At 43.1% G+C, this 57,368-nt stretch carries 61 protein-coding genes and 1 riboswitch (1 of these 62 running past the window's edge); of the genes, 55 read left to right on the top strand and 6 right to left on the bottom strand.

Annotated features, from left to right (window positions below):
- From I2503_RS00845 to I2503_RS00800, 10 genes are all read left to right on the top strand, one after another.
- Nucleotides 1-138, top strand: the 3' portion of a protein-coding gene (locus tag I2503_RS00845; protein ID WP_196966715.1) for a type II toxin-antitoxin system RelE/ParE family toxin. 126 nt of this gene lie to the left of the window's left edge; 138 of the gene's 264 nt are visible here — the last part of the coding sequence; the start codon falls outside the window, past its left edge; it ends in the stop codon at nt 136-138.
- A gap of 346 nt (nt 139-484) precedes the next feature.
- Nucleotides 485-973: a DUF5590 domain-containing protein gene (locus I2503_RS00840; RefSeq protein WP_196966714.1), complete on the top strand. Its 489-nt coding sequence runs from the start codon at nt 485-487 to the stop codon at nt 971-973.
- A gap of 23 nt (nt 974-996) precedes the next feature.
- Entirely contained in the window at nt 997-2,148 is a 1,152-nt protein-coding gene (locus tag I2503_RS00835) for a pyridoxal phosphate-dependent aminotransferase (protein WP_196966733.1), read from the top strand.
- A gap of 10 nt (nt 2,149-2,158) precedes the next feature.
- The gene (gene asnS, locus I2503_RS00830; protein WP_196966712.1) at nt 2,159-3,505 is read left to right on the top strand and encodes an asparagine--tRNA ligase; all 1,347 of its coding nucleotides are present in this window, start codon (nt 2,159-2,161) and stop codon (nt 3,503-3,505) included.
- A 169-nt stretch (nt 3,506-3,674) separates the two neighbouring features.
- Nucleotides 3,675-4,565, top strand: coding sequence for an RNase adapter RapZ (rapZ, locus tag I2503_RS00825; protein WP_196091140.1), 891 nt, complete (start codon nt 3,675-3,677; stop codon nt 4,563-4,565).
- Nucleotides 4,562-5,536, top strand: coding sequence for a YvcK family protein (locus tag I2503_RS00820; RefSeq protein WP_196966710.1), 975 nt, complete (start codon nt 4,562-4,564; stop codon nt 5,534-5,536). The genes rapZ and I2503_RS00820 overlap by 4 nt, the downstream gene beginning before the upstream one ends.
- An 18-nt stretch (nt 5,537-5,554) precedes the next feature.
- Nucleotides 5,555-6,472 carry a DNA-binding protein WhiA gene (gene whiA / locus I2503_RS00815; protein ID WP_196966709.1) on the top strand — a complete coding sequence of 306 codons (918 nt, stop codon included), beginning with the start codon at nt 5,555-5,557 and terminating at the stop codon, nt 6,470-6,472.
- Nucleotides 6,469-7,305: a metallophosphoesterase family protein gene (locus I2503_RS00810; protein WP_196966707.1), complete on the top strand. Its 837-nt coding sequence runs from the start codon at nt 6,469-6,471 to the stop codon at nt 7,303-7,305. Before whiA ends, I2503_RS00810 begins: the two co-directional genes overlap by 4 nt.
- A gap of 139 nt (nt 7,306-7,444) precedes the next feature.
- The gene (locus I2503_RS00805) at nt 7,445-7,675 is read left to right on the top strand and encodes a hypothetical protein (protein WP_196091136.1); all 231 of its coding nucleotides are present in this window, start codon (nt 7,445-7,447) and stop codon (nt 7,673-7,675) included.
- A 22-nt stretch (nt 7,676-7,697) separates the two neighbouring features.
- Nucleotides 7,698-8,606 (top strand): restriction endonuclease, encoded by a 909-nt coding sequence (locus I2503_RS00800; RefSeq protein WP_196091135.1) that lies wholly within the window; start codon nt 7,698-7,700, stop codon nt 8,604-8,606.
- A 39-nt stretch (nt 8,607-8,645) separates the two neighbouring features.
- Here the strand turns inward: I2503_RS00800 and I2503_RS00795 are convergent, their stop codons facing one another.
- Complete coding sequence (locus I2503_RS00795) at nt 8,646-9,614, bottom strand: NAD(P)/FAD-dependent oxidoreductase (protein WP_196091134.1); 969 nt, start codon at nt 9,612-9,614, stop codon at nt 8,646-8,648.
- 457 nt (nt 9,615-10,071) lie between these two features.
- Between I2503_RS00795 and I2503_RS00790 the strand changes: the two genes are divergently transcribed.
- From I2503_RS00790 to mutY, 21 genes are all read left to right on the top strand, one after another.
- Nucleotides 10,072-10,815: a DeoR/GlpR family DNA-binding transcription regulator gene (locus tag I2503_RS00790; protein ID WP_196091148.1), complete on the top strand. Its 744-nt coding sequence runs from the start codon at nt 10,072-10,074 to the stop codon at nt 10,813-10,815.
- Complete coding sequence (gene pfkB / locus I2503_RS00785) at nt 10,812-11,723, top strand: 1-phosphofructokinase (RefSeq protein ID WP_196966706.1); 912 nt, start codon at nt 10,812-10,814, stop codon at nt 11,721-11,723. The genes I2503_RS00790 and pfkB overlap by 4 nt, the downstream gene beginning before the upstream one ends.
- A complete protein-coding gene (locus I2503_RS00780) occupies nt 11,720-13,657 on the top strand; it encodes a fructose-specific PTS transporter subunit EIIC (protein WP_196966704.1) in 1,938 nt (645 codons plus the stop codon). The genes pfkB and I2503_RS00780 overlap by 4 nt, the downstream gene beginning before the upstream one ends.
- A gap of 151 nt (nt 13,658-13,808) precedes the next feature.
- The gene (locus I2503_RS00775; protein ID WP_196091131.1) at nt 13,809-14,183 is read left to right on the top strand and encodes a DUF1149 family protein; all 375 of its coding nucleotides are present in this window, start codon (nt 13,809-13,811) and stop codon (nt 14,181-14,183) included.
- Nucleotides 14,184-14,189: 6 nt separating this feature from the next.
- Entirely contained in the window at nt 14,190-15,038 is an 849-nt protein-coding gene (locus I2503_RS00770) for a DegV family protein (RefSeq protein ID WP_196966731.1), read from the top strand.
- A gap of 159 nt (nt 15,039-15,197) precedes the next feature.
- On the top strand, nt 15,198-16,406 hold the full coding sequence (locus tag I2503_RS00765) for a CCA tRNA nucleotidyltransferase (protein WP_196966703.1): 1,209 nt from the start codon (nt 15,198-15,200) through the stop codon (nt 16,404-16,406).
- Nucleotides 16,399-18,264, top strand: a complete 1,866-nt coding sequence (locus I2503_RS00760; protein WP_196966701.1) for an ABC-F family ATP-binding cassette domain-containing protein — start codon at nt 16,399-16,401, stop codon at nt 18,262-18,264. The genes I2503_RS00765 and I2503_RS00760 overlap by 8 nt, the downstream gene beginning before the upstream one ends.
- Before the next feature lie 195 nt (nt 18,265-18,459).
- Nucleotides 18,460-19,191 (top strand): GntR family transcriptional regulator, encoded by a 732-nt coding sequence (locus I2503_RS00755; protein ID WP_196091128.1) that lies wholly within the window; start codon nt 18,460-18,462, stop codon nt 19,189-19,191.
- Between the two features lie 9 nt (nt 19,192-19,200).
- Complete coding sequence (locus I2503_RS00750) at nt 19,201-20,373, top strand: SIS domain-containing protein (RefSeq protein ID WP_196966699.1); 1,173 nt, start codon at nt 19,201-19,203, stop codon at nt 20,371-20,373.
- 12 nt (nt 20,374-20,385) lie between these two features.
- Nucleotides 20,386-21,381 carry a tagatose-bisphosphate aldolase gene (gene lacD, locus I2503_RS00745; RefSeq protein ID WP_196966698.1) on the top strand — a complete coding sequence of 332 codons (996 nt, stop codon included), beginning with the start codon at nt 20,386-20,388 and terminating at the stop codon, nt 21,379-21,381.
- Nucleotides 21,382-21,462: 81 nt separating this feature from the next.
- The gene (locus tag I2503_RS00740) at nt 21,463-23,262 is read left to right on the top strand and encodes a beta-galactosidase family protein (protein ID WP_196966697.1); all 1,800 of its coding nucleotides are present in this window, start codon (nt 21,463-21,465) and stop codon (nt 23,260-23,262) included.
- The gene (locus I2503_RS00735; protein ID WP_196091124.1) at nt 23,262-23,741 is read left to right on the top strand and encodes a PTS sugar transporter subunit IIB; all 480 of its coding nucleotides are present in this window, start codon (nt 23,262-23,264) and stop codon (nt 23,739-23,741) included. The genes I2503_RS00740 and I2503_RS00735 overlap by 1 nt, the downstream gene beginning before the upstream one ends.
- 19 nt (nt 23,742-23,760) lie before the next feature.
- The gene (locus I2503_RS00730) at nt 23,761-24,642 is read left to right on the top strand and encodes a PTS sugar transporter subunit IIC (RefSeq protein WP_196966696.1); all 882 of its coding nucleotides are present in this window, start codon (nt 23,761-23,763) and stop codon (nt 24,640-24,642) included.
- Nucleotides 24,629-25,456: a PTS system mannose/fructose/sorbose family transporter subunit IID gene (locus I2503_RS00725; protein WP_196091122.1), complete on the top strand. Its 828-nt coding sequence runs from the start codon at nt 24,629-24,631 to the stop codon at nt 25,454-25,456. The genes I2503_RS00730 and I2503_RS00725 overlap by 14 nt, the downstream gene beginning before the upstream one ends.
- 14 nt (nt 25,457-25,470) lie before the next feature.
- On the top strand, nt 25,471-25,884 hold the full coding sequence (locus I2503_RS00720) for a PTS sugar transporter subunit IIA (RefSeq protein ID WP_196091121.1): 414 nt from the start codon (nt 25,471-25,473) through the stop codon (nt 25,882-25,884).
- A 181-nt stretch (nt 25,885-26,065) separates the two neighbouring features.
- Nucleotides 26,066-26,377: a hypothetical protein gene (locus I2503_RS00715; protein WP_196966695.1), complete on the top strand. Its 312-nt coding sequence runs from the start codon at nt 26,066-26,068 to the stop codon at nt 26,375-26,377.
- 56 nt (nt 26,378-26,433) lie between these two features.
- The gene (locus I2503_RS00710) at nt 26,434-26,949 is read left to right on the top strand and encodes a DUF308 domain-containing protein (protein ID WP_196966694.1); all 516 of its coding nucleotides are present in this window, start codon (nt 26,434-26,436) and stop codon (nt 26,947-26,949) included.
- 35 nt (nt 26,950-26,984) lie between these two features.
- Nucleotides 26,985-27,575, top strand: a complete 591-nt coding sequence (locus I2503_RS00705) for a uracil-DNA glycosylase family protein (RefSeq protein WP_196966693.1) — start codon at nt 26,985-26,987, stop codon at nt 27,573-27,575.
- 78 nt (nt 27,576-27,653) lie between these two features.
- On the top strand, nt 27,654-28,613 hold the full coding sequence (locus I2503_RS00700; RefSeq protein ID WP_196091117.1) for an ROK family glucokinase: 960 nt from the start codon (nt 27,654-27,656) through the stop codon (nt 28,611-28,613).
- Between the two features lie 85 nt (nt 28,614-28,698).
- Nucleotides 28,699-29,538, top strand: a complete 840-nt coding sequence (locus tag I2503_RS00695) for a thymidylate synthase (RefSeq protein ID WP_196966692.1) — start codon at nt 28,699-28,701, stop codon at nt 29,536-29,538.
- Nucleotides 29,535-30,683 carry an A/G-specific adenine glycosylase gene (gene mutY / locus I2503_RS00690; protein ID WP_196966691.1) on the top strand — a complete coding sequence of 383 codons (1,149 nt, stop codon included), beginning with the start codon at nt 29,535-29,537 and terminating at the stop codon, nt 30,681-30,683. Before I2503_RS00695 ends, mutY begins: the two co-directional genes overlap by 4 nt.
- A gap of 150 nt (nt 30,684-30,833) precedes the next feature.
- Here the strand turns inward: mutY and I2503_RS00685 are convergent, their stop codons facing one another.
- The 5 genes from I2503_RS00685 to I2503_RS00665 all read right to left on the bottom strand — a co-directional run bounded on the left by I2503_RS00685 (nt 30,834) and on the right by I2503_RS00665 (nt 35,746).
- Nucleotides 30,834-31,676 carry a M48 family metallopeptidase gene (locus I2503_RS00685; RefSeq protein ID WP_247644652.1) on the bottom strand — a complete coding sequence of 281 codons (843 nt, stop codon included), beginning with the start codon at nt 31,674-31,676 and terminating at the stop codon, nt 30,834-30,836.
- A gap of 225 nt (nt 31,677-31,901) precedes the next feature.
- On the bottom strand, nt 31,902-33,620 hold the full coding sequence (locus tag I2503_RS00680; protein ID WP_196966690.1) for a phospho-sugar mutase: 1,719 nt from the start codon (nt 33,618-33,620) through the stop codon (nt 31,902-31,904).
- A gap of 51 nt (nt 33,621-33,671) precedes the next feature.
- The gene (locus I2503_RS00675; RefSeq protein WP_196966689.1) at nt 33,672-34,229 is read right to left on the bottom strand and encodes an ECF transporter S component; all 558 of its coding nucleotides are present in this window, start codon (nt 34,227-34,229) and stop codon (nt 33,672-33,674) included.
- On the bottom strand, nt 34,222-34,767 hold the full coding sequence (gene coaC / locus I2503_RS00670) for a phosphopantothenoylcysteine decarboxylase (protein ID WP_196966688.1): 546 nt from the start codon (nt 34,765-34,767) through the stop codon (nt 34,222-34,224). Before coaC ends, I2503_RS00675 begins: the two co-directional genes overlap by 8 nt.
- 277 nt (nt 34,768-35,044) lie before the next feature.
- Nucleotides 35,045-35,746 carry a phosphopantothenate--cysteine ligase gene (locus I2503_RS00665; RefSeq protein ID WP_196966687.1) on the bottom strand — a complete coding sequence of 234 codons (702 nt, stop codon included), beginning with the start codon at nt 35,744-35,746 and terminating at the stop codon, nt 35,045-35,047.
- Nucleotides 35,747-35,800: 54 nt separating this feature from the next.
- Here I2503_RS00665 and I2503_RS00660 point away from each other — a divergent pair, with 54 nt between their 5' ends.
- The 24 genes from I2503_RS00660 (at nt 35,801) to I2503_RS00545 (ending at nt 56,873) form a co-directional block, all read left to right on the top strand.
- Complete coding sequence (locus I2503_RS00660; protein WP_196966686.1) at nt 35,801-37,468, top strand: formate--tetrahydrofolate ligase; 1,668 nt, start codon at nt 35,801-35,803, stop codon at nt 37,466-37,468.
- A gap of 279 nt (nt 37,469-37,747) precedes the next feature.
- Complete coding sequence (locus I2503_RS00655; protein ID WP_196091109.1) at nt 37,748-38,086, top strand: ATP cone domain-containing protein; 339 nt, start codon at nt 37,748-37,750, stop codon at nt 38,084-38,086.
- Nucleotides 38,087-38,226: 140 nt separating this feature from the next.
- The gene (eutP, locus tag I2503_RS00650; protein ID WP_196966685.1) at nt 38,227-38,661 is read left to right on the top strand and encodes a EutP/PduV family microcompartment system protein; all 435 of its coding nucleotides are present in this window, start codon (nt 38,227-38,229) and stop codon (nt 38,659-38,661) included.
- A gap of 1 nt (nt 38,662) precedes the next feature.
- Nucleotides 38,663-39,259, top strand: a complete 597-nt coding sequence (locus tag I2503_RS00645; protein WP_196966684.1) for a cob(I)yrinic acid a,c-diamide adenosyltransferase — start codon at nt 38,663-38,665, stop codon at nt 39,257-39,259.
- 180 nt (nt 39,260-39,439) lie between these two features.
- Nucleotides 39,440-39,583, bottom strand: a riboswitch (adenosylcobalamin (AdoCbl) riboswitch).
- 245 nt (nt 39,584-39,828) lie between these two features.
- A complete protein-coding gene (locus tag I2503_RS00640) occupies nt 39,829-40,971 on the top strand; it encodes a 1-propanol dehydrogenase PduQ (RefSeq protein WP_196966683.1) in 1,143 nt (380 codons plus the stop codon).
- A 46-nt stretch (nt 40,972-41,017) separates the two neighbouring features.
- Nucleotides 41,018-41,362: a BMC domain-containing protein gene (locus tag I2503_RS00635; RefSeq protein ID WP_196091105.1), complete on the top strand. Its 345-nt coding sequence runs from the start codon at nt 41,018-41,020 to the stop codon at nt 41,360-41,362.
- A 19-nt stretch (nt 41,363-41,381) separates the two neighbouring features.
- Nucleotides 41,382-41,957 (top strand): response regulator, encoded by a 576-nt coding sequence (locus I2503_RS00630; RefSeq protein ID WP_196966682.1) that lies wholly within the window; start codon nt 41,382-41,384, stop codon nt 41,955-41,957.
- Nucleotides 41,944-43,350, top strand: a complete 1,407-nt coding sequence (locus tag I2503_RS00625) for a histidine kinase N-terminal domain-containing protein (protein WP_348769618.1) — start codon at nt 41,944-41,946, stop codon at nt 43,348-43,350. Before I2503_RS00630 ends, I2503_RS00625 begins: the two co-directional genes overlap by 14 nt.
- Before the next feature lie 102 nt (nt 43,351-43,452).
- The gene (gene eutA, locus I2503_RS00620) at nt 43,453-44,886 is read left to right on the top strand and encodes an ethanolamine ammonia-lyase reactivating factor EutA (RefSeq protein ID WP_196966680.1); all 1,434 of its coding nucleotides are present in this window, start codon (nt 43,453-43,455) and stop codon (nt 44,884-44,886) included.
- A gap of 15 nt (nt 44,887-44,901) precedes the next feature.
- A complete protein-coding gene (locus tag I2503_RS00615; protein ID WP_196091101.1) occupies nt 44,902-46,272 on the top strand; it encodes an ethanolamine ammonia-lyase subunit EutB in 1,371 nt (456 codons plus the stop codon).
- 15 nt (nt 46,273-46,287) lie between these two features.
- Nucleotides 46,288-47,187, top strand: a complete 900-nt coding sequence (gene eutC / locus I2503_RS00610) for an ethanolamine ammonia-lyase subunit EutC (protein WP_196966679.1) — start codon at nt 46,288-46,290, stop codon at nt 47,185-47,187.
- An 11-nt stretch (nt 47,188-47,198) separates the two neighbouring features.
- Nucleotides 47,199-47,855 carry an ethanolamine utilization microcompartment protein EutL gene (eutL, locus tag I2503_RS00605; protein WP_196091099.1) on the top strand — a complete coding sequence of 219 codons (657 nt, stop codon included), beginning with the start codon at nt 47,199-47,201 and terminating at the stop codon, nt 47,853-47,855.
- A 16-nt stretch (nt 47,856-47,871) separates the two neighbouring features.
- The gene (locus I2503_RS00600; RefSeq protein WP_196091098.1) at nt 47,872-48,354 is read left to right on the top strand and encodes a BMC domain-containing protein; all 483 of its coding nucleotides are present in this window, start codon (nt 47,872-47,874) and stop codon (nt 48,352-48,354) included.
- A gap of 6 nt (nt 48,355-48,360) precedes the next feature.
- Entirely contained in the window at nt 48,361-49,842 is a 1,482-nt protein-coding gene (locus tag I2503_RS00595) for an acetaldehyde dehydrogenase (acetylating) (protein ID WP_196966678.1), read from the top strand.
- A gap of 14 nt (nt 49,843-49,856) precedes the next feature.
- A complete protein-coding gene (locus I2503_RS00590; protein ID WP_196091096.1) occupies nt 49,857-50,141 on the top strand; it encodes a BMC domain-containing protein in 285 nt (94 codons plus the stop codon).
- A 45-nt stretch (nt 50,142-50,186) separates the two neighbouring features.
- Complete coding sequence (gene pduA / locus I2503_RS00585; RefSeq protein ID WP_135035019.1) at nt 50,187-50,459, top strand: propanediol utilization microcompartment protein PduA; 273 nt, start codon at nt 50,187-50,189, stop codon at nt 50,457-50,459.
- A gap of 244 nt (nt 50,460-50,703) precedes the next feature.
- Complete coding sequence (locus tag I2503_RS00580; RefSeq protein ID WP_196091095.1) at nt 50,704-51,273, top strand: hypothetical protein; 570 nt, start codon at nt 50,704-50,706, stop codon at nt 51,271-51,273.
- Nucleotides 51,274-51,282: 9 nt separating this feature from the next.
- Nucleotides 51,283-51,918, top strand: a complete 636-nt coding sequence (eutD, locus tag I2503_RS00575; protein WP_196966677.1) for an ethanolamine utilization phosphate acetyltransferase EutD — start codon at nt 51,283-51,285, stop codon at nt 51,916-51,918.
- A 10-nt stretch (nt 51,919-51,928) separates the two neighbouring features.
- Nucleotides 51,929-52,516: a hypothetical protein gene (locus I2503_RS00570; protein WP_196091093.1), complete on the top strand. Its 588-nt coding sequence runs from the start codon at nt 51,929-51,931 to the stop codon at nt 52,514-52,516.
- Nucleotides 52,517-52,527: 11 nt separating this feature from the next.
- Entirely contained in the window at nt 52,528-52,803 is a 276-nt protein-coding gene (locus tag I2503_RS00565; RefSeq protein ID WP_196091092.1) for a EutN/CcmL family microcompartment protein, read from the top strand.
- 12 nt (nt 52,804-52,815) lie between these two features.
- Nucleotides 52,816-53,919 carry an ethanolamine utilization protein EutH gene (locus I2503_RS00560; RefSeq protein WP_196966676.1) on the top strand — a complete coding sequence of 368 codons (1,104 nt, stop codon included), beginning with the start codon at nt 52,816-52,818 and terminating at the stop codon, nt 53,917-53,919.
- A 3-nt stretch (nt 53,920-53,922) separates the two neighbouring features.
- Nucleotides 53,923-54,375: an ethanolamine utilization protein EutQ gene (locus tag I2503_RS00555; RefSeq protein WP_196091090.1), complete on the top strand. Its 453-nt coding sequence runs from the start codon at nt 53,923-53,925 to the stop codon at nt 54,373-54,375.
- A gap of 62 nt (nt 54,376-54,437) precedes the next feature.
- Nucleotides 54,438-55,532: an NADH-dependent flavin oxidoreductase gene (locus I2503_RS00550; protein WP_196966675.1), complete on the top strand. Its 1,095-nt coding sequence runs from the start codon at nt 54,438-54,440 to the stop codon at nt 55,530-55,532.
- Nucleotides 55,533-55,550: 18 nt separating this feature from the next.
- Nucleotides 55,551-56,873 carry a haloacid dehalogenase-like hydrolase gene (locus I2503_RS00545; protein ID WP_196966674.1) on the top strand — a complete coding sequence of 441 codons (1,323 nt, stop codon included), beginning with the start codon at nt 55,551-55,553 and terminating at the stop codon, nt 56,871-56,873.
- The last annotated feature ends 495 nt before the right edge of the window (nt 56,874-57,368 follow it).

The raw sequence follows: 57,368 nt of genomic DNA, 5'->3' as shown, positions 1-57,368 counted from the left end.
CACGGAAAAGGGTTGACGGCTAATCATTCAGTAGAGTGGCGATACCGTGTAGGAAATTATAGAATTTTGGCTCAAATATATGATGATGAAGTTGTCATTGAAATATTTTCGATAGGTCATCGTCGAGATATTTATTAAGGCCCCTCTAACCAATGTCTGGAAAATTCAAACATTGATTTAATTGGATTTCAACAGTCTAATTTGAGCAAAAGCCTGAGCTTTTATAGGTCTCCTTAAAACAAAACCGTATGGAATTCCATGCGGCTTTTATTTTGTCTTTGAAATACCTAAGGATCTCAATCGCGTAAGAAAATTAGGACAGAAATAGCTCAAAACAAGGTGACCAAGCTGGTAAAAGTCATCAAAGAATCAATGAAAAATGTAAAAATCTGTTTAATCAATTTGATTACGCAATAATCAGTACCAGTCTGTAAGGATTTGTAAATATGTGTAAAAATAGGCGATTTTGGTGTATAATGAGAAGGTGAAAAAAATAGTCTATTTAGAGCCCTATTTTCCCAAAGGGCAGTTTTTCCTTGGGATTTTTGCGGTCTTGTCGATCATCTGTTTTTCCAGCCTTTACCTGATTGATTTAGGAACCAAAACTCAGGATGTGCGCATGTCCAATGCCCAAATCCGTGCCCAGGAAGTGGCCGGTTTTAGGGAAATTGAAACTGTCGAAGTCTTTAATGGACAGGAATCCTATACAACGGTTTTCGGAAAAAATGCAGCGGGTCAAGAACAAGCGCTGATTCTGAACTCCAAACAAGAGCAAGTCGCCTTGGTTGACTTAAATCAGGGAGCTAGCCGCAGTGAAGCAGAAAATCTAGCTGCTGAAGCGGGAGCAGATTCCATTCAGGCAAGCCGCCTGGGTTATGATCAGGGAAAAGTTGTTTGGGAAGTTCGGTCAGGAACGACCTATTATCTGATTGATTTTCAAGAAAAGAAACTCGTAAAGAAGGAGGGAGCCTAGTGTTATCAGATCGTGTTAAATATATGGAAGAAAGTGCTACTTTAGCTGCGGATGCCAAGGCTAAAGAGTTAGCAGCGGCAGGACGAGATATTCTCTCTTTGACGTTGGGGGAACCGGATTTTACGACTCCCGAGACTATTGCCAAAGCAGCTAAGGAAGCCATTGATTCTGGGAAAGCTTCCTTTTATACCCCAGCTTCTGGCTTACCTGCTTTGAAAGAAGCCGTGCAGGGCTATATGTCTCAGTATTATGGCTATTCTGTTGATCCCTCTCAAGTGTTGGTGACCACTGGAGCCAAGATGGCTTTGGCAGCCTTTTTCTTCGCAGTTTTGAATCCAGGAGATCAAGTCATGATCCCAACTCCTTACTGGGTTTCTTATGCGGATCAAGTAGCCTTAGCTCAAGGGCAGGTAGTCTTTGTAGAGGGGAAGGAAGATCAGAACTTCAAAATTGGGGTCTCTCAATTAGAAGAATTGTGGAATGATCGTGTCAAGGTTCTACTCCTGAATAACCCTTCCAATCCAACCGGCAACCTTTATACAAGAGAGGAATTGGAAGCCATTGGCAACTGGGCCATCAAGCGTAAGGTGTTGATTTTAGCTGATGATATTTATAGTCGTCTGGTGTATAATCAGGCCGAGTTTGTTCCAATCTCTAGTCTTTCGCCAGAGATCCAGCAGCAAACAGTCGTCATTACAGGTGTTTCCAAGACCTATGCCATGACCGGCTGGCGGATTGGGTTTGCAGTTGGACCACAAGAACTGATTCAGGCCATGGGGAAACTAACCAGTCAATTGACCTCTAACCCTACGACTGTGGCCCAATATGCGGCGATTGCTGCTTTGACGGGGTCGCAAGAAGATGCTGAGAAGATGAGAGAAGCCTTTGAGGACCGTCTCAATACCATTTATCCGCTCTTGAATCAGGTCCCAGGTTTCCGTGTGTCTAAACCTGAGGGTGCCTTCTACTTTTTCCCAAATGTTAAGGAAGCTATGAAACGAAAAGGTTTTTCCAAGGTTTCAGACTTTACTAATGATATTTTGGAAACGATAGGGGTGGCCCTGGTTTCAGGAGATGCCTTTGGTAGTCCTCATCATGTTCGTTTGAGTTATGCGACAGATTTAGAGACTTTAAAAGAAGCGGTAAGACGCTTAGAACACTATATGAATTTGTAAAGGAACGTTTATGTCTAAAAAGTATGTATCCATCGTTGATGTGAAAGACCATGTGGGTCAAGAAGTAACAATTGGAGCTTGGGTTGCCAATAAATCCGGAAAAGGGAAAATTGCCTTTTTACAATTACGGGACGGTACGGCTTATTTCCAAGCTGTTGCCTTTAAACCAAATTTCCTTGAAACATTTGGTGAAGAGGAAGGGGCTGCTAAATTTGATACCATTAAAAAACTTAGCCAGGAAACCTCTGTTGAAGTTAAAGGAATTGTCAAAGAAGATGAGCGTTCTAAATTCGGTTATGAATTAGATATTACAGACCTAAAGGTCATTGGCCATTCTGTGGATTATCCAATCACCCCCAAAGAACATGGAACAGATTTCTTGATGGACCACCGTCATCTCTGGTTGCGTTCACGCAAGCAAATGGCTATCATGCAAATTCGGAATGCCATTATTTATGCGACGTATGAGTTCTTTGATCAAAACGGTTTTATTAAATTTGATAGCCCAATCCTGTCAGGAAATGCTGCGGAAGATTCTACGGAGTTGTTTGAAACAGACTACTTTGGCAATACGGCTTACTTGAGTCAGTCTGGACAGCTTTACCTTGAGGCTGGAGCCATGGCCCTGGGGCGTGTCTTTGACTTTGGGCCTGTTTTCCGGGCTGAAAAATCCAAAACACGTCGTCACTTGACAGAATTCTGGATGATGGATGCGGAGTATTCTTTCCTTTCACATGAAGAATCTCTGGACTTGCAAGAAGCCTATGTTAAAGCGTTGATTCAAGGTGTATTGGATCGTGCGCCACAGGCCTTAGAAATCTTAGAACGGGATGTTGATCTTCTAAAACGTTACATTGCTGAACCATTTAAACGGGTTAGCTATGATGAAGCGATTGACTTGCTTCAGGCTCATGAACAGGATGAAGATACAGATTATGAGCACTTGGAGCACGGAGATGACTTTGGTTCACCTCATGAAACTTGGATTTCAAACCACTTTGGGGTGCCAACCTTTGTGACCAATTATCCAGCAGCTATTAAAGCTTTCTATATGAAGCCAGTTCCTGGTAATCCAGAACGTGTTCTTTGTGCAGACTTGTTGGCACCAGAAGGATATGGCGAAATTATTGGGGGCTCTCTTCGTGAAGATGATTACGGTGCCCTTGTAGCTAAAATGGATGAGCTAGGTATGGATAAATCCGAATACGAATTCTACCTCGACCTTCGTAAATATGGTTCCGTGCCTCACGGTGGATTCGGTATCGGAATTGAACGGATGGTTACCTTTGTAGCTGGTACCAAGCATATTCGTGAAGCCATTCCATTCCCACGGATGCTGCATCGTTTGCGTCCATAAAGACGATTATACTCTTTTAGTTTATCTTTTATTACTGTGTTAGCTCCTCTTGCCATACTTCAGTACTGTCTGCGACTCGCTGCCTTGTACTAAAAGCAAACTAAAAGACTACACAACTGAAAGAGGCTGGGCTGAAGTCCAAGCCTCATTTTTCGAAAGTGGAGGTTGTTTGATGAAAGAGAAATTGCAACTGGTGGTAGTGACTGGAATGAGTGGAGCAGGGAAAACCGTGGCTATTCAATCCTTTGAAGATTTGGGTTATTTTACAATCGACAATATGCCCCCTGCCTTATTGCCAAAATTGTTGACCTTGGTCGATGGTTCTGTGGAACAAAAACGGATGGCACTGGTGATTGACATGCGAAGCCGTTCGTTTTTCAAGGACATTCAAGAGGTTTTGGATGAGCTGGAGGATCGGGAAGATTTAGATTTCAAAATTCTATTCTTGGATGCGGCCGACAAGGAGTTGGTTGCCCGCTATAAGGAAACACGCCGGAGTCATCCGCTGGCTGCCGATGGGCGTATCATGGATGGCATTAAGCGTGAGCGTGAGCTCTTGGCTCCCCTGAAGAGCATGAGCCAGAATGTTGTCGACACAACCGAATTAACGCCTCGGGAATTACGCAAGCTCCTAGCCCAACATTTTGCGGACCAAGATTTTGAACAAGCCTTCCGTGTGGAGGTTATGAGTTTTGGTTTTAAGTATGGCTTGCCGATGGATGCCGATCTAGCTTTTGATGTTCGCTTCCTCCCCAATCCCTATTACCAAGTAGAGTTGCGGAATCAAACTGGACTAGACCAACCGGTTTATGATTTTGTCATGGAACAACCAGAATCGGAAGATTTTTACCAGAACTTGCTCAACCTCTTGAACCCAATCTTGCCGGGTTACCAGAAGGAGGGCAAGTCCGTATTGACGATTGCGATCGGCTGTACGGGTGGACAACACCGCAGTGTCGCCTTCGCCCGTCGGTTAGCGGATGATTTGGCCAAAAATTGGAATGTCCGGGTCAGTCATCGGGACAAGGATAGAAGAAAGGAAACGGTTAACCGTTCATGAGAAAACAGCGAATTACAGTTATCGGAGGTGGGACTGGAATCTCGGTTATTCTGAATAGCCTCCGAAAACAAGACGTTGACATAACGGCTGTGGTCACGGTAGCCGATGATGGTGGGAGTTCTGGTAAACTCCGTGAGGATATGCAGCTGACCCCTCCTGGAGATCTACGCAATGTGCTTTTGGCTATGTCGGATATGCCCAAACTGTATGAAAAGATTTTCCAATACCGTTTTGCGGATGATGACGGTCCATTTGCGGGCCATCCCTTGGGGAATCTGATTATTGCAGGGATTGCAGAAATGCAAGGTTCTACCTACCATGCCATGCAACTCTTGACCAAGTTACTCCATACAACCGGAACCATTTATCCTTCTAGTGAACGGGCTTTGACCCTGCATGCGGTTTTTGACGATGGGACCGAGGTAGCGGGGGAAAGTCATATTGCCGAGCATGGAGGCATGATTGATCATGTCTACGTGACCAACACCTACGATGTTTCTAAACCCAAGGCTAGTCGCAATGTGGTGGAAGCCATTTTAGAAAGTGACATGGTTATTTTGGGTCCAGGTTCTCTTTTTACGTCTATCTTACCCAACATTATGATTGAAGAAATTGGTCAGGCCTTGAAGGATACCAAGGCGGAGATTGTCTATATCTGCAATATCATGACCCAAAAAGGGGAGACGGAGCATTTTACAGATGGACAGCATGTCCGGGTTCTTCACAAGCACTTGGGTCAAGCCTTTATTGATACCGTTTTAGTCAATGTCGACCAAGTGCCTCAAGACTACATGAATGACCACGAATTTGACGAGTACCTGGTTCAAGTTGAACACGATTTTGCGGACTTGGCTAGCCAGGTACCACGGGTTATTTCTTCTAATTTTCTCCTCTTAGAAAAAAAAGGAGCCTTCCACGATGGTGATTTAGTTGTGGAAGAGATCATGAAAATCACCAGTCACAAACACTAAAGAAAGGAGGGCGCTTTCATGAGTTTTACCAGTAAAATCAAGGAGGAAATACTCGCCCTCTCGGAGCGTCACCCGGCTGAATTAGCGGCCCTCATTAAACTTTCTGGAAGTTTGGGCTTGAGTCGGGAAGGTCTAACTCTCTCTGTTACGACTGAAAATGCCAAGGTGGCTCGTTTTATCTATGAATTTCTCTTGGAATGGTTTGATATAAAGTCGGATATCCGTCACCGTCAGAAAACCAATCTCCGCAAGAACCGAGTTTACACGGTATTTATGGATCATGGGGTCAAGGATTTGTTGGATATTTTAGGGCTTTCACCTGCTTTTTTTGAGCAGGAGACTGGTCTACCAGTTTCCATTATGGACCACGATGATGCGGCGCGTGCTTATTTACGTGGGGCCTTCCTTGCCAGTGGCAGTATGCGTGACCCAGATTCCGGTCAATACCAACTGGAGATCGCTTCCGTTTATGTGGATCATGCCCAAGATTTGCGGCAACTCATGCAGGATTTCCTTTTGGATGCTAAGGTGTTAGAAAGAAAAAGAGGGGCTATCACCTACATCCAGCGAGCGGAAGATTTAATGGACTTCCTCATCATTATTGGAGCCCTGGAAGCTATGGAACAACTGGGGGAAATCAAACTGATGCGGGAAACGCGCAACGATCTCAATCGGGCTACCAATGCAGAAACTGCCAATATTGCCCGAACTGTCAAAGCCAGCATGAAAACCATTAACAATATCAGTAAAATTATGGATCATGTAGGGCTGGAAAGCTTGAGCCCTGAACTGCAGGAAGTGGCCCGTTTTCGGATTGCCCATCCCGATTACTCCCTCCAAGAACTAGCTGATAGCCTTCCCACTCCACTCACCAAAAGTGGACTCAACCACCGATTGCGGAAGCTCAATAAAATTGCGGAGGAGATACCCGATTGAAAGTTGCTGTTATAGGAGATATTCATGGCAATCTCACTGGCCTAGAGGCAGTAGTAGCAGATGCTCAAGCCCTTGGGATTGAAGAGTACTGGCTTATGGGGGATGAGCTTATGCCAGGCCCCTCTCACCTGGAGATTCTTGAACGACTGGCTAGTCTCCCCTATACTGTCCGTCTTCGAGGGAATTGGGAGGATTCATATCTGCATGCCAGGGCTGGTCTCTATCCTCGGAAGACTCCTTTAGATTTGTTTGTCTATCGGCAGAGCCTACATTTGGATACCTTCTTGAATGATTCTCATCGCCAAGAAATTCAAAGCAGACCCATCTATCTTCATCGACAAGTTGGGCCTTTACGCTTTAATCTTTCTCATCACCTGCCCAAAAAGAATTGGGGTCGTGACCTGGTCCCACCTTTTGAACAAGCCGATTTGAAAGCCTTGTTTGCGGAAGATGAAGCAGATGTTGCCATCTTTGCCCATAGCCATGTTCAGGGTCTTCACTATACGAAAGAAGGTCAATTGGTTTTAAATCCTGGATCCGTTGGACAACCTTACTTCCCATGGGACACCTTGCGTCAAGACTTACGGGCCCAATATCTCTTACTCGATATTGATGATTCAGGTCTTGCCCAGATCGATTTTCGGAAGGTTGCTTACGATTTTGATCTGGAAATCAAACGGGCTTTAGATGCTCACATTCCTTATTTTGATTTTTACCAACATTTAATGAAAACAGGCATACGACTCAGTAATGATCCAGACTATCTGATTTCTTACCATCAAAAAATGGGCACGCAACAAGAAGTGGAAGATTATTTTGGAATCCAATTTTGACAGCTTTTGAATGTAAAACCTATTCATGATTATTTCTATTCCAACTAATAGTAAAAATAGTTAAACAGTGGGCACGAAATCCGGCTCCCTGTTGGTATTAGGAGGAAAAATCATGGTGAAAACGAAGAGGCAAAGGTTTTTGGCAAAACGGAAAGTCGTGAATGCCCAACACTGTCCCTCTGGGAAAGTGCCTTATCTGACAAAAATGGATGCTGAAATCGGTTTGCTGTATTCTAAACAGAGGTATGGAATCGACTTCAGCAAGGTCTACCATTGCAAGGATTGCCAAAAATGGCATTTGACAACCAGCATCCAGACCCTAGCTGGCTTTTCCTATTCTAAACATGGAAAAAGGAAAAAGAAAAAGTGAATGATATGTGGAAAGGACGAGCATGGAGAACCCAAAATATTCGGATCTCTATACGGTTATCTTGAGGATCTTAAAGGATGGAGAGATCCATTCGAAAAAAGAACTGAAACAAGCAGTGATAGAAGACTTTAAACTGGATTTAGAAGCTCAGCAGGCCCTGTTGGCTAGTGGTAACCAAACAATTTTGGATTCCCGGGTGGGCTGGGCGACCACCTATCTAAAGAAAGCACTTGTGATCTCTAGTCCCGATCGCGGTCGGTTTCAAATCACTCAAAGAGGAACGGATTTATTAGCGAAATTTGATGAAATCAATGAAATGGTGTTGCTCTCCTTTCCTGAATTTAAGACTTTTAAACAAAGTCGCCCTTCAAAAGGGAGCCCTTCGGACACTGGAGTTGCAATTAAGGATACTTCTCCACGAGAAGTCTTGGAGCAGGCATATCAAGAATACAACCAGACATTAAAAGAAGAGCTTCTAGCGGAGCTTTACCGTATGGATCCTTATCGATTTGAACGACTTGTGCTTGAACTATTGGTCAAGATGGGGTATGGCATTCCTGGCCCAACAGGAAATTGGCAGAAAGCCTCCAATGATGAGGGAATTGATGGGATTATTAGTGGTGATCCACTTGGTTTTGAATCAATCTATATCCAAGCTAAACGCTATCAGGAGAGGAATAAAGTTGGAAGAAAGGAACTCCAGTCTTTTGTTGGGGCCTTAGCTGGACATGGGGCCAAAAAAGGCCTCTTTATAACGACTTCATCCTACACAAAAGGCGCCATTGAATTCGCAGAAAAAAATCTAAATGCCAAAATTGTTCTTGTAGATGGTTCTTCTTTAGCTCAGTTTATGATTGACCATGATCTTGGTGTTTCAATTGAAAATACTTTTCATTTAAAGAAGTTAGATAGTGACTTCTTTGAAGATTAAAAACTCCCCTGATTTTGTGTGGTCAGGGGAGTCTTCATTTTACATACTTGTGGAGTGTTTGGGTTGGACTTTTTGTTTGGGATCGATGAAATGTACTGCGTTATTGATAGCAGTAGGGGCTTCTCCGAATCCTGTTGCAATCATAGCTGCCTTACCAGGATAGGTGCAGCAATCTCCGATGGCATAGATACCAGGACGGTTGGTTTCGAGCTTAGTATTGACTACGATTTTATTTCGCTCAAGCTCTAAGTCCCACTCCTTGAGATTTCCGATTGATGATTTAAATCCATAGTTCACAAAAATGTGATCAACCTCGATGGGGTGAGTTTCTTTACTTTTGCTGTGGGCTACATGCAAGTGGGTGGCTTTGCCATCTTTTCCTTCAAGTCCGTATGGGATATAAGGGGTCTTGATTTGGACCTGGGAGGCCTTGAGGTTGGTGACGGAATGTTCCAGGGCTCGGAAGTTGTCTCGGCGATGGATGAGGGTTGTGTCCGCAATTTTTTCAAAGGCCAAAGCCCAGTCGACTGCAGAATCTCCACCTCCAAGAATGGCTACTTTTTTATCCTTGAATTGCTCCATACTTTGAACATGGTAGTGAACATTGTCAAAATTCTCTGCACCTTCAATATCTAAAGGACGAGCTTTAAAGGCTCCGCCACCCATGGCGATAATGACCGTTTTTGACAGATGTTCTGCTTTGCTTGTGACAAGTCGATAGTAATCAGTCTCGTGTTCTATTTCCAATAAGGTTTCGCCTAAACAGATTTCAGTTTCAAATGTACTCAGTTGGGCGATCAGGTTCTCCGTTAAACCTTGTCCTGTGATGGAGGGAAAACCTGGTAGATCGAGAATGGTTTTTTCGGGGTAGAGGATGGCTGGTTGCCCTCCTAGCTGTTCTAAGGAATCAATGAGTTTGACTTTGGCTTCTCGGAGGTTGGCATAGAAGGCAGCAAAGAGGCCTACGGGGCCACCGCCAATAATGGTAATGTCATAAATCTCAGACATGAGATCTCCTTTTTCTTTATTTCTACGGGTTCTTTTTTTATTTTAACAAAAAATGAAAAGAAATACTCTTTCTAAAACAAGACACCAATCATCTGTTGTTTTAAAATTCTTTGAGCAAAAAAGCACCTCTAAATGGAGATGCAATTCGCAATCGGGGCCCTTGAGCTTGCCCGAAAGCTATTTCTTATGTATCTCCATACTACTTGTAATAGTTTGTTTTGTCAATTTAAACCATAGTGTTTGAGAAAAAAGTTGGATTATCCCATATTGTCAGCTGGTTCTTTTTGAGTTGTCTGAAGTTATGGATACCACCAACGAGAGGTTGGGAAGAGGCATTTGGTAAGTGGGGTGTGTAATTGGAGGAAGACAAATGAAAGTTTTTGACTGAAATTGATTGACATTGAAAATTTTTAGAGTATAATAGTTTTTGTAATCGATTTCATAAGGAGGAAGTCTTATTCTAAAAGAAGAACGTCATCATCGAATTCGTGAAGAATTAAGAGGTCAAGGCTTTGTCAGTTTAGACTTTCTGCAAGAGTTATTGCAAACGTCAGAATCGACCATTCGGCGTGATTTGGCTGAGCTGGAAAGTCAAGGCTTGTTGAAACGGGTTCATGGTGGGGCTGAACACCTCCGCTTTCTTTCCAAGGAAGAAAGTATGCAGGAGAAAGCCATCAAGCATGTTCCTGAAAAGCAAGCGATTGCTAACGGTGCTTTAAAGCAGGTCCTAGATGGAGAAACGATTTTTTTGGATGCTGGGACAACGACTGCCTTTTTAATTGAAGGCTTGGCTCAAAAATCCATTCGGGTAGTGACCAATTCGATTCACCATGCTGCTCGCTTGGTTGATTTACATGTGCCGACCCTGATGATCGGGGGGCAGATTAAAGAGACGACTGATGCTTGTATCGGCGCGTCGGCTTTGGAACAGGTTCAAGCTTTGAATTTTGATCGAGCTTTCGTGGGAATGAATGGGTTAGACCAAGATTGGTTCTACACACCAGACCCTGAAGAAGCAGCGCTTAAAAAGGCTGTCCTTCAGAATACATCAAAGGTCTATGTCTTGGTAGATCCTTCCAAATACTATCAGACTGCTTTTGTAAAAGTTGCAGGAGTTGAGACAGCAACCATCGTGACGTCAGAGTCAAACTCTTCTCTCGTGAAACGATTAGTAGAGAAAACAGAGGTACTTGAAGTATGATTTATACAGTAACACTCAATCCCTCCATTGATTTTATTGTCCGTCTGGATCAACTGGATCTTGGTCACGTTAATCGTATGCAATCGGATGATAAATTTGCGGGTGGTAAGGGAATTAATGTGAGTCGGGTCCTTCAACGTTTGGGGAAAACCAACAAAGCCACCGGTTTTATTGGAGGTTTTACAGGTCGTTTTATCACAGATGTTTTAGACCAGGAAGGAATTGCTCATAGCTTTATCCAAGTAGCTGGGGATACACGGATAAATGTCAAGGTAAAAGCGGATCAGGAAACAGAAATCAATGGTCCTGGTCCAGACATTGATACGGATTCCTTGGAAGACTTAAAAGCACTGTTATCTAGCGTATCTGCAGACGACACGGTCGTATTTGCAGGGTCTAGCCCAGCCAATCTTGGCAATGCCATTTACAAAGATTTGGTCGCCCTTACCCGAGAGACCGGTGCAGAAGTTGTCTGCGATTTTGAAGGTCAGACTCTGATTGATTCGCTGGACCATCAACCCCTTTTGGTTAAACCCAATAATCATGAATTGGGAGCCATTTATGGGAAGGAGTTGAAGGATTTAGATGAAATTCAAGAATATGCTGGAAGACTCATTCAGGCAGGGGCTCAGCATGTGATTATTTCGATGGCTGGTGACGGAGCCTTGCTGGTAACTGCTGATGAAGCTTACTTCGCCAAGCCTATCAAAGGAGTGGTGAAAAATTCTGTGGGAGCAGGAGATTCAATGGTTGCTGGCTTTACGGGTGCTTATGCGGAAACCGGAGATGCCCTGGAAGCCTTCAAATGGGGGGTGGCCTGTGGTACAGCTACAACTTTCTCAGATGATTTAGCAAGTGCCGCCTATATTCAAGAAATGTACCAACAAGTGGAGGTAGAAAAAAGATGAAAATTCAAGATTTATTGAAGCCAGAAGTGATGCTGCTGGATTTGCAAGCGCAAAGCAAGGAAGCAGCGATTGATGAAATGATTCAGTCCTTGGTGGATCATGGATATGTTACGGATTTCCAAGTTTTCAAAGACGGCATTATGGCCCGTGAAGCGCAAACGTCAACAGGTCTTGGAGACGGTATTGCCATGCCGCATAGTAAAAATGCAGCTGTGAAAGAGGCGGTTGTTCTTTTTGCCAAGTCTGCTGCTGGTTTGGACTATGAAAGTCTGGATGGTCAGCCAACCAATCTTTTCTTCATGATTGCGGCTCCAGAAGGTGCTAACGACACTCACTTAGCTGCTCTTGCTGATTTGTCTAAATATTTGTTGCAAGATGGATTTGCAGAACAGTTGCGTCAGGTATCTAGTCCTGAACAAGTGCTAGCCCTCTTCGATGAAAAAGAAGAAGCGGATGCAGCACCAGTGGCTGAAGTTGATCAAGATGCAGATTTCTTGGTTGCGGTAACCGCTTGTACAACTGGTATTGCACACACTTACATGGCTCAAGAAGCGTTGCAAAAACAAGCTGCGGAGATGGGCATTGGTATTAAAGTTGAAACCAATGGTGCCAGTGGAGTTGGAAATGCTTTGACAGCTGATGACATTGCGCGTGCTAAGGGAGTCATCATTGCTGCAGATAAGGCTGTTGAAATGGCTCGTTTTGCCGGCAAACCACTTGTTAACCGTCCTGTTGCAGATGGTATTCGTAAAACGGAAGAATTGATTCAGTTGGCCTTGGACCCAGCAACTCCTGTCTATGAAGCTAGTCCAGAAGCGACTCCTTCAGCTGCCTCCTCTGGTGGTTCGAACCTCTACAAACACTTGATGAGTGGGGTTAGTCAGATGTTGCCATTTGTGATCGGTGGTGGGATTCTGATTGCCTTGGCCTTCCTATTTGACCAAATGTTGGGTGTACCTCAAGATCAATTGGCTAGCCTTGGTTCTTACCATCAAATTTCTGCCATATTTAAGGAAATCGGTGGAGCAGCCTTTGGCTTCATGCTTCCAGTTTTGGCTGGTTATATTGCTTATTCCATTGCGGAAAAACCTGGCTTGGCAGCCGGATTTGTGGCGGGTGCTTTGGCATCCTCAGGTGCGGCTTGGGGCCACGTTCCCTTCGCTGCTGGCGGAGAGGCTAGCCTAGCCCTAAGCGGAGTTTCCTCAGGTTTCCTTGGAGCTTTGGTCGGTGGATTCTTGGCTGGTTACGTTGTAAACTTCTTGAAAAAAACCTTGGCCAACTTGCCACGTTCCTTGGAAGGAATCAAGTCTATTCTGCTTTTCCCACTTTTGGGAATTGGTTTGACTGGCTTCCTGATGCTCTTTGTCAATATTCCTATGGCGGCGATTAACACTGGTCTGAACAATTTCTTGGAAGGCTTATCAGGCAGCTCAGCGGTCCTTGTAGGGCTTGTGGTTGGTGGTATGATGGCCATCGATATGGGTGGACCATTCAATAAGGCTGCATACATCTTCGGTACGGGTACCTTGGCAGCAAGTGTTGCAACAGGCGGTTCCGTAGTGATGGCTGCTGTCATGGCAGGTGGTATGGTTCCACCATTGGCCATCTTTGTGGCTACCTTGCTCTTTAAAAATAAATTTAGTGAGGAAGAACGCAACTCTGGTTTGACCAATATTATCATGGGTCTATCCTTTATTACAGAAGGTGCCATTCCATTTGCGGCAGCTGATCCAGCACGCGCTATTCCAAGCTTCGTGGCCGGTTCAGCTCTTGCTGGAGGATTAGTTGGTCTTGCAGGAATTAAGCTAATGGCACCTCATGGAGGAATCTTCGTCGTTGCCCTTACTTCAAACCCATTCCTTTACCTTGTCTTTATCCTTATCGGAGCAGTGGTTTCCGGTTTCCTATATGGATACTTGAAAAAAACAAATTAAAAATGGGAAAATGGCTTTTCTGAAAAGAAAGGTCATTTTTTCATATATAGAAAACATAATATTGAAAAGTGTCTATAAATTTGAGATAACCAAGACAAATGAAAGCCCAAGTGCTATAATAGAACTAGCATTTTTGTAAGGAGAAAAGTCCATGGAATTAGTTCGTGATAAAATTTTTGTAAGTCAATACCATTATGATGCTCGTAACTTTGAATGGGAGAAGGAAAATGGTGCTCCTGAGACAAAGATTGACGTTAATTTCCAGCTCATTAGTCGTGATGAAGCGAGTCAAAAAACCTCTATGGTTGTCATTGTGAGTTTTATGGTTGTTTTCGATACCTTTGTAATTAGTGGAGTTATTTCTCAAACCAATCATGTACAGGACCGTTTTATCAATGAACCGAATGAATTGGAACATGCTGAAGTTCAACAATTGGCAGAACCGAGTCTTGGAATGTTGAACCGCCTGACTTATGAAGTAACAGAAATTGCCTTGGATATGCCAGGCATTAATTTGGAGTTTTAAAAAATGATGAAAGTTGCAGTGATTACCGATGCGTCTGCCTATTTAACAGGTTTGACAGATGCAAAGAATTTGTTTGTTCTAGATATTCCAGTCCTCATTGATGGGGAGACTTATTTAGAAGGCAAAAATCTGACTGCGGAAGAATTTTATGAAAAAATGGCAGCTTCTAAAGAGCTGCCAAAAACTAGTCAACCAAGTTTAGCAGAGCTGGAAGTTCTCTTGCAGCAATTGGAGTTGGATGGTTATACCCATGTGCTAGGACTCTTTCTCTCAAGTGGGATTTCAGGTTTTTACCAAAATATCCAATTCTTGAAAGAGGAGTTTTCCAATTTGGAAATTGCCTTTCCAGATACTAAAATTACCAGTGCCCCACTTGGACTTATGGTTAAAACGGCTTTGGAAGCTTTTGAAGCTGGGCAAGATTTTCCTACGGTTCTTGAAAACATTGAAAGACAAATTGATGGGGTTCAGGCTTATATCTTGGTTGATGACCTCAATCATTTGGTCAAAGGTGGTCGTTTGTCAAACGGAGCCGCTCTCTTAGGCAGCCTTCTCAGCATCAAGCCGATTCTCTATTTTACAGATGAAGGTAAGATTGAAGTTTTCGAGAAGGTAAGGACTGAGAAGAAAGCAATGAAGCGCCTCTGTGATTTGGTCAGCCAGGAAGTTAAGGGTGAGGACTATTATGTCGCAGTTATCCATTCTGACTGTGAGGAGAAGGCTCTACAGATTCAAGCTCTGCTTCAGGAAGCTGGTGTACCAGGTGAAATTCCTTTGGTAACCTTTGGAAGCATCATCGGGACTCATCTAGGAGCAGGCAGTGTAGCTGTTGGATTTCTACCTCGTGTATGCTGAGAGTGGGGCAGTTGATAAGGTTGTTTTCTGGACTCAAAAAGTCAATTCCTGACTCCTTGAGCTGTTTAACTGAATCAACCACTGTGTCAATGTGATTTCACTAACTAAAATAGAAAGGTTGAGACTTTTGTCTTAGCCTCGCATTTATGGAAGTATTTTATGAAATTAACAAGTTTGCCTTCTGAATTTCAGAAGGCTTTACCTATATTAAGCAAAATTCAAGAGGCTGGTTTTCAAGCCTATTTTGTAGGTGGTTGCGTACGAGATGTGCTTTTGGATCATCCAATCCATGACGTGGATATCGCCTCTTCGGCTTATCCCCAAGAGATTAAAGAACTTTTTGAACGGACAGTAGATGTCGGTATTGAACACGGAACGGTCTTGGTTTTAGAGGGTGGTCAGGAGTATGAAATCACCACTTTCCGGACAGAAGAAGAGTACGTGGATTATCGTAGACCTAGTCAGGTTCATTTTGTGCGCTCTTTGGAAGAAGATTTGAAGCGGCGGGATTTTACCATCAATGCCTTGGCCCTGGATGCCGAAGGAAATTTGGTTGATCTTTTTCATGGTTTAGAGGACTTGGAGACAGAGTTGATTCGTGCTGTCGGTTTAGCACAGGAACGTTTTCAAGAAGACGCTTTACGAATCATGCGCGGTTTCCGTTTCCAAGCTTCTTTAGACTTTGATTTGGAGGCGGAGACCTTTCAAGCCATGATTGCTGGTGCCCCCCTACTTGAGAAAATTGCCATCGAGCGTATCTTTATTGAATTTGAAAAACTGCTCCTTGCCAATTCTTGGGCAAGAGGGCTTTCATCTCTTCTTGCCGCAAAAGCCTATCACTATTTGCCAGGTTTTGCATCGGAGTCTCAAGCCCTTTTTTCTTTTTTGGAAAAAATCAGGTCTGATTTCAGTTTCACCAGTTCGGCACAGGCTTGGGCGGCCATGCTGTATCACTTTGAAAATAAGCAAGTAGCTCCTATTTTAAAGGCATGGAAGACTTCTAGGGATTTCCAAAAACAAGTTTTGGAAATGGTCGAGATCCTCAGGAAACGTGAACAAGGACTTCTGTCCGCTTGGGATTGTTACTCCTATCAAGAAGAACTCCTCTATCAGGCTGAAGAGCTGCGAGCTGCTATGAAGATGGAAACCAATTCTCAGTATTTAGCAGATACCATAGCTGGCTTAACCATTCGAGATAAACAGGAAATCGTCGTCACTGGTAGGACCCTGATTCAGGAAGAAGGGTTCCAACCAGGCCCTCAAATGGGACACGTATTAAAAGAAGTTGAGTTGGCGATTGTCAAGGGAGAATTAACAAATGAAAAAGGGGCTATCCTAGCCTTTGTAAAGGAGCGACTGCATGACTGATTATATTGTGGAGGGACTGACCAAGTCGGTGGCAGATAAGGTCTTGTTTCGGGATCTATCTTTCATTATTCATCCACAGGATAGGATTGGCTTGATTGGTTTAAATGGAACTGGGAAATCAACCTTGTTAGATGTGCTAGCCGGTGTAGCAGGCTATGATGGGGATCGCAGTCCATTCCAGACCAAAACGGATTATGAGATTGCCTATCTGACACAGGAACCGGATTTCCAAGCGGGTGCTAGTATTTTAGATACAGTGCTTTCTAGTCGTCCCAAGGAGATTGCTTTATTGAAGGACTATCAAAACCTGATGGAAACCTACGAGGAGTCTAAGCAGGACAGACTGGATCAACTGGTTGCACAATTGGAAGCACAGGATGTTTGGGGGCTGGAAAGTCAAGCCAAGACCATTCTCTCTAAATTAGGGATGGAGAATCTGCAGACATCTGTGGATGACTTGTCCGGAGGACAGCGCCGCCGGGTACAGTTGGCACAGGTACTCTTGCGGAAGGCAGACTTATTACTGCTAGACGAGCCAACCAACCACTTGGATATTGATATGGTCGATTGGTTGGCTAATTACCTGACCAGTAATAACAGCACCGTTTGCTTTATTACTCACGATCGTTATTTTTTAGATCAAGTCTCTAATCGCATTTTTGAATTGGATCAAGGAAGGCTTGCGGAATACCAAGGAAATTACCAGGATTATGTAGCTCAAAAGGCTGACGAAGAAGAACGAGCGGCGAGTATGCAACACAAGCGTCAACAGCTCTATAAACAAGAGCTTTCTTGGATGCGTCGGCAGCCTCAGGCACGCGCTACGAAACAGGAAGCCCGCATCAAACGATTTGAAAGTCTGAAAAAAGATATGGCTGCTTATCAGACTAAGGATTCATTAGAAATCCAGTTTGAAACCAGTCGGATTGGAAAAAAGGTTCTGGAATTTAAGGACCTGAGTTTTGGATATGAGCAAAAACTGCTCTTTCAAAACTTCAACCTTCTCATTCAAAATCGGGATCGAATTGGGATTGTTGGGGACAATGGAGTTGGAAAATCCAGTCTTTTAAACCTGATTGACGGGCAGCTAGAACCAAGTGACGGTGAACTGATTCGTGGGGAAACAGGTAAAATCGCCTACTTCTCCCAATCTGCAGAAGATCTGGATGAGTCCATGCGGATGATTGAGTATCTGAGTCAGGTCGCAAGCGAAGCGAAGACTTCCAGTGGGAGTGTTAGTATTTCGGAACTCTTGGAACAATTTCTCTTTCCTCGTTCCAGTCATGGTACGCTAATTGGAAAATTATCTGGAGGAGAGAAGAAGCGGCTTTACCTGTTAAAATTACTCATTCAGCAACCGAATGTTCTTTTGTTGGATGAGCCAACCAATGATTTAGACATTGCGACCTTGACGGTTTTAGAGGCCTTTCTTCAACACTTTGCCGGCCCCATTTTAACAGTCAGCCATGACCGTTACTTCTTAGACAAGGTTTCAACAAAACTTTTGGCCTTTGAAGATGGGCAGATTCGTGAGTATTTTGGAAACTATACAGATTATCTGGATGAAAAGAAGTTCAGACAAGAACTCGTTCAAAAGCAGGAATCCCAGACCAAGTCTAGCAAGCCACGAGAACGTGCACAAACCAAGCGGATGACTTACCAGGAACAGCAGGAATGGAAAGAAATTGAAGCAAAAATTGAAAAATTGGAAACCAGAATCGAAGAAGTTGAAAATCAAATGCAGGAAAATGCCAGTGACTACGGGGCCTTAGCTCCTCTTCAATCCGAGCTGGACCAATTAAATGAAGACCTGCTTTATCAGTATGAACGCTATGAATATCTCTCTTCTTTTGAATAAGCTTGAAGTCGCTAGTAGATCTAGCGGCTTTTTTAGGTTGTGAAAGCAAGCAGGATACCAGTTTAAAGTGGTATCTTACTCAAAATACCACAGTACCAGTCTTATTTTGAAGTTTTTACTTGTTTAAAGTACCAGTAAAATCCTTGTGAAAATGCAGGGAATAAGGATATAATATACATAAGGAAAGGAGAAATCATGAAAAAGAATTTGTCCATGCCCTTACATACGCAACTAACGGATCAATTGATGGAAGCGATTAGAGAAATGCGTATTCACGAAAAGCTCAGCTCAGAACGCGAACTCTGCAACCAGTTTCATGTCAGTCGAACCACAGTTCGAAAATCACTAGCAGAATTGGAAGATCTGGGCTACATCTATCGTAAACATGGTCAGGGAACTTTTGTTTCAGGATTATGGAAGCGCAAACAAAATCTTCTGGATTCCTATAATTTTAACCAGCATATGGTGAATTTGGGGAAACAGCCCTCTGATCAGATTGAATATTTTGAACTGGTTCAGGCCCACAAGAAAGTGGCAACTTACCTTCATATTGAAGAACAAGATTTGGTATACAAAATCAAACGCCTCCGACTAGCAGATGGTGAGGCTATGATGTTTGAAACATCCTATCTACCAGCTCATCTTTTTCCGAACTTGACCAAGGAGCGGATCCAGGAAAAGGGGCTTTATAAAACCCTGGAAGAGGACTACGGCCAACGAATCGTTTACGCGGATGAACTCTTCTCAGCCGGTCAGATTGGTGAAAATGTCACCCAATATCTGAATCAGCCGATCTCAACTCCCTGCCTCAATATTCGACGCGAAACCTTTAACCAGGAACGCAAAATCATTGAATTGACCTTTACTACCGCTCGAAGTGACCAATTTTCCTATAAAGTTCGCCACTTCAACACCTATTTGGAATAGGAGGATCTTATGTTCCAAAAAACAAAAGAAGAACTCGAAAAACTCGGTGCCTGGATTACCACCTCTGAAATTAAGCAGGAGCCTGAACTTTGGCAAGAGTTATGGGATTCTTATGAAAAACAAGAAAAGCAGCTGCAAAACTTCTTAGCAGGGCTACTCGATCAACATAAACGGTTACGTGTTATCTTCACGGGAGCGGGAACGTCTGCCTATGTTGGCGATACCATTCTGCCCTACTTGAAAGAAGTAGCCAATGAAGATCAACTTGATCTACAGGCGGTCCCTTCTACCCACCTTGTCTCAAATCCAAGACAATATTTTAAAGAGGACGTACCAACTCTCTTGGTATCTTTCGCTCGTTCCGGAAATAGCCCAGAAAGTATTGGAGCTGTTGAAGCAGGGCAATTCCTGGTAAAGGATTTTTACCAGCTAACCATTACTTGTGCCCCTGAAGGACAATTGGCTCAACGTGCACAAGGTGACAGCCACAACTATCTCTTCCTTATGCCAGAACGATCCAACGATCAAGGATTTGCGATGACCGGTAGTTTCACCTGTATGACCTTAGCCAGCTTACTGGTATTTGATCCAAGTTCCTTGGATGTCAAAAAAGACTACGTACAACAAGTGATTGCTTTGGGACAACGTGCATTCGGTTTTGAAAGCGTTTTAGAAGGAATCGTAAAAAAACCATTCACACGCCTCGTCTACCTTGGATCAGGTGCTCATGCAGGTATGGGACGAGAAGCTCAGTTGAAAATTTTGGAATTAACAGCGGGTCGTATTGCAACGGGCTTTGATTCTTCACTTGGTTTCCGACACGGTCCTAAATCATTTGTCGACAAAAACACCGTTATCTTTACCTTCGTTTCTAACGATCCATACACACGCTTGTATGACAGAGACATTCTGCTAGAATTAGCAGGAGATCAACAAGCACTCGAGGTAGTTGCAGTGGAAGTCGGAGCGGTTGAAGAGTTTGATGGAACGCACTTGACCTTTGATAAGGTTCACTCCAACTTACCAGATGCTTATCTTGCAGTGGCCTTTGTGTTGGTGGGGCAAATCTTTGCCTTGCACGCTTCCATTAAGGTTGGTAACCTACCGGATACGCCATCCCCTACCGGCACCGTAAATCGGGTGGTCAAGGGAGTGACTCTCTATCCCTTAGAAAATAAATAAAAGGAGATTCTTATGTCTAGTTTTCGACCAAGTTCTACAAAAGTAGAAGCTCTCAAACGTTTAGCCGATCAAGAGGGGGTTTTTGGTGCCCTAGCCATTGACCAACGTGGCGCCCTCCAACGGATGTTATCTCAGGGTGGACAATCACTAGGATCTGAAGGAGTTATGCATTTTAAGGAATTGGTTAGTCAAGAATTGACACCTTATGCTTCCTCCATTCTCTTAGATCCTGAGTACGGCCTTCCCGCTTCACGCGTACGAGCTGAAGAGGCGGGTTTACTCTTAGCTTATGAAAAAACGGGATATGATGCCAGTGAACCAGGCCGTTTTCCGGACCTGATTGATGACCTTTCCGTTTTGCGAATCAAGGAAGCTGGTGGAGACGCGGTAAAACTTCTCCTTTATTATGATGTAGATGAAGATGCGGCCATTAATGAGCGCAAACATGCCTTTGTCGAGCGTGTGGGAAGTGAGTGTTTGGCGGAGGATATTCCTCTTTTCTTAGAGCTCTTAACTTATGATGCTCAGTTAGACGATGTGACTGGTCCCGAGTTTGCTAAGTTGAAACCACACAAAGTCAATGAAGCGATGCGTGAGTTTTCAAAAGATCGCTATAAAGTTGATGTTCTCAAAGTGGAAGTTCCTGTCAACATGAACTTTGTAGAGGGCTTTAACCAAGATGAAGCGGTTTATAGCGAGGAAGAAGCACAAGCAGCATTCCAAGATCAAGCACAGGCGAGTCACCTTCCATTTATCTTCCTAAGTGCAGGTGTTTCTGCCAAATTGTTCCAAGATACCTTGGTCTTTGCCAAGGAAGCCGGCTCTAATTTCAATGGTGTCTTATGTGGGCGGGCTACTTGGAAAGATGCAGTTGGTATCTATGCGCAGGATGGAGAAGAAGCTTGTCGTGAGTGGCTACGTTCTCAGGGGCGGCAAAATATTGAAGAGCTCAATGCTGTTTTAAAGGATACAGCACAGGCTTGGACAGAAAAATTTTCAGAAAACTAACAAACTAATATATTGACATGATTTGAAGAAAAAGCTAGAATGAAAGTAGGAAAACGCTTTCTGTCTAGTGAGGGAAGAAATATGGAAACATTTTCAGTAGCCCAGGATTTTCTCCTTAATGGAGAACCCTTCCAGATTCTATCGGGAGCTATCCATTACTTTCGTATCCCACGTGAAGAATGGTATCACTCTCTATACAATCTTAAAGCTCTTGGATTTAATACGGTTGAGACTTATGTTCCCTGGAATCTCCATGAATCCAAGGAAGGAGTCTTCAATTTTGAAGGTCAGAATGACCTGGGTGCCTTTCTTGATTTGGCTCAGGAAATTGGTCTCTATGCCTTGATTCGGCCCTCTCCCTATATTTGTGCAGAATGGGAGTTTGGTGGCTTACCAGCTTGGCTTCTGACCAAAAACATACGAATTCGTTCCAGTGATTCGCAGTTCCTAACTTACGTAAAACGCTATTACCAACAATTAGGTCCAATTTTAGCCTCTCGGCAGCTGAATCGTGGGGGGAATATCCTCATGTTTCAAGTGGAAAATGAATATGGATCGTTTGGGGAAGATAAGGACTATCTCAGAAGCTTAAAAAGGCTAATGGAAAAGCAAGGCTGGGATATGCCCTACTTTACCTCAGATGGAGCTTGGTTAGCTACGCTTAAGGCTGGAACACTACTAGAAGAAGGTGTTTTACCGACCGGAAACTTTGGCTCAAAGGCTGAGGAGAATTTTAAAAATCTACAGAACTACATGAAGGAAAATAGTTTTGAAGGCCCTCTCATGTGTATGGAGTTTTGGTTGGGTTGGTTTAATCGTTGGAAAGAGCCGATTATACAACGTGATCCTCAAGAGACTGTCACTGCGATTATGGAAACCATTCAACGTGGTAGCATTAACCTTTATATGTTTCACGGTGGAACCAACTTTGGCTTTATGAACGGGACTTCAGCGCGTGGAAATACCGATTTACCTCAGGTAACCTCCTATGATTATGATGCCATTCTAGATGAAGTGGGGAATCCAACGGAGAAATATTACCTTTTACAGGAAGCACTTGGCCAGTGGAATCCAGATTTGGAACAGACGGAACCTTTGGTAAAACCTCTGATGGAGAGCAGGGTTATCCAGCGGAAACGCAGTGTATCGCTTTGGTCTACTTTGGATCAGTTGACATCCAGTAAAAAATCCCTGTATCCAATGACCATGGAAGAACTTGGACAAGCAACAGGTTATACTCTCTATCGGAAACAAGTCGCTTATGATGGTTACCCGCAATACTATCGCTTGGTCGATGTGAGGGATAGGGCTCAAGTGTTCATTAACCAAATCCCTGTTGTGATTCAAAATCAAGATACCATTGGTGAATCCTTTGAATTTCATTCGCAGGAGCAGATGGACCGCTTGGATATCTTGATTGAAAACCAAGGACGGGTTAACTATGGACACAAGTTACTAGCTCCGACCCAAGAAAAAGGCATCCGAACCGGAGTCATTAAGGATCTTCACTTTTTGGCCGGATGGGAACAGTATCCGTTATCCTTTGACAACAAGATGTTACAAAAGGTGGATTTTGATGGCAATTGGGAAGAGGGTCAGCCTGGATTTCATGAATTTGAATTTGAGCTAGAGGAACCTCTTTCTTGTCACATCGATGTAAGCGGTTTCGGCAAGGGTTTTATTTCTGTTAACGGTCACAATCTGGGGCGTTTTTGGGAGGTGGGGCCCTACCTTAGCCTCTATTTACCAGCAGCTTTTCTAAAAAAAGGGAACAATACCTTGCTTCTATTTGAAAGTGAGGGTGTTATAAAAGACAATATTCAACTCGGACCCAAACCGATTATCAAAGAAGGTTTGGAAGCGCAAAAGGAGGAAAACTAATGGCAATTATCGCAACTCGAATCGATGGACGTTTGATCCACGGACAAGTAGCTAATCTTTGGGCATCGAAATTAAACATTTCTCGTATCATGGTGATTGATGACGAAGTTGCTCAAAATGACATTGAAAAAGCAGGATTGAAATTGGCAGTCCCACCTGGGGTTCGTCTTAGTATCTTACCAGTTGCTAAAGCAGCAGCTAATATCAATGCTGGGAAATATGACTCTCAACGTTTGATGATTGTAGCCCGTAAACCAGACCGTTTCTTAGAATTGGTTGAAAATGGTGTTCCACTTGAGGAGCTTAACGTTGGGAATATGTCTCAAAGTGACGAAACTCGCTCAGTTACGCGGAGTGTCAATGTCACTGATAAAGATGTTGAAGACTTTAAACAATTGCACGCTAAAGGAGTTAAATTGTACCATCAAATGGTTCCAAACGATGGGGCAGAAGACTTCATGGCCTTGCTAAACAAATAGTAGATAGGAGGAATCACTTATGATTCAATGGTGGCAAATCTTACTTCTAACCCTCTATGCGGGTTACCAAATCTTGGATGAATTGACCATTGTGTCTTCAGCGGGATCACCTGTATTTGCAGGTTTTATGGCTGGTTTAATTATGGGTGATCTGCAAACGGGTCTCTTCATCGGTGGATCACTTCAATTGACCGTTTTGGGAGTCGGAACTTTCGGGGGTGCTTCCCGTATCGATGCCAACTCAGGGACTGTTCTTGCAACTGCCTTCTCAGTTGCCCTTAAGATGGATCCATTATTGGCAATTTCAACCATTGCCGTACCCGTTGCAGCTTTGATGGTACAGACTGACGTTCTGGGTCGTTTCATGACCACCTACTTTGCTCACCGGATTGACAAACATGTTGAAGATTTCAACTATAGAGGTATTGAGGTGAACTACCTACTCGGTGCAGTTCCTTGGGCTCTCTCTCGTGCTCTTCCGGTCTTCTTAGCTCTTACTTTTGGAGCTGGAGCGGTTCAGTCAACAGTAGACTTTTTGGAAACTTCCCTTCCTTGGTTGACTAAAGGGTTGACTGTAGCAGGTGGAGCTCTTCCAGGTGTCGGATTTGCAATCTTGCTTCGTTACCTTCCAGTTAAGAAACACTTCCCTTATTTGATTGGTGGTTTCGTCATCACTGCCCTTTTGACCACTCTCTTTGGATACACCTCAACTTTGGGTGGAGCAGTAGCTGGTTTGTCTGAAGACTTTACTGCGAAATTTAACGGACTATCCATTTTGGGAATTGCCTTGATCGGTTTTGCTATCGCCTCTATTCACTACAAGAAACTCATTGAAGCACCAAAAGTAGTGGCAGCAGCCGACCCGAGCGACACAGAGGAGATTGAAGATGATGAAATCTAAATACCAATTAACCAAAGAAGATTTTAACCAAATTAATAAACGGAGTTTGTTCACCTTCCAATTAGGTTGGAACTATGAACGGATGCAGGCGTCTGGTTACCTCTATATGATTCTTCCACAATTGCGGAAGATGTATGGAGATGGTACTGAAGAGCTTAAGCAAATGATGAAAACTCATACCCAGTTCTTTAATACATCCAACTTCTTCCACACCATTGTAACCGGTATTGATATTGCTTTGGAAGAAAAAGAAGGAATTGCTTCTAAAGATGCTGTCTCTGGTATTAAAACCGCTTTGATGGGACCATTCGCAGCGATCGGGGATGCAATCTTTGCAGCTATCATTCCAGCCATCATGGGTGCGATTGCAGCTAACATGGCGATTGAAGGAAATCCAATTGGGGTTTTCCTATGGGTTGCCGTTTCGATGGCTATCAACGTCTTCCGTTGGAAACAATTGGAAATTGCCTATAAAGAAGGGGTATCCCTTGTGACAACCATGCAGTCACACTTGGAAGCCTTGACTGATGCGGCTTCAGTGCTAGGGATCTTCATGGTTGGTGCTCTTATCGCAACCATGATCAATGTTAAAATTGCTGCCGTTCCTGAAGTATTTGGCGTTCAATTGGACATTCAAAATTACCTTGATATGATCATGCCACGGATGGTACCAGCCTTGATTGCTGGTGGAGTTTACTGGCTTCTTGGTAAAAAAGGAATGTCTTCAACAAAGGCTATCTTTATCGTCATTGCTATCATTGTTGCCCTATCAGCACTTGGACAAGCGATTGGTATGGATATCCTAACTAAATAGAAAATGAGGTCCCTATGGAAAAACAATTAATTTTGGTCAGTCATGGTCATTTCGCTACAGAGTTGAAAAAAAGTACGGAAATGATTATGGGACCACAGGACAATATTCATGCGGTTGGACTCTTGGAGAGCGAGGGACCAGAAGACTTTCAAGCGAAAGTTGAAGCCATATTGGCAGCACATGAGGGAGATGAATTCGTTATCTTTGCAGATTTGCAAGGCGGAACCCCTTGTAATGTTGTCAGCCGCATGGTATTGGAAGGTGCCTCACTTGATATCTTCGCAGGCATGAACATGCCCATGGTCATTGCTTATCTCAACTATTTGTGGACTGGACAGGAAGCAGACTTTGTTGAGAAGGCACGGCAGAATACCCTACACGTCAATTCCCTCTTATTTGGAGAGGACGATGATGATTTAGATGAGTAATGCTTATCCTAGATTGAGAAGGTAAGTCTTCTCCAAATCGTAGGAAAACATGGGCAGAAAGCTGATTTCTCAAGGTTTGTGGAAACTGGGAACCCGAACCTTAGAGAATCAGCTTTTTGTTTTTCCATTGAAGATAATGTAGAGTCTTTTAGTTTATCTTTTATTACTGTGTTAGCTCGTCTTGCCGTACTTCAGTACTGTCTGCGACTCGCTGCCTTGTACTAAAAACAAACTAAAAGACTATAATGCCGATGGTCTCAACCTGGAGACCACAGTTCTCCCTTTTATCCTTCGAGGAATTCGTCTCATTGGCATTGATTCTGTTGCCCTTGACCAAAAGAAACGGCAAGAAATATGGTCACTACTGGCCAATGAGTGGAAAATTTCAGGGAATGTGGCGGTTACAATGGTGAAGTTGGAGGCGGTTGTTGAGGTTGCCCAAGAACTTAAGGCTGGACGGCATTTGGGACGGACGATTGTAGAGATTTCTTGACAAGAATATTGGAAATCTATATAGTAGAAACAGACATAAGGAAAGGAGCCTGGTTGATGAATCAAGGCAGTAAATGGGGAGTGATGACTTCGGCTTTTATCTCCATATCAGTAGGGATTTTTCTATTTTTAAACCTAAGGACCAACCTCATGGCCATCTCCTGGCTCCTATCCGTTTCGGTACTGTTCAACGGAATCGCCGGTTTATATTTCTACCGAGGATTGCCGAGTCTGGCAAAGTCTCTTTGGTTGTTACTGGCTGCGGGATTAGAAATCTTAATCGGGGCTTATCTGCTACTTGGTGGATTTCTCAACCTTCCCGTCCTCATTCCAACGATCTTAGGAATTTGGCTGGTGGTGCTTTCTCTGATTCGCTTTGGTCAAGCCCTAGGTCTGCGCAAGGAAGTTCCTATTCTGACTAACTATTTATTTTGGTCCAGTATGCTAGGGGTTGTTTTAGGTTTCTTTCTGATCAACCACCCTATGGTTGGAGGTGGTGTTGCAGCCCTTTTAGTTGCCTCTGCCTTTGTTTATGCGGGTTTGGTACAATTGATGAAAGTTTTGAATAGTTAAAGTTGCTGGGGTCTCCCAGCTTTTTAAAGGGAAAAATGATGAAAAATCAGGTATTGGTTCGTCAAATTATGGATGATGCTATGAACCATGAGTATACGAAACAAGGAATAGCTCCACTATTTCAAGTGCCAGCGTCTGCCAAGGTCGTACTCATTGGCCAAGCTCCTGGAATAAGGGCGCAAGAGAGTCAGATCTTGTTTCATGATCCGAGTGGGGATCGGCTCCGACAATGGATGGGGGTTGATACTGATTGGTTTTATAATTCTGGACAATTAGCAATTTTACCCATGGATTTTTATTTTCCGGGAAAAGGAAAAAGTGGAGATTTACCACCCCGAAAAGGTTTTGCCGAAAAATGGCATCCTCTCTGCTTGAAGCATTTAAAAGAAGTAGAGTTAACTATTTTAATGGGTACGTATGCTCAAAAATGCTATCTAGGAGGGCAAGACGGGGCAAGCTTAACGGAGACGGTTCGAAACTACTCGGATTACCTCCCCAGCTTTTTTCCAATAATTCATCCATCTCCCCGGAATAATATCTGGCTTAAAAAGCATCCTTGGTTTGAAGCAGAAGTCATCCCAGACTTGCAAAAAAGGATCCGTGTAATCATAGCTTGTGACCAATAAAGCAAACGTTTTCCTCTTTTCATAAAGGGCGTTTTTTGGTATACTGATTCTAGTAGAAAAATCGAAGGAGTTCGAAAAATGGAGAAGAAAATTATTGGAATTGACCTAGGTGGAACATCCGTTAAATTTGCAATTTTGACCCAGGCGGGTGAGATTCAAGAAAAATGGTCGATCAAAACCAACATCCTTGATGAGGGTAGCCATATTGTAGATGATATGATCGCTTCCATTCAACACCGTTTGGAACTCTTGAACTTAAGTGCTGAAAATTTCCTTGGAATCGGGATGGGATCTCCAGGCGTTGTTGATCCTAAAGCGGGTACTGTTGTAGGTGCATATAATCTGAACTGGAAAACGCTGCAGCCTGTCAAAGAACAGATGGAAGCAGGCCTCGGCATACCATTCTTTATCGATAACGACGCCAACGTAGCAGCCCTTGGAGAACAATGGGTAGGTGCCGGAAGCAATGATCCAGATGTAGTCTTTATGACTCTTGGTACTGGTGTTGGTGGTGGTGTCATTGCTGATGGAAATCTGATTCATGGAGTCGCAGGTGCCGGTGGAGAATTGGGACATATTGTTGTCGATTTTGATCAACCAATTATGTGTACCTGTGGGAAACCGGGTTGTTTGGAAACCGTTGCTTCTGCGACTGGTATTGTCAACCTGACTCGTCGTTATGCAGATGAGTACGCTGGAGATGCTCGTTTAAAACAATTAATCGATGATGGGGATGATGTAACGGCTAAACTTGTTTTCGACCTAGCTAAAGAAGGGGATGAGTTGGCCTTGATTGTTTACCGTAATTTCTCTCGTTACCTTGGAATAGCTTGTGCCAACATTGCTAGCATTCTAAACCCATCTACAATTGTTATCGGTGGAGGGGTTTCTGCAGCTGGAGAATTCCTTTTGAAAGGTGTAGAAGAAGTCTTCAAAGCGAATGCCTTCCCACAAGTAGCGAGTTCCACCAAATTGTCCTTGGCTCAATTAGGCAATGACGCAGGTGTCATTGGTGCTGCTTCATTGGTTCGCCAATAATAAAAAAGAGAGTGAGTCAGAACGATTTTTACAAATAAAATCGTTCGTCGTCTCACTCTCTTCTATCTTAAAAAGGAAATAGGCAATGACACGCGCAGACAAAATTTTTAAAAGCAATATTCGGAAAATCTTAGATGAAGGTGTGATGAGCGAACTGGCTAGGCCTCAGTACAAGGATGGACGAACTGCCCATTCAAAATACATCACTGGTTCCTTTGCCGAATATGATTTAGCTAAGGGGGATTTTCCCATTACCAGTCTCCGACCAATTCCAATTAAATCAGCGATTAAAGAGATTTTATGGATTTACCAAGATCAATCCAATAATCTAGACCTTTTAAATGAAAAATATGGCGTTCGCTACTGGAATGATTGGGAAGTTGGGGATACCGGGACAATCGGGCAGCGATATGGGGCTGTTGTAAAAGAGCACCGAATCATAGACCGTATCTTAGAACAGCTAGCAGAAAACCCTTGGAATCGCCGGAATGTCATTTCGCTATGGGATTACCAGGCTTTTGACCAGACAGAAGGTCTTTTACCTTGTGCTTTTCAAACCATGTTTGATGTTCGTCGGGTAGGGGAAGATCTCTATTTGGATGCTACTTTAACACAGCGTTCCAATGATATGCTGGTGGCCCATCATATTAATGCCATGCAGTATGTTGCCTTGCAAATGATGATTGCCAAGCATTTTGGTTGGAAGGTCGGTAAATTCTTTTACTTTGTCAACAACCTGCATATTTATGATAATCAGTTTGAACAAGCAGAAGAGCTACTGCGTCGTACGGCCCCTGAACAGACTCCACACTTAGTTTTGAATGTCCCAGATGGAACGAATTTTTATGATATTAGGATTGAGGATTTTGAATTGGTCGGTTATGATCCAGTTCAACCACAATTGAAATTTGATTTAGCAATATGATTAATTTTAAAAAATATGGAATCGAAATGTGGCCTGAAGAGAAAATTCAGGCCTTTCGGTTGGCCTTGCTGACTTGGTATGACCAAGAAAAAAGAGATTTGCCCTGGAGGGAAAATACAGACCCTTATCGCATCTGGGTTTCGGAAATTATGTTGCAACAAACTCGTGTCGATACTGTTATCCCTTATTTTCATCGCTTCTTGAAGACTTTTCCAACTATCCAAGATTTAGCTGCTGCGGAAGAAGAGCTTCTGTTAAAAACTTGGGAAGGTTTAGGCTATTACTCCCGCGTTCGAAATATGCAGATTGCAGCTCAAACCATGGTAGAGGACTATCACGGAAAATTCCCTGAGACTATTGAAGAGATTCGAAAACTAAAAGGGATTGGTCCCTATACTGCAGGTGCCATAGCAAGTATCGCTTTTAACTTACCGGAACCTGCTGTGGATGGTAATGTTATGCGAGTGTTGGCGCGGCTTTTTGAAGTTGATTTGGACATTGGAAATCCAAGTAATCGGAAGGTTTTTCAGGCTATGATGGAGGTTTTGATTGACCCTAAAAGACCTGGTGATTTTAACCAAGCTTTGATGGATTTGGGATCAGATATTGAAGCACCAGTTAATCCAAGACCAGAAGACAGTCCTGTTAAAGAATTTTCAGCAGCCTACAAACATGGAACCATGGACAAATATCCTATTAAAGCACCCAAGAAAAAACCAATTTCCATTTATTTGAAGGCCTTTGTTCTACAAAATCAAGAGGGAAAATTTCTTCTTGAAAAAAATGACCATAGTAAACTTTTGGCAGGTTTTTGGCATTTCCCCTTGTTGGAAGTAGAAGAAGAACAAGAATTGAACTTATTCAATCCCGTATCTGAAGGAAATGACGTTTTAGATGCACGTACAAGACTGGAGGCTGATTATCCTTTCGCTATTGACTGGGAAGAGATCACTTTGCCACAAGTAAAACATGTCTTTAGCCACCGCAAATGGCATGTTGACATCCTGCTAGGTCACGTGCGAGGGAATCCAGACGTACCGGAAGGTAGCCTCTGGGTTTCTGTAGAGGATTTCAGTTCCTATCCCTTTGCGAGACCTCAGCAAAAAATTTGGGAAATAGTCGAAAGCAATCTCAAAGCAACATAAAAAGGGTTCCAAGTCCACATTAACTGTGGATTTGAAACTCTTTTTCTTATATACTCTTTTAGTTTATCTTTTATTACTGTGTTAGCTCGTCTTGCCGTACTTTAGTACTGCCTGCGACTCGCTGCCTTGTACTAAAAGCAAACTAAAAGACTATAGCATTTTCCCGTGAACATCCCAACCTTTTTCTTCTGTTTCCTTAATTGCTTGGATACGACGGAAACCTACGGCATGGTCAGCCATGAAATTGGAGTATTTGAGCCAGAATCCGTCTTTATGATTATCGACTGATCGGATGAACTCATCAAAATCCACTTTTGAATACAGATTTTTACCCGCTGAGAGAACCATCATGGAACGCTTACCTTCAGGTGCATAGTAGTAACCACATCGGTCAGCTGTCCATTCTTGGGCACGTGTAAGGGATTTCTCTAAGAAGAGCATTTTAGCTACAGGTTGAAGAATAGTCCGCCAAGCAGAGACGTGCCCACATTTGATATGTCCAAGTTCATGTGCAAGAATAAAGGCAATGCCTTCAAAATCATTTTCCTTATAGGCGATGTCCATTAAATCAGAATACAGGACTACATAGCCTTTGTGAAGTTGGCATTTGGATGCAAAAGCATTCAAGGTTCCGTCACCATTTTTAAGGTAAAGACGCGGAATTTCTGCCATGACACCTTTTCCATTTCCAAAGCCCATTTCTTTTGCTAATCCAACATAGACTTGGTAGATTTCAGGAAATTGCTTTTCAGTAATTTCAACACCATTGGTAATTTCTTTCCAATAATGGTGTCTGAAAATGACAATGACCGCTAAAAATGGGGATAGCGCACCAATTAAAATAGGCACGGCCCAATCTTCCAGTGGTGATTCTAGGACAAAAACACTCACGAATACAGCTATCCAAGCAAGGATAGTCAGTACGATACATAAGACAATCATCGGCATTTCCGCTCGATGACGAAGCTCTTTAACAGTTATATTTTGTTTCATATTTCCCTCCGTTCCCTACTATACAAGAAGAGATTAAAATCGTCAATCTGTTTTTTTGAATTTTACGGAAATAGATCATTCGAAAGTGATAATGTCTTAAGTGAATCGACTATGAAAATGTCCTCTATGTTACTATAAAAAACGAGCTGCTGTAAAATTAGAGATATTCTTACGTCATGTAAGCAAGAAAAAGCCCTTGGAGTGTAAACTCTAGGGCTTTTAAGCTTATTTAATAAAAGCGTTAATCTCAGCTTCAATAGCAGTGATTTTTGCTTCAGCGTCTTCATTGGATTGGCCAACGACTGCTAGGTAGAATTTAATTTTTGGTTCGGTACCTGAAGGACGAACTGCAATCCAAGATCCGTCTTCCAAGGTATATTTGAGAACATCACTTGGAGGTGTTGTAAGAGCAGTAACTTGACCTTGTGCATCTATTGCGGTTAATTCTTTGAAGTCTTCGGTTAGAACAACTGGGCTTTGGTTGAAGCTGCTTGGAGCTTGTTCACGGAATTTACCCATGATGGCTTTAATGTGAGCAGCTCCGTCGACACCAGAGAGGGTAACAGAGATTGTTTTCTCAGCATAGTAGCCGTATTCTTTGTAGATTTCTTCGATTCCATCTGCTAGGGTTAAGCCACGGGAACGGAAGTAGGCAGCGATTTCAGCTACGATGAGAACGGCTTGAATGGCATCTTTATCACGAACAAACGGTTTGATGAGGTAACCGAAGCTTTCTTCAAATCCAAAGAGGTAGGTGTGGCTACCAGTATCTTCAAATTCTTGAATCTTTTCAGCAATAAATTTGAATCCGGTCAAGACATTGAACATGGTAGCGCCATAGCTTTCGGCAATTTTTGTCACCAAGTCTGTGGACACAATGGATTTAGCCAAGGCCGCATTGCTTGGAAGGGTGCCAGCAGATTTGTGCGCTTCCAAGATATATTTAGCGATGAGGGCACCGATTTGGTTACCAGAAAGGTTTTTATAGGAACCGTCCGCTTGCAAGACTTCAACACCAAGACGGTCTGCATCTGGGTCTGTTGCAATCAATACATCCGCACCCACTTCACGTCCCAATTCTTCCGCCAGGGCAAATGCTGCTTGACTTTCAGGGTTTGGAGATTTAACAGTAGAGAAGTCTGGGTCAGCTGTTAGCTGGCTTTCAACTAATTGTACGGAATCAAATCCTGCTTGGGCAAGGGCCCGACGAGCCAACATTTCACCAGTTCCGTGAAGTGGGGTATAGACTATCTTCATGTCTTTACCATACTCTTCAATCAATTTAGGATTGATGGTAACTGTTTGAACTTCCTTGAGGTATTCTGCATCGACTGCTTCCCCAATAATTTCAATGAGATTGCTTTCTTGAGCAGCTTCTGCATCTGCAACTTCAATGCTAAACGGATCTGAGATTTCACGGATGAAATCGGTCAGGGCATCTGCATCTGCTGGTGGCATTTGTCCACCATCTTCTCCATATACCTTGTAACCGTTGAAAGGTGCAGGGTTGTGTGATGCGGTGATCATGATACCCGCAAAGGCGTTGAGGTGGCGAACTGCGAAGGACAATTCCGGAGTTGGACGAAGGCTTTCAAAAACATAAGATTTGATGCCATGCTGGGCCAGAACAGCGGCAGATTCCATCGCAAACTCAGGAGAGAAGTGACGGCTATCATAGGCAATGGCTACACCACGCGCCTTGAATTCTTCCCCTTTGCTTTCAATCAGACGAGCTAAACCTTCTGTTGCCTGTCGCACAACAAAGATATTGATGCGGTTCGTACCAGCTCCGATAATACCACGCATACCCGCAGTACCGAACTCTAGATTGGTATAAAAGGCATCTTCTTTTTGCTTGTCATCCATAGCTTCCAATTCTTCGCGGAGGTAAGCTGGAAGGTTTTCTTGTTCAAGCCAGTTTTGGTAAGATTCTAAATAGGTCATACTATAATCTCCTTTTGTTGTATTCGGAATCGCTTACATTATAGCACTTTTTTAATTTTTTTTCAAAATAGGAAAAGCAGCTGCTGTGATAAATCCTGCTAGTGCCATTTCCGCTAAAGAGTTGGTTGTGAGAATGGCGGCTAAGAAAGTTTGCAAGTTCCCTTGGTAAATTGACGGAAATAGCAAGAAAATTCCTGAAAGTACAAAGAAGGTATTGGTTAAGGAACCAAGAACACCCGCTAGCCCCAATCCCAAACGGTTGGGAATCCAGCGATAGATAAAGGAAGGGAAGAGACCAATCAGGATGCGAGGGACAAAAGCAATCATCAAAGATGCCCAGCTTCCATTCTCAACAAAGGGGGTAAAGAGATAACTTGTGGGTTGAATAAAGAGGGTATTGTTGATCATGGAGATAAGGCCCATAAAAAATCCAAGAATCATTCCGGTTTTAGGACCATAGCGAATGGAACCGATAATGACAGGGATATGAATCAAGGTCGGGCGGATGACAAAGGGTAGGATATTGAAGATAAGCCCGCTGAGCCATTGAATCACCAGCATGGCAGCTAGGAAAATGGCGAGAACGGCAGTTGTATTTGATCTACGCAAGGTCAAGAATCTCCTTTACACTTTCTAAAATAGCTGGAATTTCGGCCAGAGCACCGACACCGCGATCTCCACAGGCTAGAATAGATTCTCGAGGCGAGACAAGTTGGTAACCGTAGTCATGTAAGGTCTCAAGATTCTTTTGGGTTGCCGGATGCAGGTACATATTGGTGTTCATGGCCGGAGCCAGCAACTTTGGAGTCGTAGGCGGCAGGGCCAAGGCTGTAGCTGTTACGATGTTATCTGCAAGACCATTGGCTAATTTAGCCAGGGCATTGGCTGAAGCAGGGGCAACGAGGAATAGGTCTGTTTCCTTAGCTAATTGAATATGATTGACCTTGGCTGGATCTGGTTCCTCCATGGTGTCCAAATGGACAGGATGTTTGGAAAGAACTTGCAAAGTTAAGGGTGTTATGAAGGCTTGTGCAGATTCAGTCATCAGCACATGAACCTGGTGACCATATTTGCCTAATTGACTAACTAAATCAGCGGCTTTATAGGCGGAGATGCTGCCGGTCACGGCTAAAGTTATGGTGGCCATGGTTAGGAATCCTTTCTAATATATTCTTTTAGTTTATCTTTTGTTGCTGTGTTAACTCGTCTTGCCGTACTTCAGTACTGTCTACGACTCGTTGCCTTGTACTAAAAGTAAACTAAAAGACTATAATTTTCATTGACTTTCAAAATCAAACATTGTCAAGCCTCTTCGATGAACTTTTTGAGTGCGTGCCTTGCACGCCTTATCGATAATATTCAACAGGTCTCCCAGACCAGTTAAACGAACTTCATTGGCTTTCTCGTCATTTTTTTAAAATTCGTCAAGTGTTCTGATTTTGAATGTTGTTAAGTATGAAATCAAGTAGTTTCTGAGCGATTTCTTGCTTGGTTTTGGCTTGCTCAATGGAATCAGGCCCCACTAAAAAGGCTGGGTGCTGGTCTTGGTCAATCTGGGAAAGATCGTTGGCGACAATCAAGTCGGCTCGGTTTTTCTCCAAGGAGGCCCGTGCCACAGAAATCAGTTCCTCTGGATTGACAGAAACCAGTAGTTTGAAACCGATCAAGCGTAGGTCGGGATTCCAGTCCTTTACTTTTTGAATGAGTTTAGGCGTTTTCTCCAAGAAAATCACTTGATGGTCAGCTTCGGATGAATGTTTTCCTTCTTTTTGGTCTGACTCCAAAAAACGTTGAAGATTATCTGCTTCTTGAATTTTTTCCAAAGGGACCATCTGCAGAGGACGATAGTCTGAAACAGCCATGCTATGAATAAGAACCTGATGCTGGGGAACCTGGTCTTGAAGGGCTCCTTCTAGGTCCTTGGTTGTTTGAATAAGAATTTGCTGGAGCTTTGGATGTGCTGAAGGCTTGACAGCGTTTTGCGTTGTTAGTAACGTTACTGAAAAACCAGCTTCCAAAAAAGCTTGGGCAATCTGAGCCCCTAAGCGACCAGTCGATTGATTGGTAATGGCCCGAACCTGATCGATAGGCTCGCTCGTTCCGCCGGATGTGATTAAAATTTTCATATGCTCATTATACACCTTTTACTGTATAATGAGGAGTGAAGAGGAGGATTGCTCATGAAAACGGATATTCAAATTGCACAAGAAAGTTTCTTGAAACCGATCACAGAGATTGCAGCTAGCCTAGGTTTAGAGGCTCAATCAATTGAACAATATGGTCCCTATAAGGGAAAAATTTCCTATGAAACACTTTCCCGTTTGAAAAAAGAAAAGGCTGGTAAATTGATACTGGTGACAGCCATCAATCCGACTCCAGCTGGAGAAGGGAAATCAACTGTAACCATTGGACTGGCAGATAGCCTGACAGCTGCAGGTCATAAAACCATGATTGCACTCCGAGAGCCGTCCCTCGGTCCAGTCATGGGCTTGAAAGGAGGAGCAGCGGGTGGGGGATACGCTCAAGTATTACCCATGGAGGATATTAACCTCCATTTCACGGGGGATATGCATGCCTTGACCTCTGCTCATAATACCTTATCAGCTCTGATTGATAACCACCTTCATCAGGGGAATGACTTAGACTTGGATCCAAGTCGCATTGTTTGGAAGCGTGTCCTAGATATCAATGATCGGAGCTTGCGTCAGATTGTGATTGGACTGGGAGGTCCTATCAATGGCCAGCCAAGAGAAGATGGCTTTGACATTACCGTTGCCAGTGAGATGATGGCCATTCTTTGTTTGGCGCGTGATCTTCAAGATTTGGAACAGCGATTAGCCAATATTTTAATTGGTTATAAACGAGACGGGAGTCCTGTCTTTGTGAAGGATTTGGGGGTTGAAGGGGCTTTAACCCTTTTGCTAAAGGACGCTTTAAAGCCAAATTTGGTCCAAACCATTTATGGTACTCCAGCTCTTGTTCATGGAGGTCCTTTCGCCAATATTGCCCACGGATGTAATTCGGTGGTGGCTACGGAAACTGCCCTGTCTTTGGCGGATATTACTGTAACAGAAGCTGGATTTGGAGCTGATTTAGGGGCTGAAAAATTCTTAGACATCAAGGTTCCCCATCTACGGAAGGCTCCAGATGCAATTGTGGTTGTTGCTACCATTCGGGCCCTTAAGATGCATGGTGGTCTATCTAAACAGGAATTGACCCAGGAAGATTTGCCAGCCCTGAAAGCAGGATTTGCCAATCTCCAGCATCACGTTCAGACGCTGGCCTCAACTAGGAAACCTGTTGTTGTTGCTCTCAATCGCTTCTCTGGAGATACCAATGCAGAGTTGGATCTAATGAAGCGCCTCTGCCTAGAAGCCTCCATCCCTCTTGCCCTCACAGAAGTTTGGGAAAAAGGGCCTCAAGGAGGCCAAGAGTTGGTTGAAGTCCTTTTACCTTACTTGTCAGAAGAAAGGAGCTTTACCCCTTATTACGACCGTCAGGGAAGTTTTATGGAAAAAATTGAATCGTTAGTTCAAAAGGCTTATGGAGCACAAGGTGTGGACCTAGCTCCTAAAGCGGTCAAGCAACTGAAGGAATTCCAGCTTCAGGGCTGGGATCACTTCCCTATTTGCATGGCTAAAACACCTTATTCCCTATCAGATGATCCAAGCCTAGGAGGACGACCTCAAGACTTTCGAATTACCATCCGTGAATTTCAGGTCCGTCACGGTGCAGGATTTATCGTGGCCTTGGCTGGAAGTGTCTTAACGATGCCAGGCCTACCTAAGCAGCCAGCAGCATTGAAAATGGGCTTGGATGAGGACGGTAACGTTTTCGGTCTTTTCTAGAAAGTTTTCGGTCTTTTCTAGAAAGAACGTTTTCGGTCTTTTCTAGAAAGAACGTTTTCGGTCTTTTCTAGAAAGTTGACAAAACGGTTTCAATTTGCTAGAATGAAACCATGCGATGAGTCGATTTGTAACGGTAACGTTGCACATTGAAGCAGAGGAGGTCATATCGCAGGAGCGGACCTTGATGAGTTGTGTGAACCGGCTCATCACACGGAAGTGCCTTTCGGATCCCTCCTCTTTTTGAGTGAGGGATTTTTTGTAAGGAAATGGAGGAATCATATGCAAGTCATTAAACGTGATGGACAAGTAACCGAATTTAACCCAGAGAAAATCTACCAGGCTATCTTAAAAGCAGCCCAATCTGTTTTTGTCTTGGACGACTCTTTGCGGCAAAATTTAGCACAGGTAACCAAGAAAGTGGTTATGGATTTGGAAGAAGCCAAGGTTGAAAAAGCAACGATTAGTATGATTCAGTCCATGGTTGAAAATCGTCTTTTAGATGCAGGTTACATTAACATTGCTGAGCATTATATTTCCTACCGATTGCAGCGGGATTTAGAGCGAAATGGCTATGAAGACCGCATCAGTGTGCACCTTAAATTTGAACAATTAAAATAAAAGGACTTGATTTCTAGCAGTTATTAGCGTAAAATGAAATTGCTTACATAGAATAAACCAAGGCAAAGGGGCCTGATTCCAATCGCGATGAAGCGATACAATTTGGAACGGGTTCCCCTTGCCTTTTTTAGGAGTAAACGATGAAAAAAATAATGTTTATCGGGCCAGTTGGTGTGGGGAAAACGAGTTTAACCCAACGCCTGCATGGCTTGGACTTGGATTACCAAAAAACTCAGGTGGTTCAATATCATGAAGATATTATTGATACACCGGGCGAATTTCTTCAACACCGACAGTATTATAATGCTTTAAATGTAACAGCAATGCAGGCGGATGTGATTGGCTTGATGCTGGATGCTAGCAAGGAAGAACAGTTTTTCCCACAAGGTTTTTCCAATTTATTTACCAAGGAGATGATCGGCCTGATTACCAAAATGGATCTGAGTGAAGAGGGGCAAGCTATGGACTGGGCCCATCGTCAGCTCCACGAGGCGGGGTGCCAAAGAGTTTTTGAACTTTCAGCAGTAGACGATCGCGGTTTAACGGACCTTTTAGAATTTTTACAGGAGGAATAGGATGCAATTATATACAAAAACAGGTGATAAGGGCCTTACAAAATTAGTGGGTGGGCAAAGTGTTGCCAAAGATTCGGAACGGGTGCAGGCGTATGGGACGATTGATGAATTGAATTCTTGGATTGGTTACTTGATGTGTGATCTGAGTCAAGAGGATGTGCTCCGTGAAGAATTATTGGAGCTGCAGCATTATTTGTTTGATTGTGGATCTGATTTATCTACCCCACAGGGTGTTTATCCATATAAAGTGGACCAAAGTCTTGTGGATTGGATTGAGTCAAAAATTGACCTTTATGCCCCCATCCCCCCTGATTTAGAAACCTTTATTCTACCGGGTGGCCATCCACTGGCTGCTTCCTTACATGTCGCTCGGACGATTGCCCGTCGAGCAGAACGTCATATTGTAGCGGCTATGTGGTCTACGGATATTAACCAAGAGGTGTTGATTTTTGTAAACCGCTTATCCGATTACTTTTTTGCCCTTGCTCGTTTTGTCAATTACCAAATGGGAGTAAAAGACATTCCTTATGAACGCGGAAGTAAGGTTTTTCATGCCATTACAAAGGAAGATGTGGAACGTTGGTCCAAAAAAGCATAGGAAAAGAGGTCGCTTGGCGACCTCTAGTTTTGTTTTCTGAAAGCTTGGCTACGCCATTGTAGTCATTCACTAAGCATCCTCGATTAGTATGAGCTTCCAAAAGCCTTGAACTGCTATAAGCAGTTGGACAAAGTCCAAGAAATGAATGGTACTAATCGTAGAATGAAAATGAATCTTATTCATGAGGCCGAAGCTTTACATCGAAACCCGACTTCTACTAAAACTTAGATTCAAAGATCTGACTTAAAGCTAGGCTTATCACAGTGGCGGGACCGTGTTGGATTTACACCAAACTTCCATGAGTCTAAGAGTACATTATCAATTTCTTCTGACTTAAGTGTACCTTTTTTATGAGAAAAAAGCAAGGGAAAAGGAAAGCGATTCCAAAAAAAGATCATATTTGAAAACAGTAATTTCATATTCTTGTTTTGTAAGCGTTTTTGTGCTAAACTATTTGTGAAGTACAATGGTGTACATAGAAACCAATCAAGCAATGAAGCTGCAGAAGAGGCGACAACGGTGATGTTTAGTCTTTTCGTGTGGCTTATTTTTGTACAAAAGGAGAAACTATGTATAGGATTCATTACAAAACAGAACTGGTAATTGGAACCAATGCGTTAGAGGAATTAAGAAGCTTTCAAAATCAGGGAATTTTGATGGTAGCGGATCCTTTTTTAGAAAAGACGGGGCAGTTGGAGTATGTGAAAAACCACCTGGATTCTTCGAATCGAGTAACTGTTTTTACGGAAGTTTGTCCCGACCCCCCTATTGAAGTGATTGTAGCTGGGATTCAGTCTAGCCAGGAGCAAACGATCGACATTATTTTAGCGATCGGTGGTGGTTCTGCCTTGGATGCTGCGAAAGCCATTTATTACTTTGGTAAGAAAGAGGGAGGGTTCCAAGAAGTTACCTTGATTGCTATTCCAACAACTAGTGGAACAGGATCTGAAGTGACAGATTTTTCGGTGATTACAGATGCTGACTTGGGACGGAAGTATCCAATTGTGGATCGTGAATTACTTCCTGACCTTGCCATTCTGGATGCCAATTTGGTACGCAGTTTGCCGCGGCAGATTACTGCAGATACTGGTATAGATGTTCTAACCCATGTTTTGGAGGCTTATGTTTCGACACAGGCCACTGATTTTTCTGATGCTCTGGTTGAAAAAACAGTTCAATTAGTGTTTGAGTACCTCCCCAAAGCCTACCGGAATGGGCAAGATATGGAAGCTCGTGAAAAGATGCACATTGCTTCAACCATGGCGGGCATGGCTTTTAATACTACTTCGTTAGGGATTGTCCATAGTTTGTCACATGCATCTGGTGCTGTCTTCCATATTCCACATGGTCGCATGAATAGCATCCTTTTACCGAAGGTTATCGCCTATAATGCAGGTTTAGAAGGTGCAAGGATTGGGAATCAACAACTAGAGGTGGCAAAGCGTTACCAGCAACTTGCTCGCATTCTGGGTTGTTCAGCCCCAAATCCAGCTCAAGGTGTGAAGCAATTACTGGATAAGCTGAGACAGTTACAACGGAAACTGGACTTGCCTGAAACTTTAGCAGCTTACGGGATTGATCAGCCGTCATTTGAAAGGGAAAAAGAATCCATTGCTGAGTCTGCTTTAAAAGATCCTTGCACAGTGACAAATCCTCGTCAGCCTTCGGTATCGGATTTAGCTACTATTCTATCTACTAGTTATAGAGAATAATTTGGCAAAACGATAAAATATCAGTATAATAAAATAAGGAGAAGAGATGACAGAAAAACAAAGGATGATTCAGGAATATGTTCCTGGTAAGCAAGTCACCCTAGCCCATTTGATTGCGAATCCCGATCCCGTTATTTTTGAAAAACTAGGTCTCCAAGCAAAAGATCGGGGTGCTATTGGCATTTTAACGATTACCCCCAGCGAAGCTGCTATTATCGCTGTTGATTTAGCAACGAAAGCTGCCGGTGTTGAAATTGGGTTTGTCGATCGCTTTAGCGGTTCTGTAGTGATGACGGGAGATGTAGCTTCTGTAGAAACGGCCCTTGCAGCTGTACTGGATGGATTACATCTAATCCTAGGATTTTCTGGAACAACCGTAACCAAGACCTAGTAGTAAGTGAGTGGAAAACATGAAAAGTAAAATCGTAATCGTCGATGATGACCCCATTGTTCGTTTAGATATTCGTCATATCTTAGAATCTGGAGATTACCAAGTTGTAGCCGAAGCCAAAGACGGCTTTGAGGCTATAGAAGTGTGTCAAAAATTTCATCCTGACCTCGTCTTGATGGATATCCAACTCCCTTTATTAGATGGTTTAACAGCCAGTAAAAAAATTCTTGATGACCGCTTGGCCTATAGTGTTATGTTACTTTCTGGTTTTAGCGACGATCAATACATTCAAAAAGCCAAGCAATATGGAACTAGTGCCTATTTAATTAAGCCTTTAGATGCCAAATCGCTGATTCCTATGATTGAAGTTTGTTTGGAAAAAGGAAGAGAGACCTATGCTTTGAAAGATGAAACGGATAAACTCAGTAAAAAAATTGAGGATCGGATTATCATTGAAAAAGCCAAAGGAATGCTGATGTATAAAGAAAATCTGACAGAGCCAGAAGCCTTTAAACAAATTCGTTCCATAAGTATGCAAAAAAGGGTTCCTATGATTGAAATCGCAAAATTACTCTTGTTACATGATGAACTATAAAGAAAAAATACGGGAGCTCTGTTCCCAGCAAACAGATTTAAGTCCAATGGCTATCGAATATCTTGTGGAACAGGCAAGCCAACTGGAAGCAGGTGACACCTATTCTCATCAGGACGTTTTTATTGACGTTCGTAGTTTGGCACAACCCAATCAAGCCTTGGTCATTTACCATAAACGTCCACAAAAGCAACTGAGTCTTTATCGAGAGGATGTTGTGGGGGATGTTGCAGATTTACGAGATGAACCTGGGGTTATTCGAACCTTAGAAACTGGCTTAGCCTCAGTCGGTTTGACGGCTATGTCTCAAGAAGGAGCCGTGATTTACCAGACAGTCTTTCCTTTAGTATGGGAAAAAGAAGTGGTTGGAACGTTGATCATTGAAATGGCACCACCGTCTCTTTCTTCTTCTATCTCACCAACAGAAAAGCCAGTTCTTGATTGGGAGCAGGATTTACCGGCTAACTTTTTGGAACAACTGGATAATCAAATTTTTGTGTTTGATCCTCAAGGAACCTTGGTTTATGCTAATGCCAAGGCTAGGGAATTATATGCAGGTCGATTAGGTTATCGAGATCAATTAGAAGGTATGCACTATGATAATTTGGTTCTGGATACCCTGTCTTATCAAGAAGCCCTAGCAAGGGCTCGACTCGAAAAAAATGAAATTGACCAAGTACGGGTGCCCTATGGCGGTTATTTTTTCCAGTTAAAACGGCAACTATTGACAAACGGATACTTGCTAATGGAATGTCGAGATGTAACGGAAATTCGCAACTTGGAGCGGGAGCTACAGGAACAAAAGGTTTTAGTAAGGGAGATGAACCATCGGGTTAAAAATAATCTTCAAACCTTGGTTTCGCTCCTTAGACTGCAAGCCTATCAGACAGATAAGAAGGATGTTAAGGAGGCCTTGGAAGAAAGCGTCCATCGTATTCTTTCAGTGGCCAGCATTCATGACTTACTCAGTCATAAGAAAGGACAGAAACTTCCATTAGCTCCTCTTTTGGAACAAGTTTTGACAACTGTTCGTCGCTCCTTTGGCCAAGATTTTATTCAGGTCCAGAGTCAAGTTGATGCGGACTGTGAATTAGATGCGAGTCGGGCTACAGCCTTGGCTCTGATTGCGAATGAAATCCTACAAAATTCATTCAAACATGCTTTTCATGTTAAGAAGAAAAATGCAACTGTAGGCTTGCATCTTACAAGAAAAGATGGTATCATTAGAGTATTGATAACCGACAATGGTAGCGGTTACAATACGAGGCGTCGCTATTCCCAAGGTCATCTTGGCCTGGTCTTAGTCGAACGTTTTGTCCAAGATAAATTGTCTGGAAGATTGGATGTACAATCAGGTTCAAATGGAACACGGACAAGTATATTATTTCATGAATAAACATTTTTTCTACAAAGAAGTGGAAGAATACAAGCAATGACGCTTAAAGACTAGGGTTCAATTGGTGCCTAGTTCTTTAAGCGTCTTTTTTTGGAGGTTTTCATGTCGGAAAAAATCCTAAGTGTTGGTTTGGATATTGGGACTGCCACAACTCAATTAGTCCTCTCTCAACTCACGATTGAAAATATTGCATCGGTTTTCACGATTCCTCGTATCTATATTACAGACAAGAAGGTTTTGCATAAGAGTGATATTATCTTTACCCCTCTTGCCGATCATCAACTAATTTTGGTTGACGATATTAAAAATTTTCTTCAAAAAGAATATCAAAAAGCTGGGATTCAAAAGAGCGATATTCAGATGGGAGCTGTGATTATTACCGGTGAATCTGCTCGAAAGGAAAACGCAAGTCAAGTCCTGCAAGCATTGAGTGGTTACGCTGGCGATTTTGTAGTCGCAACCGCAGGTCCTGATCTAGAAAGTATAATTGCTGGAAAGGGTGCTTGTAGCCATCTCTACTCACAAAAGCACCATACGTCGGTTGTTAACATTGATATTGGAGGGGGAACCTCTAATTACGCCTTGTTCCGTGAGGGAGATATTCAGGATACGGCCTGCTTTGATATAGGCGGAAGACTTTTAAAAGTTGATGACTCAAACAAGATTTGCTACATTGCACCAAAATTGCAAGAGATTATCCAAAATGAAAACCTGGATTTGTCTTTAGGTCAACTTGTTCATCGGCAACATTTGGATAGACTGATTACGATACTTGTTGATGTGATGGAACAATCCTTAGGTTTACCGAAGAACAGTCCCTATTTTGAACTTTTGGTGACCAATCATGCGCTAAAGGAAGGGCAAGACATTGCTTGTGTGTCCTTCTCAGGAGGAGTCGCTGATGCCATTGCAGTAGCTGACAAGGAGGTAGACGATTTTCTTTATGGGGATATTGGAATTCTACTGGGCAGAGCCATTCGACAATCGGCCATATTCCGAGAAAAACAGGTCATTCAATCTGCCGAAACCATTCGGGCAACAGTTGTAGGAGCTGGTAGTCATACGACCGATGTTAGTGGAAGTACCATTACCTATATCGACCGTATCCTTCCTTTGAAAAACCTACCTGTCTTAAAACTATCTGCCAGCGATGAAGAGCTTGAAAGTGAGGCTTTGGCAGAGATGATAGCCCAGAAATCAGAGTGGTTTCAATTGGAAAATGAAGTCCAACAAATCGCTTTGGCTTTCTCAGGTAAACGAAGTCCTAGTTTTTTAGAGGTTGAGGCTTATGCGGATGCGATTGTGTCAGGGATGAAGACGAGTATTCAAAAAGGATATCCGCTCTTAGTCATTCTCCAAGAAGACATGGCAAAAGTACTGGGACAATGCCTTTATACACGCCTACCTGCCGACTATCCCTTTGTTTGCATTGATTCCGTGGATGTTCAAAATGGCGATTATATCGACATTGGACAACCGCTTGTGGAGGGGTCTGTCCTTCCAATCGTTGTCAAAACCTTAGTATTTGATTCCTAAAGGAGGAAAGGTTTCATGATTCTTAAAACAAAATTGTTTGGTCGTGTCTATGAATTTTCTTCAGTGAAAGAAGTTCTAGCCAAGGCCAATGAGTATAAGTCAGGAGATCAACTGGCTGGAGTAGCAGCTCAATCAGCTGAAGAACGAGTTGCTGCCAAGGTAGTGTTGGCACAACTGACTTTAGCAGATCTCTTTAATAATCCAGTTGTACCATATGAAGAAGATGAAGTTACTCGGATTATCGTCGATGATGTCAATCTTCGAACTTATGAAAAAATCAAACACTGGACAGTTGAAGAATTACGGGAGTGGATTTTGGATACCAACACCAAGAATGTTGATATTCAGTGGATCTCAAGAGGCTTGACCTCTGAGATGGTGGCGGCTGTTGCAAAATTAATGACCAATTTGGATTTAATTGTGGCAGCTAAAAAAATTGTTATTACCAAAACCGCTAATACAACTATCGGAGTACCGGGTACCTTCTCCTCACGTCTACAACCCAACCATACAACGGATGATCCAGATGGAATTATGGCCTCCACCATGGAAGGTTTTGCATATGGATGTGGAGATGCCCTACTAGGCTTGAACCCTGTTGATGATTCTGTCGAAAGTACCAAACGAATTCTCCATAAATTCAATGACTTTATTGAAGAGTATCAAATCCCAACACAACACTGTGTTTTGGCGCATGTGACAACTCAGATTGAAGCTATGAATCAAGGGGCTCCTACAGGTTTGGTTTTCCAATCGATTGCTGGATCTGAAAAAGGAAATACGGCCTTTGGTTTTGATGCAAAAACAATCCAAGAAGCACGTGATACAGCCTTAAAAGTTGGTTCTGCGGCTGGTCCGAATGTGATGTATTTTGAAACTGGACAAGGTTCAGAATTGTCATCAGATGCCCATTATGACGCTGACCAAGTGACCATGGAAGCTCGTTGCTATGGTTTTGCGAAACACTTTGATCCCTTCCTCGTGAATACAGTCGTTGGTTTCATCGGACCAGAATACCTCTATGATTCGAAACAAGTTATTCGTGCTGGTTTAGAAGATCATTTCATGGGCAAACTTTCAGGGATTTCTATGGGTTGTGATATCTGTTACACCAACCATATGAAGGCCGATCAGAATGATGCTGAGAACTTGTTGGTACTACTCGGTGCTGCCAATGTTAACTACATCATGGCCATTCCTCATGGTGATGACATCATGCTTAACTACCAAACAACGGGTTACCATGAAACTGCAACCATGCGTGATTTATTGGACAAACGCCCTATTAAAGAATTTGAAGAGTGGATGGAAAAAATGGGTCTTATGGAAAACGGCCGGTTGACCGCCCTTGGTGGAGATGGATCCATCTTTATGCAACGGAACTAAGAAGGAGGGACGCAAGTGGATGAAAAACAATTAAAAGACATGATCCGCTCGCTCTTAAGTGAGATGGTAAAGGAGGATGCCACTCCGAGTGTTGAGGTAGTTGATGTCAGCGAATCTAGTCATAAGCCAAGTCAAGAATCCGTCATTGAGGATGGAATGATTGAAGATATCACAGAAGTCAATATTCAGGAACAATTTTTAGTGCCGAGTGCTTTGAACGAAGAAGCTTATCGAAAAATTAAAAAGTTTACTCCAGCCCGTTTAGGACTATGGAGAGCTGGAACACGTTATAAGACCCAGTCAGTCTTAAGATTCCGTGCTGACCATGCAGCTGCTCAAGATGCAGTTTTCTCCTATGTTTCTCCAGAATTTGTGGAAGCGATGGGACTGATTCCAGTTCATACGTCACCGACCTCGAAAGATGAGTATCTGACTAGACCAGACCTTGGACGTGTCTTTCCAGATGATCAAGCAGAGATTATTAAACGTGAGTGCAAGCCCAATGCCAAGGTCCAAATTATTGTTGGGGATGGTTTGAGTTCCTCTGCAATTGAAGCCAATCTTCGAGATTTTCTGCCAGCATTGAAACAAGGCTTGAAAATGTTTGGAATAGACTTTTCAGAGGTACTATTCATCAAACATGCACGGGTGGGAGCGATGGACCATGTAGCTGAACTTACGGGAGCTGAAGTGGTTTGTATGCTAGTTGGCGAACGTCCTGGTTTGGTCACAGCTGAATCCATGAGTGCTTATATTGCTTATAAACCATGGCGAGGAATGCCGGAAGCCAAACGGACAGTCCTTTCAAACATTCATCGTGGAGGAACTCCGGCGGTTGAAGCAGGTGCTTATGTAGCGGAAATTATCAAAAAAATTCTCGATCAGAAAAAATCGGGTGTTGACTTGAAAGGATAAAGGGGAAAGAAATGGTAAGACAGGAACGATTAGGAGCAAGTGTTCTATCATCCTTGCTCATTCCAAATGTGGATAGAGGCTTGGCTGCTTCCTTGGAACTAAAACCCCATCATCGGAGTTTGGGAATTGTAACTTCCGACTGTGATGATGTGACCTATGTAGCTTTGGATGAAGCCACAAAAGCTGTCAATGTTGAAATTGTCTATGCTCGTAGTATGTATGCGGGAGCAGGAAATGCCTCTACGAAATTAGCTGGTGAAGTCATCGGTATTGTGGCAGGACCCAATCCAGAAGAAGTACGGAGTGCCTTGGATGTGATTGTTTATGAGATTGAAAACGGGGCTAGTTTCTACTCAGCCAATGACGACAATTCGATTCCTTATTTTGCCCATTGTATCTCACGGGCTGGATCCTATTTATCTCAAGCTGCCAATGCAACCGAAGGGACGGCTATTGCTTACTTAATTGCTCCTCCAGCTGAGGCTATGGTGGGCTTGGATGCAGCTTTAAAAGCAGCAGATGTACAAGTTGGGGCCTTTTATGGACCTCCAAGTGAGACCAACTTTGCTGGCGGACTCTTGGTCGGAAGCCAATCAGCCTGTCGAGCTGCCTGTGACGCTTTTGCAAGAACTGTGGAGCAGATTGCAGATAATCCAAGAACATACTAGATAGTAGGTGATTCCTATGACACAAAAAGCATTAGGACTCATTGAGGTCAAGGGATTCTTGGGGGCAGTCGTTGCGGCGGACATTGCCTTAAAAGCTGCAAATGTTCATTTATTGCGAGCAGAAACTGTTAAATCCGGTTTGAAAAACGTGCAAATTGTTGGAGACATCGGTGCAGTTAGAGCAGCGGTCGATGCTGTGCAAGCAGAACTGGGTCAGAAATCCTATTTCCGTACCAGTCATGTCATTGCTCGCCTGGACCAACAAACGGAAGACTTGCTCTTTCCAAAAAAGGAAGAGATCGAGAGCGATGTTATTGCCCCTTCACCTGAGGTGGAGCCAGCCTCTAAGTATGATATTCATAAATTAGAAACAATGAAAGTGGTCCAATTGCGGAGTTTGGCTTATCAGGAACCTGCGATTGAGCTTAGCAAGAAAGAGATTAAGTTTGCCAATAAGGCTCGTTTGTTAGAAGCCCTTGGTAAGATAGAAAAGGAGTAATTGGCTATGTTTATTGAAGACAAGGACTTGGCGTCGATTCAGGAGGTGAGAAACCTGATTCGGACGGCAAAGAAGGCCCAGAAAGAACTGGCCCAATTGAATCAAGAACAAATTGATACCCTAGTCAAGGTGGTTACCAAGGCTTGTTATGAACAACGGGAATACTTGGCTAAACTGGCTGTTGAAGAAACCGGATTTGGTTGCTGGGAGGATAAGGTATTAAAAAATACCCTAGCTTCACAAGGAGTCTATGAAGAAATAAGAGATTTAAAGACGGTTGGTGTTTTATCGGAAGATTCAAAAAAGGGAATAACAGAAGTTGCATTGCCGGTAGGCGTGATTGCAGGTCTCATTCCTTCAACAAATCCAACGTCCACTGTTATTTACAAAGCTTTGTTAGCTTTAAAAACAGGGAATAGTATTATTTTTTCTCCTCACCCTCATGCGCTCAAGTGTATTGAGGCAACGGTTGCGATTATTCAAGATGCCTTAAAAACGGTTGGAGCCCCAGCAGGTGTAGTGACGTCAATTCATCGTGTTTCGATTTCAGCAACCAATGAGTTGATGCGTCATAAAGACACCAAGCTGATTTTAGCAACTGGCGGAACAGCCATGGTTCGAGCGGCCTATTCCTCAGGTACTCCAGCTATTGGTGTTGGTCCCGGAAATGGACCGGCCTATATTGAGTCGTCCGCGGATATCCCACACGCTGTCCAGCAAATCCTGGATTCAAAAACTTTTGATAATGGTGTGATTTGTGCCTCTGAACAATCGATTATTGTAGATCAATCGAATCAGGAAGCGGTTATTGCAGAGTTCCAGCGTCAAGGAGCCTACTTTGTGCCCGATTCGGATGCCAAAAAATTGGGAGCAGCAGTCATTCAACCAAGTGGTCTTATGAATCCTCAAATGGTCGGAAAGACCGCTCCAGAAATTGGGAAACTGGCCGGTCTTTCGGTTCCAGAAACTGCGCGTGTTCTCATTGCTAGGGAAACAGGGATCGGGAAGCAACATCCGTTCTCTATGGAAAAACTCTGTCCAGTATTGGGATTCTATACCGTAAAAGATTGGAAAGAGGCAAGTACCTTAACCAATAGTATTTTGCAAAATGAAGGAATTGGTCATACCTTTGCTATCCATAGTCAGAATAAGGAGATTATCCGCCACTTCAGTCTCTATACGCCTGTATCTCGACTTTTGGTGAATACTGGTTCAGCACTGGGTGGTGTAGGAGCCACAACCAATCTATTTCCAGCCTTGACCTTGGGATGTGGAGGGATTGGAGGCAGTTCCACTTCAGATAACATCAGTCCGATGAATCTCATTAATGTCCGTCGGATTGCAACTGGTCAGCGGAGTTTGGCAGATTTACGCAAGGCTGAAAATCAAGTGGCGGAGGTTGTTAAAGAATTGAAACCTGAATGCTCATTGAGTGATGAGGCTCTCATCGAAGCCCTTGTTGCGAAAGTTTTGGAAAAACTAAAATAAAAGGAGAATAAAAGATGAACGCAAACGCATTAGGAATGGTAGAAACAAAAGGACTTGTAGGCGCAATTGAAGCAGCAGATGCCATGGTCAAAGCAGCTAACGTAACACTTGTTGGGAAAGAACAAATTGGAGCTGGTTTGGTTACAGTTATGGTTCGTGGTGACGTTGGTGCGGTTAAAGCAGCAACAGATGCAGGAGCTGCAGCGGCAGAAAATGTAGGAGAATTGATCTCTGTACACGTTATTCCTCGCCCCCATGCTGAGGTGGAAGTTATTTTACCTGCAGGCAAAGCTGAATAATCTTACCAAACTTATAAACATTTTTAACACAAAGGAGAACAAACAATGAACGCAAACGCACTTGGAATGGTAGAAACAAAAGGACTTGTAGGCGCAATAGAAGCAGCAGATGCCATGGTCAAAGCAGCTAATGTCACCTTGGTTGGAAAAGAACAAATTGGTGCCGGCTTGGTTACAGTTATGGTTCGTGGTGACGTTGGTGCGGTTAAGGCAGCAACAGATGCAGGAGCTGCGGCAGCAGAAAATGTAGGGGAATTGATCTCTGTACACGTCATCCCACGCCCACACTCTGAAGTAGAAGTTATTCTTCCTAAGTAGGAAGCAAGGAGGCGAGGACCGTCGTTCATTTGATATTTAATATAGACTTTTAGTACAAGGCAGCGAGTCGTAGACAGCTCGAATCTCTGGGGGAGATTTTGAGCTTGCTGATACAACTTTCGAAGAAAGTTTCCAATAAGTATGGCAAGACGAGCTAACACGGTCATAAAAGATAACCGAAAAGAGTATAAAACTGAACGAGGTCCTTTCACTTTCCCTTGAGGGTAGGAAAGGAAGTGACTGTATGGCTTTGTATACGGAAGCACGAATTCGCAAAATGTTGCGGGAATTGCAATTGGAAAGGTCTGGTCAACTGAGCTTAGATGCCGGATCCATTTTGACTCCTTCTGCTAAAAGCTTCCTCAGAGACCATCGAATTAACGTTTCATGGAAAGAAGTTCAATCTTCGAAAAAAGCGGAATTTTTCTCTCTACCCACGGACACTTTATTTCGCTTGGAAAAGGTCTATCCCTATTTTTTAAAAGCCCAAAAAGTCTTACGTCAGTATTATTTGCTTGATAAAGAAGAAAGGTTACTTCGTTATTTTCAGCAAATTCAGCTCTTGAGAAAAGGAGAGGAAATAGAATTTGGGTTTGATCGAGTTCAAACCGATTCGAATGCTGACAGACTAATGAATCATGTCTTGGAAAAACCGATTTGGGCCTTGGAACTTTATCAATTATCGATAGAATTGGATCAAATTCGTTATGAATACGAGTTGGCTTGGTCAACTGAGTTGCGGAGTCAAAAGGAAGTGCTTCTAGGGCAGCTGAATGAAATAGTGGCTGGAATTCAAAGCATGATTGTGGAGTGAGGAAGTGTTATGAAATTAGAAACATTGATTGAAAAAGTAGCGGAACGGGTTCAAGAACAACTTGATTCGAGTTTCGAAATTGAAGCCAGTGGCCGTCATGTACATCTGAGCCAGGAAGATTTAGAGAGTCTTTTTGGACCAGGATATGCGCTAACAAAGATGAAGGACCTCTCTCAACCAGGTCAATATGCAGCCCAAGAAAGAGTAACCCTGCTGGGTCCTAAGGGGGTCTTTCGAAATGTGGTCATTCTAGGACCGGTTCGCAAGGAATCTCAAGTAGAAGTATCTGCGACAGACTGTTTGCAATTAGGCATTCAAGCCCCTGTGAGGGAGAGTGGTGACATCGAAGGGACACCAGGAATTGTCCTTGTGAATGGGAACCGTACGGTTTCTTTAGACAAGGGCTTGATTGTTGCTAAGAGACACATCCATATGACACCAAAGGATGCAGAACGCTTGGGTGTATCCAATCATGAAATTGTTCAAGTTCGAGCAGAGGGACAACGATCGCTTATTTTCGATGATGTTGTGGTACGGGTCAGTCCGAAGTTTGCGACCTATATGCACATCGACTATGATGAAGCGAATGCAGCAGGCTTTGTCAAGGGTATGCGTGGTCGTATTGTAAAAATTTCAGAAAAATAGGAGGTTGTGTATGACACAAATTGAAGCGCTTATTCAAGCTGTGACAGACCGCCTCTTGGAAGAATTGACTGTAGAAAATACTGGTAAAGAATTAGAAAAAGTTTATGTTTTTGGTTCTGAAAACTTAAAGAGTCAGATTCAAAATTTTGGTTTTGAAGTGGTAGAAGATGCGCAAGATGGAAAGCTTCTAGTTGTTGAATCTTTAACGGATGCTGCTATTTTTCGGTTAGCTAATCTTTGTCCATTGACAACCTTAGAGGAATGGATTCTACAAGCTCTACAGCAGGGAAAGGCTGTTTTTGTTTTGAGACAGGCACCGTCCACGAACGGTTCTAGCAAATCTTTGCGTGAGGGTGTTGGAATCCTGACACAAAAAGTTGCTTCATACGGACTACGATTTACAAATCTTGTAGGCTTGAAAGATTTTTTACAACAGAAAGAAGTCACAGCTAAAACCGGGAAACGTACTTTGTTAACAGAGGAAAAAGCACAAGCTCTTGGCTTATTACCGGGTGACCACCTGGATGCCAAAGATTGGCTGATAACCCCGTTAGCTCGCGATTTTCTTCGTCGAAATAGAATTAGGATAGTTGAATAAGGAGTAGGGAGATGTTTGTGGGAAAAGTCAGGGGTAGCTTATGGGCTACTCGAAAAGAGGAAGCTTTAAATGGTCTCAAGTTTCTAATTGTGGAACGCCAATTAAATGACCAACAAACAGATCCCGCTCATGTGATTGCGGCAGATTTAATTGGAGCTGGTCAAGGCGATTTAGTTTTGGTTACGACAGGAAGCAGTGCTCGTGTGGCCTTGGATAAGGTGGATGTTCCAATTGATATGCTAATTGTTGGCATCATCGATAAGGTAGCTTATGAAGATGATGATTAGAAAGGATAGCAAATGAGTATCAATGAGATAATCATTTATGTGATGGTCCTTTTCCTACTGATTGGAGCAATTGATAAGTGTATTGGTGGAAAATTAGGACTGAGTGAACAATTTGAAGAAGGAATTATGGCCATGGGTGCCTTGGCCTTGTCCATGGCTGGGATTATGGTGGTAGCCCCATTACTAGCTGATCTGTTAAAACCAATTATTGTCCCTATTTATGGACTGGTTGGTGCCGATCCCTCTATTTTTGCAACAACTTTCATTGCCAATGATATGGGAGGAGCTCCCCTCGCTTTAAGTTTGGCAGAAAATGAGGAGGTTGGAAAATTTGCTGCCTATGTTCTTGGATCCATGATGGGGCCGACATTGGTTTTCACGATTCCAGTTTCGCTTGGGATTATTGAAAAAGAGGATCGTCCTTTGTTGGCGCGTGGGATTCTCTATGGATTGGTAACGGTCCCTATAGGCTGTTTAGTGGGTGGTCTTTTAGTACCAGGCTTGGGATTTGGTACCTTGCTCATCAATCTAATTCCAATTATTATCGTATCTGCCCTTATCTTCCTTGGTCTTGTGATGGCTCCTGAAAAAATGATTAAGGGCTTTGAGGTCTTTGGACAGGTTATTGTGACCATTGCTACTCTTGGCTTGGCTTTTGGAGCAGCTCAACTCTTAACAGGGAATGAATGGCTGTTGGGTCTGTACCCAAGTGGAGCAGAGGCCTTGGTTGAAGCCTTTGAAGTTGTCGGAACCATTGCGGTTACCTTAGCAGGAGCTTTTGGATTAGTAGCAGTTTTCACCAAAGTAGCAAGCAAACCTTTAGCTAAAATCGGACATTCTTTAGGGATGAACGATGTAGCAGCCGCGGGTTTGGTAGCATCTTTGGCCAATAATATTGCCATGTTCCAAATGATGAAAGATATGGATAATCGTGGAAAAATCATCAATGTGGCCTTTGCGGTGTCCGCTTCCTTTGTGATTGGAGACCACCTTGGCTTCACAGCTGGTCAAAGCCCAGATATGATTTTCCCAATGATGGTCGGAAAAATTGTAGGAGGAGTGACTGCTGTTATTCTAGCCTTCATTTTGACAAAATCCATGCAGAAAGAAGGGTAGTTTATGAGTCAAATTAACCGTGAACTGTTAGAAAAGCTTGTTCGTCAGATCATCCTAGAAGAATTGGGAACAGAGTCATCTACGAAAAAAGTCAGTAAAGCAGGGGTCATCTCTTTAGCTGTTAATCAAATGGATGTGAGACCAGAAGATCGACTAGACACTGGAAACGCTCAAGATCAGGTCTACACCCGCGATTTAATTAGTTTAGAGGAGAGTCCACGTCTAGGCTTTGGTTTGATGACTATGGAGGACACCACCTTCTCTTGGCATCTTGACTATGATGAAGTTGACTTTGTTATCGACGGTCAATTAGACATCATTGTTGGGGATGAGGTCATGTCAGCAGGGCCGGGTCAAGCCCTCTTCATTCCAAAGGGGAGCGATATTCAGTTTTCTGTAAAAGGCAAGGCTCGCTTTGTTTACATTACTTATCCTGCCGACTGGCAGAATAGTTAGAAGAAGCACGGATTCTCCTCAGCTATATGGTGAATCCGTCTTTTTTTCTGAAGGAGGACAAGATGCAATTAGAAACCTCTTACCCTTTTCCCAATGGGATGCGAACAAAGAATCGCTTGGTTTTAGCCCCGCTGACTATTAGTGCCAGTCTAGCGGGTGGAGCTGTGTCGGAAGAGGATGTGGCGTTTTATAGGCGGCGGGCTGGAAGTGCGGGCTTGCTGATTACAGGGAGTGCCTATGTGCACCCTCTAGGACAGGCTTATGTAGATAGTTTTAGTGCTGCTGAGGATGATAAGATTCCTGGACTAGCCAGACTAGCAGAGGCCATGAAATCGCAAGGCAATCTAGCGATCCTGCAAATCTATCATGGCGGGCGTATGGTTCCACCCGACCTTATCGAGGAACAGCCCGTTGCACCGAGTGCGGTACTTGCGGAACATGGAACAGTTGAACTTCCAAGAGCATTGACCAATGCTCAAATTGAGGAAGTCATCCAAGATTTCCTGGATGCTATTAATCGAGCCATACGAGCAGGCTTTGATGGTGTCGAACTTCATGGGGCTAATACTTATTTGATTCAACAATTTTTATCCCCTCATTCCAATCGTCGCCAAGATAAATGGGGAGGAACTTTAAACAATCGCATGCGATTTGCCAAAACCCTCGTTAAACGTGCCCGTCAGCTGATTGTCCAAGAGAGCCCGAAACCCTTTCTATTGGGCTATCGTTTCTCACCAGAAGAAATTGAAGTTCCAGGGATTGAACTGAAGGACAGCTTGGCATTAATAGACCAGCTGATTCACTTAGGAATTGATTACTTGCATGTTTCTATGGATAATTTGTGGCGATCCTCCTTGCGAAAACCAGAAGAAGAAGTACCAGTCATCTTAGCCATTCGGGATAAGATAAAAGGACGTGTGCCTCTAATCGGAGTGGGGAGATTGAGAAAACCCGAAGATTGTGAGGAGGCATTGGAGTCTGGAATCCCTCTTCTAGCAATGGGAACCAGTTTACTTTTGGAACCCGATTGGTTGAAGCTGTATCGATTAAAAGAAGAATCAAAAATTCGTAGCTATTTGGACAAGGAAACATTATTCGATTTAGCTTTGCCAAACAATTTTGTTAGGGATTATGGAAGTTACTATGCTAAACCTTAAAGGAAAAAGGAGAATAAAATGAATTGGAAAACAGCAGCCGTTTTAGTATGCGGAACCAGCCTTCTTTTAGGAGCTTGCCAGGCTAATATGACCAAGGAGGAAAGCAAATCGGATAAGCTGGAGCAATCCTCGACCAGTCAAAAGAGTCCAGAAATACTGATGTCTGGAAATTGGGAATCCAAAGCCCATGCCCGTCTAACACAACTGATTCAAGAGTATGGAAAATCCTCTCCAAACTATTCAGAAGAGGCACGACCTTATGCCGTTTTTGACTGGGACAACACCACTATCATTAATGATATTGGGGAAGCCACTTTTGTTTATCAAATTGAAAACCTTGCTTTTAAAGTAACTCCTGAAGAATTTGGAAATGTCATTCGAACCCAAGTTCCAGAAGATGTTTTTAGTGAGGATTATCACAATGAAGACGACCAAGCGATTTCCATTAAGGAAATTTCAGCAGACTTAGAGGCAGATTACCAGTATCTATATCAGGAATACAAAGGCTTTGAAGGAACGAAGAGCTTAGAAGAGATTCAAAAAACAGATCAGTACAAAGATTTTAGAGCTAAACTGCTATTCCTTTATGAAGCCATTGGGGCTACCTTTAGCTCAGACATCTCTTATCCTTGGGTAACGTATTTATATGCGGGGATGACATCGGAAGAAGTTCAAAAACTATCTGAAGAATCGATTGCCAAATCCTTGAAAGATGAGTTAGTCTCAGAAACCTGGGAGAGTCCAGGAAGTCAAAAAGGACAAGCAGGACAAGTCGAAATCGAATTCAAACGTGGAATTCGGACGGTGAAAGAAGTTCAAGACCTTTACCAAACGCTAATGAAAAATGGAATTGACGTTTATGTTAACTCCGCTTCCTACTATGATGTTATTCTACCTTTTGCGACTTCTAAAGAATACGGTTACGGTGTCCCAGAAGAAAATGTCTTTGCCATGCGTCTCTCTAAATCTGAAGAAGGCGTGATTATGCCAGAATTAGATTCAGCCTTCCCTCAGACCCAGGGAAGCGGTAAGACAGAGACGATTAACCAATTTATGGCTCCAAAACAGGGAGATAGCCAGCCAATTCTGATTGCTGGAGACAGTAATGGAGACTATGCGATGCTTAGTGATTTCCCTGAACTCAAGATGGGCTTGATTTTTAACCTCTTACGAAATCCTGAGAAGGGAATTGGTTTATTAGCCAAAGAAGCAGTAGCGGATTACGATCAGGAACAACCACTCTATTACTTGCAAGGACGTGATGAGAATAAGGGAGTCTTGATTTCAAGCCAACAAACGATTCCACTAGGAAAGCAAGAAGCTGTCTTAGTCAAGGACTGATTGGTAAAAACCAGATTAAGAAGAAAACCGAATCCCTCATGGAAAACAATTGAATCCAGAAAGTGAGCGAATAAGGTCCAAAGAGTATTCCTTATCCTGAAACAGGAGCCAGATTGAAGAAATCCGGCTCCTTTTTAAGGCTTATACTCGAAACAGTTCGAAATCTGAAACGAATTTTAATCCAGGAATTGGATTAAAATTTATAGGTAATGAAGCAAGCATCGCTTGCCATCAATCTGATGAAGGCTGAACTATAGTTCGGCGAAGAAGATTAACACATTTAGATTTTGAAATGTAATGAGTATTAATCGGGATTTATAGTCTTTTCGTTTACTTTTAGCACAAGGCAGCTATTCGTAGACAGCTCAAACATACTAAGATTAGTAGTGAGGAAACCTTTGACGGAAGATTTTCTCACTACTTTTTCTTTATGTTAAAGTAGTAGTGTCTTGTTAAGTCGTACTAGATTTTGGCATTTAATGCCGTAGCTCAAAC

Origin of the sequence: Streptococcus sp. NLN64 (genome assembly GCF_015831295.1) — a bacterium.
Lineage (GTDB): Bacteria > Bacillota > Bacilli > Lactobacillales > Streptococcaceae > Streptococcus.
Note: the sequence above shows the minus strand (reverse complement) of the source record. Positions and strands in the feature narration are given on the sequence as shown.

Excerpts from the sequence above, each read along its gene's own strand:
- I2503_RS00760 (WP_196966701.1), top strand. The coding sequence starts at position 16,399 with ATGACTGATTATATTGTGGAGGGACTGACCAAGTCGGTGGCAGATAAG.
- I2503_RS00590 (WP_196091096.1), top strand. The coding sequence starts at position 49,857 with ATGAACGCAAACGCATTAGGAATGGTAGAAACAAAAGGACTTGTAGGC.
- I2503_RS00750 (WP_196966699.1), top strand. The coding sequence starts at position 19,201 with ATGTTCCAAAAAACAAAAGAAGAACTCGAAAAACTCGGTGCCTGGATT.
- eutD (WP_196966677.1), top strand. The coding sequence starts at position 51,283 with ATGAAATTAGAAACATTGATTGAAAAAGTAGCGGAACGGGTTCAAGAA.
- I2503_RS00580 (WP_196091095.1), top strand. The coding sequence starts at position 50,704 with ATGGCTTTGTATACGGAAGCACGAATTCGCAAAATGTTGCGGGAATTG.
- pduA (WP_135035019.1), top strand. The coding sequence starts at position 50,187 with ATGAACGCAAACGCACTTGGAATGGTAGAAACAAAAGGACTTGTAGGC.
- I2503_RS00615 (WP_196091101.1), top strand. The coding sequence starts at position 44,902 with ATGATTCTTAAAACAAAATTGTTTGGTCGTGTCTATGAATTTTCTTCA.
- coaC (WP_196966688.1), bottom strand. The coding sequence starts at position 34,767 with ATGGCCACCATAACTTTAGCCGTGACCGGCAGCATCTCCGCCTATAAA.
- lacD (WP_196966698.1), top strand. The coding sequence starts at position 20,386 with ATGTCTAGTTTTCGACCAAGTTCTACAAAAGTAGAAGCTCTCAAACGT.
- I2503_RS00570 (WP_196091093.1), top strand. The coding sequence starts at position 51,929 with ATGACACAAATTGAAGCGCTTATTCAAGCTGTGACAGACCGCCTCTTG.
- I2503_RS00565 (WP_196091092.1), top strand. The coding sequence starts at position 52,528 with ATGTTTGTGGGAAAAGTCAGGGGTAGCTTATGGGCTACTCGAAAAGAG.
- I2503_RS00640 (WP_196966683.1), top strand. The coding sequence starts at position 39,829 with ATGTATAGGATTCATTACAAAACAGAACTGGTAATTGGAACCAATGCG.
- I2503_RS00835 (WP_196966733.1), top strand. The coding sequence starts at position 997 with ATGGAAGAAAGTGCTACTTTAGCTGCGGATGCCAAGGCTAAAGAGTTA.
- I2503_RS00555 (WP_196091090.1), top strand. The coding sequence starts at position 53,923 with ATGAGTCAAATTAACCGTGAACTGTTAGAAAAGCTTGTTCGTCAGATC.
- I2503_RS00710 (WP_196966694.1), top strand. The coding sequence starts at position 26,434 with ATGAATCAAGGCAGTAAATGGGGAGTGATGACTTCGGCTTTTATCTCC.
- I2503_RS00560 (WP_196966676.1), top strand. The coding sequence starts at position 52,816 with ATGAGTATCAATGAGATAATCATTTATGTGATGGTCCTTTTCCTACTG.
- I2503_RS00820 (WP_196966710.1), top strand. The coding sequence starts at position 4,562 with ATGAGAAAACAGCGAATTACAGTTATCGGAGGTGGGACTGGAATCTCG.
- I2503_RS00795 (WP_196091134.1), bottom strand. The coding sequence starts at position 9,614 with ATGTCTGAGATTTATGACATTACCATTATTGGCGGTGGCCCCGTAGGC.
- I2503_RS00550 (WP_196966675.1), top strand. The coding sequence starts at position 54,438 with ATGCAATTAGAAACCTCTTACCCTTTTCCCAATGGGATGCGAACAAAG.
- I2503_RS00800 (WP_196091135.1), top strand. The coding sequence starts at position 7,698 with ATGGAGAACCCAAAATATTCGGATCTCTATACGGTTATCTTGAGGATC.
- I2503_RS00695 (WP_196966692.1), top strand. The coding sequence starts at position 28,699 with ATGACACGCGCAGACAAAATTTTTAAAAGCAATATTCGGAAAATCTTA.
- I2503_RS00770 (WP_196966731.1), top strand. The coding sequence starts at position 14,190 with ATGAAAGTTGCAGTGATTACCGATGCGTCTGCCTATTTAACAGGTTTG.
- I2503_RS00630 (WP_196966682.1), top strand. The coding sequence starts at position 41,382 with ATGAAAAGTAAAATCGTAATCGTCGATGATGACCCCATTGTTCGTTTA.
- I2503_RS00725 (WP_196091122.1), top strand. The coding sequence starts at position 24,629 with ATGATGAAATCTAAATACCAATTAACCAAAGAAGATTTTAACCAAATT.
- I2503_RS00705 (WP_196966693.1), top strand. The coding sequence starts at position 26,985 with ATGATGAAAAATCAGGTATTGGTTCGTCAAATTATGGATGATGCTATG.
- I2503_RS00595 (WP_196966678.1), top strand. The coding sequence starts at position 48,361 with ATGTTTATTGAAGACAAGGACTTGGCGTCGATTCAGGAGGTGAGAAAC.
- I2503_RS00645 (WP_196966684.1), top strand. The coding sequence starts at position 38,663 with ATGCAATTATATACAAAAACAGGTGATAAGGGCCTTACAAAATTAGTG.
- eutP (WP_196966685.1), top strand. The coding sequence starts at position 38,227 with ATGAAAAAAATAATGTTTATCGGGCCAGTTGGTGTGGGGAAAACGAGT.
- I2503_RS00765 (WP_196966703.1), top strand. The coding sequence starts at position 15,198 with ATGAAATTAACAAGTTTGCCTTCTGAATTTCAGAAGGCTTTACCTATA.
- mutY (WP_196966691.1), top strand. The coding sequence starts at position 29,535 with ATGATTAATTTTAAAAAATATGGAATCGAAATGTGGCCTGAAGAGAAA.
- I2503_RS00685 (WP_247644652.1), bottom strand. The coding sequence starts at position 31,676 with ATGAAACAAAATATAACTGTTAAAGAGCTTCGTCATCGAGCGGAAATG.
- I2503_RS00780 (WP_196966704.1), top strand. The coding sequence starts at position 11,720 with ATGAAAATTCAAGATTTATTGAAGCCAGAAGTGATGCTGCTGGATTTG.
- eutA (WP_196966680.1), top strand. The coding sequence starts at position 43,453 with ATGTCGGAAAAAATCCTAAGTGTTGGTTTGGATATTGGGACTGCCACA.
- I2503_RS00625 (WP_348769618.1), top strand. The coding sequence starts at position 41,944 with ATGATGAACTATAAAGAAAAAATACGGGAGCTCTGTTCCCAGCAAACA.
- I2503_RS00660 (WP_196966686.1), top strand. The coding sequence starts at position 35,801 with ATGAAAACGGATATTCAAATTGCACAAGAAAGTTTCTTGAAACCGATC.
- I2503_RS00655 (WP_196091109.1), top strand. The coding sequence starts at position 37,748 with ATGCAAGTCATTAAACGTGATGGACAAGTAACCGAATTTAACCCAGAG.
- whiA (WP_196966709.1), top strand. The coding sequence starts at position 5,555 with ATGAGTTTTACCAGTAAAATCAAGGAGGAAATACTCGCCCTCTCGGAG.
- eutL (WP_196091099.1), top strand. The coding sequence starts at position 47,199 with ATGGTAAGACAGGAACGATTAGGAGCAAGTGTTCTATCATCCTTGCTC.
- I2503_RS00635 (WP_196091105.1), top strand. The coding sequence starts at position 41,018 with ATGACAGAAAAACAAAGGATGATTCAGGAATATGTTCCTGGTAAGCAA.
- I2503_RS00600 (WP_196091098.1), top strand. The coding sequence starts at position 47,872 with ATGACACAAAAAGCATTAGGACTCATTGAGGTCAAGGGATTCTTGGGG.
- pfkB (WP_196966706.1), top strand. The coding sequence starts at position 10,812 with ATGATTTATACAGTAACACTCAATCCCTCCATTGATTTTATTGTCCGT.
- I2503_RS00755 (WP_196091128.1), top strand. The coding sequence starts at position 18,460 with ATGAAAAAGAATTTGTCCATGCCCTTACATACGCAACTAACGGATCAA.
- I2503_RS00730 (WP_196966696.1), top strand. The coding sequence starts at position 23,761 with ATGATTCAATGGTGGCAAATCTTACTTCTAACCCTCTATGCGGGTTAC.
- I2503_RS00700 (WP_196091117.1), top strand. The coding sequence starts at position 27,654 with ATGGAGAAGAAAATTATTGGAATTGACCTAGGTGGAACATCCGTTAAA.
- I2503_RS00720 (WP_196091121.1), top strand. The coding sequence starts at position 25,471 with ATGGAAAAACAATTAATTTTGGTCAGTCATGGTCATTTCGCTACAGAG.
- I2503_RS00740 (WP_196966697.1), top strand. The coding sequence starts at position 21,463 with ATGGAAACATTTTCAGTAGCCCAGGATTTTCTCCTTAATGGAGAACCC.
- I2503_RS00775 (WP_196091131.1), top strand. The coding sequence starts at position 13,809 with ATGGAATTAGTTCGTGATAAAATTTTTGTAAGTCAATACCATTATGAT.
- I2503_RS00545 (WP_196966674.1), top strand. The coding sequence starts at position 55,551 with ATGAATTGGAAAACAGCAGCCGTTTTAGTATGCGGAACCAGCCTTCTT.
- asnS (WP_196966712.1), top strand. The coding sequence starts at position 2,159 with ATGTCTAAAAAGTATGTATCCATCGTTGATGTGAAAGACCATGTGGGT.
- I2503_RS00665 (WP_196966687.1), bottom strand. The coding sequence starts at position 35,746 with ATGAAAATTTTAATCACATCCGGCGGAACGAGCGAGCCTATCGATCAG.
- I2503_RS00680 (WP_196966690.1), bottom strand. The coding sequence starts at position 33,620 with ATGACCTATTTAGAATCTTACCAAAACTGGCTTGAACAAGAAAACCTT.
- I2503_RS00735 (WP_196091124.1), top strand. The coding sequence starts at position 23,262 with ATGGCAATTATCGCAACTCGAATCGATGGACGTTTGATCCACGGACAA.